The sequence below is a fragment of the Ornithinicoccus sp. genome (assembly GCF_057176825.1).
The window spans coordinates 1,798,737-1,856,407 of record NZ_CM169976.1; the positions used below are offsets into that span (position 1 = coordinate 1,798,737).

Here is a 57,671-nt window from a genome sequence, read left to right on the forward strand (position 1 = left end):
GGTCCAGCGGTCGCTGGACGCCGATGGCGTCGAGCACGAGGTGCGTGCCCTGGTCCGGGGCAACGAGCCGAGCGAGGACCTCATCGCGGTGGCGGAAGAGTCCGACGGTGACTTCATCGTCATCGGGCTGCGCCGGCGGACCCCGGTGGGCAAGCTGATCCTGGGTTCGAACGCCCAGCGGATCCTGCTCGACGCCTCCTGCCCCGTGCTGGCGGTCAAGGCGGGCGAGGACGACTGACCCGGTCGGTCGGGAGGGTTCGTGCGGGCCCCTGGCGCCCCCGTTGACCAGCCAGGGAACATGTTGGGCGGCGGCGTGGTTTTATAATGTACGTAAGCCGCTGATCGCAACCACCGCGATCGCTGACACAACGCGAACCCCCCGACCGTCATGGTGCTCCCGTGCGCCCACGTGGTCGACCCCGGGTGCTGCGCAGGACCGGCGCAGCAGAAAGTAGTTGATGCCACCCGTGACCTCCAAGACCGCCGCCAAGAACGCCGAGCCGACCGAGCTCCCCGCCGAGTTCGGCACGCCAGAGCTGACCACCCTGTTCCAGGAGGGCAAGAAGCGCGGACACCTGAGCATGACCGAGGTGAAGGTCGCCCTGGAGTCGGCGGACCTGAGCGCGCGGGGCAGCAAGAAGGTCCTCAAGACGCTGCACGACAACGCGATCGAGATCCGGGAGGACGACAGCTCCCAGCTGCCGGGCGGTCGCCGTCGCGCGGCGAAGAAGGCAGCACCGAAGAAGGCCGCCCCCGCGAAGGCCGCCCCCGCGAAGGCGGCCCCCGCGAAGGCCGCGGCAAAGTCGACTGCCGCCACGAAGGCGTCTGTGGACGAGGCTGCCGCGCTCGCCGCGGAGGAGGAGGCCAAGCCCGCTCGTCGGCGGAGCACGGCGAAGGCACCGGCCAAGTCGGCCGACACCACGACCAGCAAGACCGCCACCAAGACTGCCGGGACCACGGCGAAGAAGAGCGCGGGCCGGGCGAAGTCGGCTGAGGCCGAGCCGGCCGCCGGGAGCGACGCCACAGCCGCCGCGACCACCGACGAGGCGGAGGCCGCTCCCGCCAAGCGCGCCGCACGGAAGTCGTCGGCCAAGGCCGCGACGACCCGGTCCGCCGCCAAGGCTGCAGCGGGCAAGACCACTGCCGCCAAGACCAGCACCCGCAAGACCGCAGCCAAGGCGACCAAGGCCGACGCCGCCGCCGACGCCACCGAGGTGGACGAGGACCAGGAGGAGGACGCCGAGGAGAGCGAGGTGGCGGAGGAGTCCGCTGCCGTCCCTGGCAACGCCAACAAGAAGGCGGAGGCCGAGGAGGAGAGCTTCGTCCTCAGCTCGGCGGACGAGGACGACGCCCCCGCGCAGCAGGTCGTGACCGCCGGGGCCACGGCCGACCCGGTCAAGGACTACCTGAAGCAGATCGGCAAGGTGGCCCTGCTCAACGCCGAGCAGGAGGTCGAGCTGGCCAAGCGGATCGAGGCCGGCCTGTTCGCCGAGGAGCGGCTGAACTCCGGGGACAAGATCGAGGCCAAGCTCAAGCGCGAGCTGTGGTGGATCGCCCAGGACGGCAAGAACGCCAAGAACCACCTGCTCGAGGCCAACCTGCGGCTCGTGGTTTCCCTGGCCAAGCGCTACACCGGCCGCGGCATGCTGTTCCTGGACCTGATCCAGGAGGGCAACCTGGGCCTGATCCGCGCCGTCGAGAAGTTCGACTACACCAAGGGCTACAAGTTCTCCACGTACGCCACCTGGTGGATCCGGCAGGCGATCACCCGCGCCATGGCCGACCAGGCCCGCACCATCCGGATCCCGGTGCACATGGTGGAGGTCATCAACAAGCTCGCCCGGGTGCAGCGGCAGATGCTGCAGGACCTGGGCCGCGAGCCGACCCCGGAGGAGTTGGCGGCCGAGCTGGACATGACCCCGGAGAAGGTCGTCGAGGTCCAGAAGTACGGCCGGGAGCCGATCTCGCTGCACACCCCGCTGGGGGAGGACGGCGACTCCGAGTTCGGCGACCTCATCGAGGACTCCGAGGCGGTCGTCCCGGCGGATGCGGTCTCCTTCACGCTGCTCCAGGAGCAGCTCCACTCTGTGCTGGACACCCTGTCCGAGCGTGAGGCCGGGGTGGTCTCGATGCGCTTCGGCCTCTCCGACGGCCAGCCGAAGACCCTCGACGAGATCGGCAAGGTCTACGGGGTCACGCGGGAGCGGATCCGACAGATCGAGTCCAAGACCATGAGCAAGCTGCGGCACCCGTCCCGCTCCCAGGTTCTGCGCGACTACCTGGACTGAGCCCGTGCCAGACCCCTCCGAGGTCGCACTGCACCGGGCCACGGAGCAGGACTGGGCCTCGCACCGCGACCTGCGGCTCCAGATGCTCCAGGACGCCCCCGACGCCTTCTGGTCCACCTACCAGGAGGTGGCGGGTCGGACCGAGCAGCAGTGGCGCAACTCCCTGAGCGGGGCGGCCCGCGTCCTGCAGGCACGTGCCGGGGACGGCACACCGCTGGGAACCCTCGGCATCCTTCCCGAGGGGTATGCCGAGGACATGCCCCTGGCGGAGGGGACGGTGAACCTCATCGCGATGTATGTCGTGCCGGCGGCCCGTGGTCGGGGGGTCGGGGACCTGCTGATGTCAGGTGCCCGCGACGTGACCCTGGGGCTCGGCTGCCGTCGCATCCTGCTCGAGGTCACCAGCAACAACGCCGCCGCGATCCGGCTCTACGAACGGACCGGCTTCCGGTTCACGGGGGAGGCGACTCCGCACCCGCGGCGACCGGACCTGGTGGAGCGCGAGATGGCCTGGGACCTCAGCGGCGCCTGAACCAGCCGGTGACCTGCTCCCGCAACGCCCGGAGCCCGCTGCGCGGCAGCACCCGGGTGTGCACCCGGACGTTCCAGGGCAGCCGGTCCTGCACGGCATCGACGATGGCACGGACGTCACGGGCCATCACCGTCAACGACGTGTCGTCCCGCGCCGACTCCGGCGCGTAGCGGGTCCGCTCGAGGGTGGAGGTCACCCGTCCCAGGGCCTCGTTGCTGCGACGGTCCAGGCCGGTGGCGGCCAGGTAGTGCCGGTGCATCTCCCGCGGGCTGCGGGGCGCCGGCTGGTCGACCCCCAGGTCCTCCAGGGAACGGGTGAGCAGCAGCCACTGCCCCTCGACCCGCTCCGCATCGCTCGCCGCCGACCGCAGGCCAGCCGCGCGGTAGCGCCGACCCGCCCACGGGACCACCATCATCAACACGGCCAGACCGGCCAGGGCGAGCAGCGCCCGGCCCACGGTGGGTGCCAGGTCCCGGAGCGTGCCCCACCATCCGGTGTCCTGCCCTGCACCCGACGGGACGTCGGGCTGGGTGGGCTCCACCGTCGGAGTCGGATCGACACCTGCGGTGGGGTCGTCCTGGGGGGCCTCCTGCGGGACCTGGGTGTACCCGGGTGCGAGGGTGCCCCGGGCGCCCGGGGTCGGTTCGAATCGGGTCCACCCCATCCCGTCGATGTAGAGCTCCGGCCAGGTGTGGGCGTCCGAGGCGAGCACCTCCAGGGTCCCGTCGGTCTGGCGGGACCCGGGGAGGAATCCCACGGCCATCCGGGCGGGGATCCCCTCGTGGCGCGCCATCATGACCATCGCCGTCGCGAACTGGACGCAGTAGCCGCGTCGCGTCTCCAGGAAGTGACTGATCGGGTCATCGGAGTCGCCGCCCGGAGCCAGTTCGAGGGAGTACAGGTAGACGCCGCTGCGGAAGTGGCTCTGGATGCGCGAGGCCACCTCGAGCTCGTTGTCCGCGTCGCCGACCACCTCGTCGGCCAGGGCTGCGATCGCCCCCTCGGACTCCTCGTCGACCCGCAGGTAGTCCTCGAACTCTGACTCCTGCCCGGACGGGGGAGTGGCCGACTCCTCGCCGACGTCCTCGGGGACGTTGCCCCGCGGGGCCACCTCCTGGTACCTGACCTGGTAGTTGTCGGGCGGGGAGTCCACGCGCAGGGCCCCCGTCCGACCGTTCAACTCCCACGGAACCCCGAGGTCGGCGGACACCACGGGGGTGGGCACCGCGAGGAACGGCGCCCGCAGGGCGTTCTGGAGGACGGTGACCTCCGCGGTGCCGGACGGCACGTCCGGGTCCAGCCCACCGCCCTCCTCGGCCGACTCGTAGCGGCCACTGCCCTGGTCGACCGGGGTGTCGGAGTAGTCCGGGGGCAGCCACTCGCCGTCCTCGAAGACCGAGGCGGCGGTGACCCGCAGCGGTGTCAGGAACTGGGAGTTGGTGCGGTAGCGCAGCACGGGCGCCTGGGACCGGTCGGCGAGGTCCTGGCGCAGGTCCATCGTCTCGGTGAACGACACGGATCCGGTGTCACCGCCGACGCTGCGCCCGTCCGGGTTACGGCCCAGACCGTCGGCGAAGTAGGTGGGTGGGAGGTGGGGGAGCAGGGAGGCGGCCAGCAGGGCCCCGATCACGGTGCAGGCGCCGAGCGCCCTGGCGACGGTGCGGTAGCCCGTCGGGCCGAACGAGACGTCGTGGGACCCGACGGCCTCCCGTCGATCCGCCGAGGACCACCCGCCGACGATGCGTCCGCCCTGTTGGGCGATCATCACCAGCCAGGCGACGGCCACGGCGACGAAGAAGTGGGGCGCCATCGCCTGCCCGGTGTTGGACACCGACACGAGGAAGCCCGCGGCCAGCGGGATGCCGGCGGCGGCGGGCGAGCGGCCGGTCACGCCGATGGAATCGACCGACAGCGCCGTCAAGGCCAGGACGAGGACGACCAGGAACTCCACGCCCTCCGTCGCGGGTGCCGGCGCGGCATACGTGCGCAGCACCTGGCCGGCCTCCTGCAACAGCGTGGCCGCGCCGACGAAGGTCTCGGTGGTGGGGAGTCCGTAGAACAGGGTGTCCGGGAGGTAGCGGTAGAGCACCGCCCACAACGTGGCGCCGGCCTGGATCAGGACGGTGGTGGTCGGTCCGGCCCCGAGCGCCCGGAGCAGCGCTCCCGAGACGGCCACGAGCAGCACCATCAGCAGCGCGCCCTCCAGCCAGACGTTCTCGCGCAGGAGGGAGGTCAACGGCCACGCCACCGAGAGCGAGGCGACCGACGCGACGGCAGCCTCCTGCCACATGCTGCGGTCGAGGTAGGTGTTCACCGGACCCCCTCGACCCGGCGGGCCCCCTGGAGGGTCTCCCAGGCGCCGGCGACCGAGTCGCCCGGGCCCACCAGGGCGGTTTGCCACCCGGTCTCGGAGAGGACAGCCTCCAGGGCCACCGCTCCAGTGCCGTGACCCGCGGCGGGCGAGGTCCCCTTGTCGAAGGCCCCGCGGTCCAGCACGAAGCCCATCGCAGCGCTGCCCGGTTCGCGGATCGCCGCGAGGTTGCGCAGTTCCTGCTCGTCGTGCGCCACCACTGCGGCGACGACCATCACACCCCCGGAGGTGAAGGAGTGCGCTGCCGCGATCAGGGGGTCGAGGCGGGGGCCCGCGGCCGGCTGGGTCCGGGCCAGCACCGTGAGCATCCGGTCCAGGTCGAGCGGGTGGGCGGCGCTGCCGTCGTCCAGGGTCGCCTCGGTGATCAGGTGCACGACGAAGCCGTCGGTCACCAGGTGGCGGGCCACCGAGGCGAGCGCGCTGACCGCCCACTCGTAGGACGGACGGTGCGCCGAGCCCGCGTGGGCGTCGCCGCGGGAGTCCAGCAGCAGCACGGCGCGCCGGCGGGTCGGCCGGTCCTCCTGGCGGACCATGAGCTCACCCCGGTGCGCGGTCGCCGGCCAGTGCACCCGCCGCAGCTCGTCGCCGTCGCGGTAGGTGCGGATGCTGACGTCGTCCTCACCGTGCAGCGCCACCATCTGGGGCAACTCGCCCTCCGTGCCGCGGCCCTGCCCCCGAGGACCCCGGGTGCCCAGGTCGTACACCCGGGGCAGCACCAGGACCTCGTCGGTGCGGGGCAGCTGCATGGCCAGATAGGTCAGGCCGAACGGGTCGCGCAACCGGAGTGTGACCGGGCCCAGCTGGTAGCCACCGCGGTGCCGGCTGCGGACCGAGTAGCGCAGGGCACGCTCCTCACCCCGGTCCATCCGGGGCAGCAGGAACCGGGGCCGGTCGCCGAGGGCATAGTCGAACTGCTCCTCGGCCAGGTACATCGGGGTGCGCCCGGACCCGACGTTCTGGAACAGCACCCGCACCTCGCCGCGCTCGTCGGGCAGCAGCCGCGGCGGATTCAGGGTCCGGACGACCCGGATCGACGGGGGCCGGCGTCGCAGCCAGACCGCCGCCAGCAGCGGCAGGATGAGCAGCAGCACGCCGATGCGCGTGACATCCCGGTAGCCCAGCACGACACCCGCGAGGGCGGTCAGGACACCGAGCATCAGGAAGGTCTGCCCCCTGCTGGTCAGCACACCTGGGCCTCGCATCGTGATCTCCGGAACCGGTGGTGAGGCCGGTCAGGCGCGGCCCGAGGGCACCGGCGTGCGCCGGACGACGTCCGCGATCACGTCGTGGGTGCTCTGCCGTGCCAGTTGGGACTCCCCGGTCAGGATCACCCGGTGCGCGAGCAGGTCCCCGGCCAGCTCCTGGAGGTCGTCAGGCAGGACATGGTCGCGACCGGCGAGAGCGGCGTGCGCCCGAGCGGCCCGCAGGAGCTGCAGGCCGGCCCGCGGGGAGGCTCCCAGCCGCAGGCCGGGGTGGCGGCGGGTTGCGGTCACCAGGTCGACGACGTAGCGGCGCAGCGCGTCCGAGGTGTGCAGCCGGCGGATCGCCTCGATCTGCTGCTGCACCGTGGTGCCGTCGGTGACCGGCTGGAGGTCGGACAACGGGTCGTGCTCGCTGTGGGAGGCGAGCATGGCCATCTCGCTCGTCGCCTCGGGGTAGCCCATCGAGATGCGTGCCATGAACCGGTCCCGCTGCGCCTCCGGCAGCGGGTAGGTCCCCTCCATCTCGATTGGGTTCTGCGTGGCCATCACCATGAACGGCCCCGGCAGGCCGTAGGTGGTCCCGTCCACCGTGACCTGGCGCTCCTCCATGCTCTCCAGGAGGGCGGACTGGGTCTTGGGCGAGGCCCGGTTGATCTCGTCCCCGACGACGATGTTGGCGAAGACCGCCCCGCGCCGGAACTCGAACTGCCTGCTGTCCTGGTTGAACACGCTGACCCCGGTGATGTCGCTGGGCAGCAGGTCGGGGGTGAACTGCACTCGGCTGACCTTGCAGTCGATGGCGCGGGCGAGCGCCTTGGCGAGCATCGTCTTGCCCACGCCCGGCACGTCCTCCACGAGCAGGTGCCCCTCGGCGAGGAGCACGGTGACGGCCGTCCGGACCGCTTGGTCCTTGCCCTCGATGACAGTCGCGACCGCCCGGTGGATGGCCGCGGCGGTGCCCCGGACGCTGTCGAGGTCGGCCTTAGGGACAGTGTCGGCGTTGACGGACATGGTGCGATCTTGCCTCATCGACCCCTGACCGGCCGCACCGGACGGGACCATCGCGCCTGCGTCATGCCGTTCCACGGGATCCTCCACTCTGCTCCACCCTGCCCCCTCGCCGGGCTGCACCGATCCTGTCACGAAACGTGCCTCCGCAGCAGTCGACGTGGCGACGCCTGGGCTGGGTGTGCTGCCACGGCAATCTTCCCCCACCCTGCACCACCCCCTCCCACCTGCAGCGATAGGGCGGAAACGTGGCAAAATCGTGCTCGTGGGGGTGCATGGTGGTGCAAAGTGGAGTAATGTGGGGCGCATCGGAGAGTGATGGAGTCCACGGCGACGCGGACCGGCGGTCAGGAAGGGGCGAGCACTCGTGTTCCTCGGCACGCACACCCCGCGCCTGGACGACAAGGGGAGGATGTTCCTGCCGGCCAAGTTCCGCGAGAAGCTCGCCGGAGGGGTCGTCATTACCCGTGGCCAGGAACGCTGCTTGTACGTCTACCCGATGGCCGAGTTCGAGCGGATCGCCACCGCCATGCAGAGCACCCCGACGACCAGCCGCGCGGTGCGTGACTACCAGCGCGTGTTCCTCTCCGGCGCCTCCGACGAGGTGCCCGACAAGCAGGGCAGGGTGACGATTCCCGCCACCCTGCGTGGCTACGCCGGCCTGAGCCACGAGTGCACCGTGATCGGTGCCGGAGCCCGGGTCGAGATCTGGGACACCGCGAGCTGGACCGCTTACCTGGAGGAGACCGAGCCGGCCTACGCCGAGCAGTCCGAGGAGGTGGTGCCCGGAGTCATCTGACCCGCCCGGAGCGAACGCTCCTGGGGCCAGGTCTCCAGCCGCTCACCGTTCCGACGCCCCTTCCCCGGCGCCGGAGCACGACCGGGACCACGCCGACACCTCTTCCCCGGTGCCGGACGACCCGACCGAGCGGATGGGGACCTGACAGCAGGAGCCGGACATCCGGCATACCACCACCCGCAACGCACCCACCGAACCGCACCACCGAGCAGACGGAGCACCCTCAATGACCGATCGCGGAGCAGCGCAGGACCGGCACCTGCCGGTGCTCCGGGACCGCGTCGTCGAGTTGCTCGCGCCCGCGCTGGAGCAGGAGGACGCGGTGTATGTCGACGCGACCCTGGGCATGGGCGGGCACACCGAGGCGGTCCTGCGGGCCTGCCCGCAGGCGCGGGCCATCGGGGTCGACCGGGACCCCGAGGCGCTCGACCTGGCCGCGCAGCGGCTGGCCGGGTTCGGCGACCGGTTCCGTCCGGTGCACGCCGTGTACGACGAGATCCCGCGGGTCCTGGCCGAGCTCAGTATCGCCCGGGCCGACGCGATCCTCTACGACCTGGGGGTCTCCTCGCTGCAGCTGGACGAGAGCGACCGGGGCTTTGCCTACCGGATGGACGCGCCGCTGGACATGCGGATGGACCAGTCGCGGGGGATGACCGCCGCCGACGTGCTCAACGAGTACGACGAAGCCGAGTTGACGCGGATCCTGCGGGACTACGGCGAGGAGCGGTTCGCGCGCAAGATCGCCCGCGCGATCGTGCGCCGGCGGGAGCAGACCCCGTTCGACACCTCGGGGCCGCTGGTCCGGCTGCTGCACGAGGTCGTGCCGGCGGCATCCCAGCGCTCGGGTGGCCACCCGGCCAAGCGCACCTTCCAGGCCCTGCGGATCGAGGTCAATGCCGAGCTGTCCACCTGGCAGCGGGCGCTGCCCGCTGGGCTGGGAGTGCTCGCCGTCGGGGGCCGGGTGCTCGTCCTGGCCTACCACTCGCTGGAGGACCGCGTCGCCAAGCAGGTGTTGGCCGCTGGCTCCACCAGTTCAGCACCACCGGGGATGCCGGTCGAGCTGCCGGAGCAGCGTCCCTGGCTGCGGCTGCTGACCCGCGGCGCCGAGCAGGCCGACGAGGCCGAGGTCGCCGCCAACCCACGCGCCGCCTCGGTCCGGTTGCGGGCCGCCGAACGCACCCGGGCCACCGCCACGGCCGGCCTGGCCACCGACCCGAAGGAGCACCACCGATGAGTCAGATGACCGCGGCGCGGGTCGCACCCCGCGGAGCCGCCGCCCGCACGGCCAGGACCGGCGCGGGGCGCCCCACGCCGGGCACCCGCCAGGCGACGCCCCGCCCCCGGCTCAGGATCGTCGACGCCGCACCGCGCCGCCAGGGGAACACCGGGTTCGCGCTGCTGTGCATCGGGTTGATCCTGGGTGGGCTGATGGCCGCCCTGATGCTCAACATGGCCCGCGGCGAGGGGTCCTTCACACTCGGGGCGCTGACCGCCGAGCAGACCAGGCTGCACGACCAGCGGGTGACCCTTCAGGCCGAGCTGAACACCCTGAGCTCGCCAGAGACCATCGCCGAGAAGGCCGAGGAGCTCGGCATGGTGCGCTCGCCGTCCACCGCGGTCCTGCGGCTGTCCGACGGCGCCGTGCTCGGCGTGGCGGCCGGGGTGGACGGCAACCAGACCTTTACCGTGGAGACGTCCTCCACCACCACCGCGACGACCCCCGATACCGAGGCCGGGGAAGGGGTCGACGGGGCCACCACCGACGAGAGCACCGGGGACGCGACCGAGGAAGGCTGATCTGTGGCGACCAACCGTGCGACCCGTGCGAAGGGGTCCCGTAGACCCGCCTCCCGAGGTCGCCAGGGTGCCGCCCGCAATCGTCGTTCCCCGGTCGTCAGCGGGGTGGTCCACCCGCAGCGCCGGGCCCGGATCATGTTCTTCGGCGTCCTGATCGTCTTCAGCCTGTTCGCCGCCCAGCTGGTCCGCCTGCAGGGACTCGACGCGGCCTCGGTGTCCGCGGCAGCCCTCGACATGCGCCTGCAGCAGGCGACCATCCCGGCCGCGCGCGGCTCCATCGTGGACGCCAGGGGCCTGCCGCTGGCCGAGAGCGTGGAGCGCAAGCACATCACGGTCGACTCCACCGCGGTGGTGGAGTACACGAAGCGGATCGACGGGACGAGGGTCAAGGTCGGGGCCGAGGGCGCGGCGCAGGACATCGCCGAGATCACCGGGCGCGACGCCGACTCGCTGCTGGCGATCATGGAGCGTGACCCCTCCAGCCAGTGGGCCTACCTGGCCAAGGACGTGTCCCCCCAGACCTGGCAGGAGGTCAACCGGCTCGGGATTCCCGGCATCTATGCCGAGGACTACTACAAGCGCACCTACCCCCGGGGCAGTTCCCACGCCCCACTCCTCGGGTGGGTCGGCTCCGGTGAGCAGCCGGCGGGCGGGGTCGAGCTGGTTTTCAACGAACTGCTGACCGGCACACCCGGCACCAGGACGTTCGAGAAGGGTGGGGTCGGTCCCACCATCAGCACGGCCCAGCAGACCGAGACGCCGGCCGTGGACGGCCAGGACGTCCGGTTGACCGTCGACAGCGACCTGCAGTGGTACGCCTACGACGTGGTCGAGCAACGGGTCCAGGAGACCCAGGCCGAGAGCGGCTACGCCGTCGTGATGGACATCGACGGCAACGTCCTGGCCCTGGCCAGCTACCCCGCCTTCGACCCTGCCGACACCTCGCAGACCTCCGAGGGGATGCGCAACGCCGCGATCGAGGATGCCTACGAGCCGGGGTCCACGGGCAAGCTCATCACCGCCGCGGCGGCCCTGGAGGAGGGCCTGATCGAGCCGGAGACGCCGATGGTGCTGCCGAACCGGCTGCCGCGCGGCGGCACCCGTTTCAAGGACGCCCACGACCCGGACAACCCCTACGTCACCTTCGCCGGGGTCCTGGCGACGTCCAGCAACATGGGCACCATCCTCTACGGCGAGCACCTGGACGACGACGTCTTCTACGAGTACGAGCGCAAGTTCGGGATGGGGCAGGCCTCCGGCCTGGGCCTGCCCGGCGAGTCCCCGGGCCTGTTGTGGGCCCCGGAGAAATGGAGCGCCACCACCAAGTACACGATGCTCTTCGGGCAGGGCCTGACCAGCAACGCGCTGCAGCAGATCGGCGTCTTCCAGACGATCGCCAACGGCGGGGTCAGCAACCCGCCCCGGATCGTGGCCGGCACCCAGGACGAGGACGGGCGCTTCGTGGAGGAGCCGGTCGGCGAGGGTGAGCGGATCGTCTCGGAGGAGACGGCCGCGACGCTCACCGCGATCATGGAGAACGTGCCGACCCCGGACGGCACCGCCCCCTTGGCTGCGGTGGACGGCTACCGGGTCGCCGGCAAGACCAGCACCGCCGACCGGGTCGACCCCAAGACCGGGCGCTACACCAGCGTCACCTCGGCGTTCGTCGGCTATGCCCCGGCGGAGGACCCCGAGATCATCGTGTCCGTCACCATCCAGTCGCCCAAGGTCGGCAAGTGGGGTGGCGAGGTCGCCGGCCCCCCGTTCTCCGAGATCATGCGGTTTGCCCTGCAGCAGCAGGGAATCGAGCCGAGCACCACGGAGTCGCCGGAGGTTCCGTTGACGTATGACCCCGAGGATCGTGCTCCCGGTGAGCCGGAAGGTGTCACACTGGGCGACATCGCGATCAAGGACGAGAGGGACGACTGAGTGATCCCGCTGTCGCTGCAGGAGATCGCGGCGGTGACCGGAGGGCGGGTGTTCCCCACCGGAGCCCAGGATGTCCTGGTGCACACCGCCGTGGTGACAGACTCCCGGGAGGCCGAGCCCGGGAGTCTCTACGTGGCCCGTCGGGGCGAGCACGCCGACGGCCACGACTTCGTGTCGGGTGCTGCCGAGCGTGGCGCTGTGGCTGCCCTCACCGAGCGGGAGGTCCCCGACCTGCCCTGCGTGGTGACCGCCGACGTCCAACAGGCCTTCGCCGACCTGGGACGGGAGGTGGTGGACCGCTGCACCACCGCGGGTGGCCTGCGGATCGTCGGCATCACCGGGTCCTCGGGCAAGACCTCCACCAAGGACCTGATGGCCCAGGTGGTGGCCCGGCTGGGGGAGACCGTGGCGCCGATCGCCTCCTACAACTCCGAGGTCGGCGTCCCGCTGACGGTATGCCGATTGCTCCCCTCGACCGCCTACCTCGTCGCCGAGATGGGGGCCTCCGGCGTCGGGCACATCGAGTACCTCACCCGCATCGCCCCGCCCTCGATCGGGGTGGTGCTCAACGTCGGCACGGCCCACCTGGGTGAGTTCGGCAGCCGCCAGGCGATCGCCGACACCAAGGCCGAGCTGGTGGCGGCCCTGCCCGCCGACGGTCTGGCCGTGCTCAACGCCGACGACCCGGTGGTCGCGGCGATGGCCGGACGCACCTCCGCGCGGGTCGTGCTGGTCGGCACGGGCCCGGACGCCCAGGTGCGGGCCGAGGACATCGCCGTCGACGCGCGGGGCAGGGCGGGGTTCCGCCTGGTGCTGCCGGGGGAGGAGGACCAGCAGGTGCAGTTGGCCTTGCACGGGCCGCACCACGTCGGCAACGCCCTCTCGGTGGCTGCCGTCGCACAGGAGCTGGGGATGCCCGCACCGCAGATCGCCGAGGCGCTGGCCGTGGCCGGCCCGATGAGCCGCTGGCGGATGGAGGTGCACGAACTGCCCGGTGGGGTCACCCTGGTCAACGACGCCTACAACGCCAACCCCGACTCGATGCGGGCCGCGCTGCGCAGCCTGGCCGCCATGCGTGGCACCGGAAGGACGTTCGCGGTCGTGGGCGAGATGCGGGAGCTGGGCGCCGACTCGGCGCAGGAGCACCGGGCGGTGGGGGAGCTCGCCGCCACCGTGGGGATTGATGTGGTTGTGACCGTCGGCGACGGGGCGGGTCCGGTCGCGGACGGATTCGAGGACGCGGCAGGAGCGCGGCCCGACGGGGGGCCCGGAGTGGTCTTCCGCACCGCCGACGCCGCCGCGGCCCGCGAGCTGCTCGAGGCGGAGCTAGGAGAGGGTGACGTCGCGCTGCTGAAGTCGAGCCGGGACTCCGGACTGCGGCTGCTCGGGGACGAGATCGTGGCGGCCGCGGGGGTGCGCGACTGATGGTGACCGTTCTGCTCTCCGCCGGGATCGCCATGGTGGTCGCACTCTTCGGGACGCCGCTCTACATCAAGTTCCTGGTCGGGCGCGGCTACGGGCAGTTCATCCGCGACGACGGCCCCACCTCGCACCACACCAAGCGTGGCACGCCGACGATGGGCGGTGCGGTCATCATCGGCGCCAGCCTGCTCGGCTACTTCGGCTCACACCTGGTGCTGATGCTGCTCGACGCCACCGGGCTCGTCGAGCTCGGGGACAACACCTTCACGATCAGCGCCCTGCTCGTGCTCTTCCTGATGGCCGGGTTGGGGCTGGTCGGGTTCCTCGACGACTACATCAAGATCTCCAAGCAGCGCAGCCTCGGGCTGCGCTCGCACGAGAAGCTCATCGGGCAGACCGCGATCGCCGTGATCTTCGCGGTCCTGGCCCTCCAGTTCCCGGGCGACAGCTACCGGACCCCGGCCAGCACCGCCATCTCCTTCGTGCGGGACACCCAGCTCGACTTCGCCGTGTTCGGCACCGTCGGCGGCCTGATCGGCTTCGTGCTGTGGGCCAACGTGATGATCGCCGGTGCCTCCAACGGGGTGAACCTCACCGACGGTCTGGACGGCCTGGCAACCGGGGCCTCGGTCATGGTCTTCGGGTCCTACGTGCTGATCTGCATCTGGCAGTTCAACCAGAACTGTCAGATCAACCCCGGCTCGCGGTGCTACGACGTGCGGGACGCGCACGACCTGGCGGTGGTGGCCGCCTGCGTCGCGGGGGCCTGCTTCGGCTTCCTGTGGTGGAACGCCTCCCCGGCCAAGATCTTCATGGGCGACACGGGATCGCTCGCCCTCGGCGGCGCCCTCGCCGGGCTGGCGATCACCACACACACCCAGCTGCTCATGGCGATCCTGGGTGGGCTGTTCGTCCTCATCACGCTGTCGGTGATCATCCAGGTGGGCTACTTCAAGATGACCCGCAAACGGGTGTTCCGGATGGCACCCCTGCAACACCACTTCGAGCTCGTCGGGTGGAACGAGATCACCATCGTCATCCGGTTCTGGATCATCGCCGGTCTGTGCGCGGCCGTGGGCCTGGGCATCTTCTACGCCGAGTGGGTGGTCCAGCTGTGAGCACCCGCCGATCGTTGGACGGACTCACCCACGGCGCCGCGGACTGGGCGGGGCTGCGCGTCGTGGTGACCGGCCTGGGGGTGAGCGGGTTCGCCGCGGCCGACGCCCTCCTGGAGCGGGGTGCACGCGTCACCGTGCTGGACGCGGGGACCGGTGCCCAGCTGCAGCAGGAGCAGGCCCACATCCTGGGGATCCTGGATGCCGACGTGCGGCTCGGGTCCGAGCACGTGGCAGACCTGCCGGCCGACCTGCGTGACGTCGACCTCGTGGTGACCTCTCCCGGCTGGCGGCCCGACCAGCCGGTGCTATCCGCGGCCGCTGACCTGGGCATCCCGGTGTGGGGTGAGGTGGAGCTGGCCTGGCGGATGCGACCCGAGCACGGGGCCGCACCGTGGCTGACGGTGACCGGCACCAACGGCAAGACCACCACCGTGCAGATGCTGGCGGCGATCCTGACCGCGGCAGGCCTGCGGGCCACGGCAGCCGGCAACGTCGGCACGCCGATCCTGGAGGCGGTGCTGCACCCCGAGCCGTATGCCGTGATCGCGGTGGAGCTGTCCAGCTTCCAACTGCACTGGAGCGAGTCGATCGCCCCGGTGGCCTCCTGTTGCCTGAACGTCGCCCCGGACCACGTCGACTGGCACGGCACGCTGGCCGACTACACCGCCGCCAAGGGGCGGGTGTACGCACGGACGGAGCTGGCCTGCATCTACAACGTGCAGGACCCCGTGACCGAGCAGCTGGTCCGGGAGGCCGACGTGCAGGAGGGGTGCCGGGCGGTCGGTTTCACGCTGGGCACCCCCGGTCTGTCCATGGTGGGCCTGGTCGAGGACGTCCTGGCCGACCGGGCGTTCGTGGAGGAGCGCCGCACGTCGGCCGCGGAGCTGGCGACCCTGACGGACCTGACCCGCGACGGGGTGGGCCCCGCGCCGCACCTGGTGGCCGACGCGCTGGCCGCCGCGGCGCTGGCCCGTGCCGTGGGGGTCCCGCCGGTCGCCGTGCGCGAGGGACTGCGCGGCTTCCGCTCCGACGAGCACCGGATCACCGAGGTGGGGGAGATCGGCGGCGTCCGGTTCGTCAACGACTCCAAGGCGACGAACCCACACGCCGCCGCAGCCAGCCTCACGGCATACGAGCACATCGTCTGGGTGGCCGGGGGCCAACTCAAGGGCGCCGACGTCGACGACCTGGTCGCCGGGGCGAAGGACCGGCTGCGGGGCGTGGTGCTGCTGGGGCAGGACCGGGAGCAGATCGCCGCCGCGCTGGGCCGACACGCGCCCGAGGTCCCGGTCCAACGGGTGCCTGCCACGGACACTGAGGACGTGGGAACCGATCGCGCACGCCCGGCCGGCGGGGACGACTCTGCCCTGTCGGCGGTCATGGACGCGGTCGTGGACGCCGCCCTCGCGTTGGCGCGGCCCGGCGACGTGGTGCTGCTCGCGCCGGCTGCCGCCTCGCTCGACATGTGGCCCAGCTACGGCGCCCGCGGCACCGACTTCACCGAGGCGGTCGCCCGCCGCAGGGCACGGGGTGACGTGACGTGACCACGGTGCACACCACCCGCACCTCCTCGCGGAGCACCTCCCGGACTCCTGCGCCGGCGGAGAGTCCCTCCGTCACCGGAGCGCTGCTGGAGCGGCTGCAGTCCCCGCTGGCGCCCTACTACCTGCTCGCCACGAGCACGGGGCTGCTGGTCGCGATCGGCCTGGTCATGGTCCTGTCGGCGTCCAGCATCGGCTCCTACTACGACAGCGGGAGCTCCTACACCGTCTTCCTCAACCAGCTGCTGTTCGCCGGCGCCGGTGTGGTGGTGTGCTGGGTCGGCAGCCGGCTGCCGATCGGGGTGTGGAAGAAGCTGGGACTGCTCGGCATCCTGGGCGCCATCGGGTTGCAGGCCCTGGTGTTCACGCCCATCGGCATCGACTGGCAGGGCAACCGCAACTGGATCCGGCTCGGGCCGTTCACGTTGCAGCCCTCGGAGTTCGGCAAGATCGCGCTGGTCGTCTTCGGCGCGGTCGTGCTGGCGCGCAAACGCAAGGTCATCCACCGGATCGGGCACGTCCTCGTGCCCTTTGTCATCCCCTTTGCGATCACCCTCATCGGACTGGTCCTGCTCGGGCACGACCTCGGGACGGCCCTGATCCTGGTGGCGATCACCGGCGGCATGATGTTCACCGCGGGGCTCCGGGCCCGCTGGTTCATCGGGGCCGGGGCGCTCGCCGGGGCCGCCGTGGCCTACCTGGCCAGCTCCAGCGCCAACCGGATGGAGCGCATCGCCGCCTGGATCGGTGACTCCTGCACCAGCCCGCACGTCGACGGGTGCTTCCAGAAGGTGCACGCCGAGTACGCCCTCGCGGACGGTGGCTGGTGGGGACTGGGCCTGGGGGAGAGCCGGGAGAAGTGGGGGCTGCTGCCCGAGCCGCACAACGACTTCATCCTGGCGATCATCGGGGAGGAGCTCGGGCTGCCCGGCACCCTGTCCGTGCTGCTCCTCTTCCTGGTGATCGCCTACGCGTGCTACCGCATCGTGGCCGGCAGCACCGACATGTTCGTCCGCATCGCCGCCGCCGGAGTGATGGTCTGGTTGCTGACCCAGGCGATGCTCAACATCGGGTCGGTGATCGGGGCGCTGCCCATCATCGGCGTGCCCCTCCCGCTGGTCTCCAGCGGCGGTTCCGCCCTGGTCGCCGCCCTGATCGGGATGGGCCTACTGCTGGCGCTGGCCCGGTCCCTGCCCGGTGCCCGCGAGGCCCTGGCAGCCAAGCCGTCGGTGCTGCGGCGCACCCTGGCGGTGCTCCCCACACCGCGGGTCGGCCGACGATGACGCCGCCGGCAGTGCGCTCGGTCGTGCTCGCCGGCGGGGGGTCCGCCGGTCATGTCAACCCGTTGCTCGCCACGGCCGACTGTCTGCGGCGCCACGACCCGGACCTGCGGATCACGGTCCTCGGCACGGCCGAGGGGCTGGAGGCCGACCTGGTGCCGGCCCGCGGCTACGACCTGCGTGTGGTCCCCAAGGTGCCCTTCCCGCGGCGGCCCTCCGGCGCGGCGCTGCGCTTCCCGGGCAATCTGCGGGCGGCACTGGCGACCACCCGGTCGGTGTTGCAGGAGGTCGGGGCGCAGGTCGTGGTGGGGTTCGGCGGCTACGTCGCGTCCCCGGCCTACCTGGCGGCCCGGCGCGAGGGGGTGCCCATCGTGATCCACGAGCAGAACGCCCGCCCCGGCCTGGCCAACCGCCTCGGGGCACGGTTCACCAGGCACGTCGGGGTGACCTTCCCGCGGACCACGCTGCCGCACGCCCGGGTCGTCGGGCTGCCGCTGCGCCGGGAGATCGCCGAGCTGGACCGTGCCGCGTCCCGGGAACAGGCCCTCGCCCACTTCGGTCTGCGCCCCGACACTCCGACGCTGCTGGTCTTCGGCGGGTCGCTCGGCGCGCTGCGGCTCAACACCGCCTTCGCGGGTGCCGCGGCTGACCTCAGCGCCGCGGGGATCCAGGTGCTGCACCTCACTGGGGCGGGCAAGGACGTGCCGCTGCCGCCCGACCTGCCCGTGCCCTACCGGGCGTTGCCCTACACCGACCGGATCGACTTGGCGTATGCCGTGGCCGACCTGGCCGTCTGTCGCGCCGGGGCGGGCACGGTCTGTGAGCTGGCCGCGGTGGGTCTCCCGGCCGTCTATGTCCCGCTGCCCATCGGCAACGGTGAGCAGCGGCTCAACGCCGCCGACCTCGTCGCCGCGGGCGGGGGCCTGCTGGTGGCCGACGAGCAGGTGACCAGCGACTGGGTGCGCGGCGAGGTGCTGCCGCTGCTGCAGGACGCCGCCCGCCTGGGGACCATGGCCGATGCGGCGGCGGTGCTGGGTCACCGTGACGCCGACGAGGCCCTCGTCGAGATGGTGCTGGCGGCGGTCCGGGAGGGGACTGCGCGGTGAGTGCTGGGCACAACGAGCGGTTCGACTTCACCACCGAGGTGCCGCCGCAGGCGGAGCTGGGACCGGTCCACTTCATCGCCATCGGTGGGGCCGGCATGTCCGGGGTGGCCCGCATGTTCCTGGCCGCTGGCGCCCCGGTCTCCGGCTCGGACGCTACGGACAGCGCGACCCTGCAGACGCTGGGTCGGGAGGGCGCACGGGTGTCCGTCGGTCACGACGCCGGCCAGCTGGGTGGGGCGGCGACGGTGATCGTCTCCAGCGCCGTGCGCGAGAGCAACCCCGAGCTGGCCGCGGCCCGGGCGGCCGGGCTGCGCGTGCTGCACCGGGCCCAGGGCATCGCCGCCCTGTTGCACGGTCGGGACGCGGTCGCCGTGGCGGGTGCGAACGGCAAGACCACCACGAGCGCCATGCTCACCTGCGCGCTGCAGCACGCCGGTGCCGACCCCGCCTACGTGCTCGGCTCGCCGATCAGCGGCACCGGCACCAATGCGGCCCCGGGCGCCGGGCCCTTCGTCGTCGAGGCCGATGAGAGCGACGGGTCGTTCCTGGTCTACCGCCCGCAGGTGGCCGTGGTGACCAACATCAAGCCCGACCACCTGGACTTCTACGACACCTTCGAGAACATCGAGGTGGCGTTCCGGCGCTTCGCCGACACCATCCGCCCGGGAGGGCTGCTGGTCGCCGGCTCGGACGACCCGGGTGCCGCGCGCCTGGCTGCCTGGCACCGCGACCGGGGCGGTCGCGTGGTCACCTTCGGCTCCGGGCCGGAGGCCGACCTCCGGGTCGGCGAGGGCGACCCGGGCCCGGACGGGATGTCGACGCAGGCGGCACTGAGCGGCCCGGCGGTGGACCGGCCCCGGCAGCTCGTCGTCCCGATGCCGGGACGGCACAACCTGATGAACGCCGCAGCGGCCTATCTCGCAGCGACCGCCGGGTTGGGGGTCGACGCGGACCAGGTGCTGGCAGGGCTGGCCTCCTACCCGGGGGCGAGCCGGCGGTTCGAACCCGTGGGCACCGCCGCGGGGGTGCAGGTCGTCGACGACTACGCGCACAACCCCGACAAGGTGGCGGCGGTGGTGCAGGCGGGCCGTACTGTCGCCGGGCCGGACCGCCGTCTCGTCGTGGTCTTCCAGCCGCACCTGTACTCCCGCACCCGCGACTTCGCCGACGAGTTCGCCGAGGGCCTCGCCGCGGCCGACCTGGTCCTCGTGCTCGACGTGTACGGCGCCCGGGAGGACCCGATCCCCGGGGTCGGGGGACAACTCATCATCGACCGCCTGAGCCTGCTGGACTTCGCCGGGAAGGCCAAGTTCCTGCCCCACCGCAAGAAGGCGGCCCGCAAGGTGGCCCGCAGACTGCGCCCCGGCGACCTGCTGCTCACGGTCGGGGCCGGCGACGTCACCCAGATCGGGCCGCAGGTGCTCGACCTGCTGGCAGCGGGGGAGTCGTCCGCGGACCCGGAGAGCGACCCGCCACCCCCCGGGGAGCCACACCGCAGCGACAGTGGGCAGGTCACGACGTGAGGTGGTGGCCCCGTCGGCGTGGGAAGGGCCAGCAGGCCGCGCCCCACCGCCGGATTGCCGAGCGCGCTGCACAGGTCAGGCGCCGTCCGCTGAAGGCGCTGGTCGTGACCGCCCTGGTGCTGGCACTGATCGGCGGACTCGTCTTCCTGTTCGGCTACTCCCGGGCCTTCGTGGTCCAGCAGGTGGCCGTGGAGGGTGTCCAGGGTGAGCTCGCCGGTGCCGCCGTCGACGCCGCCGCGATTCCGACCGGCCGCCCCCTGGCCCGGGTCGACACCGGGTCGGCAGGTGCGCGGATCCTGGAGGACCCCCGGGTCGCCGACGTGGAGGTGAAGCGGTCCTGGCCGGACGCCATCACCCTCGTGGTCACCCCGCGGGAGCCGGCGATCGTGGTGCGCCAGAGTGCCCGGGGCGCTGCCCAGGCGGCCGACACCGGTGGGGTCGTCTTCAGCCCGGTCGAGGAGCCGCCGGAGGACCTGCCCCGGCTGCGGATCCCGGAGTCGGGGGCGGACGCCGAGGACATTGCCGGCGTCGTCACCCTGCTGGGGGTGCTGCCCGAGGACCTGGCCGACCGCGTCACCGACCTGCGGCTGCGCAGCTCCGGCACGGTGCAGTTCAAGATCGGCGCGATGAGCGTGACCTGGGGTGATGTGAGTGCCCCCGACCTGAAGGCGCGTGTGCTGTCGGCGCTGCTGGAGCAGGAGAGCATCGACCCGGACGACGAGGTCCAGCCGATCACGGTCGACCTGTCGGCGCCCGAGACGCCGGTGCTCACCGGTCTGCCCGTCGCCCCGGAGGACTGATCCGGCGGGAAGGTATCACCGGTGTGGGTGGGCGCTCTTCTGGGATGACCCAGAGCCCTCAACCCGAGGAGAGCCAGCATGGCTACCCACCTGAACGACCTCGGCTCGGCGCTGACCGACCAGATCTACCAGTCCGTGATCGGCGGCGACGAAAACCTCCCCCCGCCCAAGGACACCTTCCTCACGTGGGCAATGCCCGGTCTGCCGCTGACCGCGGACGATCTCGACTTCGCGGCGGACGGGATCTTCTCTGCGCCCACCGCCGAGGAGCAGAACAAGCGGGCGATGCACGCCTACAGCCTGTCCCGCCTGCTGGACTTCGTCCCCGACCCCGACGCGCCGTTCAGCAGCGAGCGGCAGGAGGGGATGTTCAAGCCGGACGCCGAGATCAGGCTGTCCGAGATCTATCGCCAGATCCTGCGCTTCTCCAAGGTCGCGGACTTCCCGCTGACCGAGGCGCAGCAGGCCAAGCTGGACCGGTTCCGGGGTCACCTGTGGACCACCAAGACCGTCACCGACCTCATCACCGACGAGGAGAAGCAGGTCACCGAGGCGTCACCGGTCATGCAGGCCTACCACGAGTCGATGAGTCGCTACCTGGACGCGGCGACCGAGTACAACGCCAAGCGGGCGGCCGCCGCCGGCGCCACCGGCCCGGAGGGCAAGACCGCCTCTGCCGACTTCATCCTGAACCGCAAGCTGTACGCGCTGAAGGTGAAGCAGGCGGCCGACGAGTGGACCTCGCGGGGCTACCGCAACGAGGTCGACGACATGAATGCCTTCATCAACCAGACGACCCAGCGCAGCCTGAAGCTGTGGAAGCAGCAATTGCTCGAGCGCTACGAGGAGTCGCTGATCAGCACGGCGGACGTGGGGGAGGACTTCCCCTACACCACCCTCGTGCCGGGCAATGTCGCACGCTCCCGCGGGTGGACCCGACTCGGTGTCTCCCACCACCACAAGGTCACCCACCGCTCCGACAGCACCACCACCAGCGGGGGCGGCGGTGGTCTCGGGTTCTTCCTGTTCCGTGTGGGCGCCGACGGCAAGCGGGAGGAGACCCGCGAGTTCACCGCGGTGGGTGAGTTCTCGATGGAGTTCGAGATGGCCCAGGCCATCATCGTCCGTGCCGGGTTCTCCCCGGAGTTCCTGGTCAACCGGGGTTGGACGTTGCGCCGGGGTGAGGGCTGGACGTTCGACCAGATGCCCTCCGACGGTGGCCGCCCGCCCCAGGGCTCCTTCATCGGCTATCCCACCCAGGTGATCTTCGTGCGCAACGTCACCATCCGCTCCCGAGAGTTCGTGGAGACCTACCGCAAGCTGCGCGAGACCGCCCAGTCCGGTATGCGCATCGGCTGGGGTCCGTTGACGCTGTACTCCAACCGCAAGACGAGCACCTCGGAGCAGGAGTGGAGCAGCCAACAGGATGACGCCTCGACCCTGCGGGTGAACGGCATGCAGATCGTGGCCTTCGTCAACCACCTGCTGGGCAAGACCCCGAACCCGCTGCCCGAGCTCAAGGAGGAGGACTTCGTGTGAGCATCGACGCGGCCGTCGTGCTGGGGCTTGCCGGCAAAGTCAGTGAGGTGTTCGGTGCCGCTGGCGAGTTCCAGTCGCTGCCCCTGAGCCCCATCGGGATCACGGCCGGCCGGCTCCGCGCGATGGTCGCTGACCCGCTGGGGCCGGAGGGGTCGCGGGCGCACGCCGAGTTCTCCGTGCTGGTGAACCTGCTGCCGGCCGGCGCGGTCTGGCAGCCGGCGGGTCCGCGGACCCTGTGGCAGGAGTATGCCGAGGTGCTGCAGACCGCGGTGCTGGGGACCGCGTCGCTGACGCCCGAGCAGCAGCGGGACCACGAAGCGGCGCAGGCGCTGCTCTACACCGCGGAGGGTGCCCCCAGCGCCGCCGTCATGACCTACGAGCAGCATCGGGAGCGCTACCTCGCCGCGGCCCTGGAGCTGGGCAACCGCCGCTCGGCTGCGGAGATGACCGAGGACGACGCGGTCCGCAGCGCATTCGAGTCGGACCGCCCGGCCCTCGAGGAGGCGGTGCGCCGAGCCGAGGAGGCCTGGTCCGGCCCGGGGAAGCGCGCCGAGGTGGAGCGGGCCCGCCAGGTGGTGCGGGAGGTGGCGGCAGTGTCGCCGACCGCGCTGTGGCGGGACGCACTGTCCCTCTACGACCCGAGCACGCCCGAGATCTACGAGCGCAGCTCCCCGGAGGGCACCGCCTACCTACCCACGGGGTTCATCCCCAGCGACATCGCGGACGTGGCGACCTGGCCGAGCATCACCCTGGACCGGGCCGAGCTCGCGGCCTTCGCGCAGCGCGCCCCGGCGGAACTGCGGGCCCGTCTCGGGGACGGAGGGACCGCCACGGTCCGGAAGGTGAGCTTCGAGTACGCCTACGTCACGGTGCACCGACCGTGGTTCAACCCCTCGGTGCTCACCTCCGGCTCCTGGTCGTTCCGGGACCGGGACCGGGTGCTGAGCGACGGTGGGGACCCACCCGCGGGGAGCTGGCCCGCCTATGTCACCGGGCTGGTGCTGGCCCGCCGGATCTCCGTGGAGCGGGACGCGTCCGACGGGGGTGGCGAGCCCTCGCTCGGGATGCTGCCGATCACCCGGCTGCGGGCCACCGACCTGATGGTGAGCAAGCCCGTGTGGGACCAGGTCCTCAAGCAGCGCCCCGCAGGTGCCGCGGCCGACGCGGTGGCGGGTGGCCGGGGGAATGCCGTCGCGCGCTACCGCGTCAAGGACCTCTTCCCGCAGCTGCGCCCGGACCTGTCAGCAGGCCCGGTGGTGCCGCCCGCACCTGCCCCCGCACCCGCACCTGCACCTGCCCCGGCTGCGGAGGTGAGCACCACCCCGGACGACGAGTACTTCGTGGTCGCCCTGCACTGCACCAGGCTGCCGCGTGTGCCGGCCGGTGCGGCAGCGACCGGCACCGGTGGCGAGGCAGCCGACGGGACGGTCGCCGCACCACGGACCGTCGTCCACGTCGTCACGTCGGGGGACACACTGGCCAAGCTCGCGGCGAAGTACCTCGGGGACCGGGAGCGGTGGCCGGAGATCTACCAGGCCAACAGGGCCGTCATCGGCGACAACCCGGCCCTCATCAAGCCGGGCCAGCGGCTCCGGATCGCCACGGCCTGAGCGCGCCCCTAGACCTCAACCTGAGGTCCAGGAATTGGCGGCCGGAAGGGTGCCCCGACTTATGATGCGGAGCACCACCCGACCACGCCGCAGGCGGGCCCTGTCGCACCCGACCCAGGGGCCCCGGCGAAGCCGTACACCCGAGGAAGGCGCACCGTGTCATCAGCGCAGAACTACCTGGCCGTCATCAAAGTCGTCGGGATCGGCGGTGGTGGTGTCAACGCCATCAACCGCATGATCGATGTCGGGCTCAAGGGCGTGGAGTTCATCGCCATCAACACCGATGCCCAGGCGCTGCTGATGAGCGACGCCGACGTCAAGCTGGACGTGGGGCGTGAGCTCACCCGGGGTCTCGGCGCCGGCGCCGACCCCGAGGTCGGGCGCAAGGCCGCGGAGGACCACACCGAGGAGATCGAGGAGGCGCTGCGCGGCGCCGACATGGTCTTTGTCACCGCGGGTGAGGGCGGCGGCACCGGCACGGGCGGCGCCCCCGTCGTGGCCAAGATCGCCAAGTCGCTCGGTGCCCTGACGATCGGTGTGGTGACCCGCCCGTTCACCTTCGAGGGGCGTCGCCGCGCGAACCAGGCCGAGTCCGGCATCGGCAACCTGCGTGAGGAGGTCGACACCCTGATCGTCATCCCGAACGACCGGCTGCTCTCGATCAGCGACCGCCAGGTGAGCATGCTCGATGCGTTCCGGTCGGCCGACCAGGTGCTGCTCTCCGGTGTGCAGGGCATCACCGACCTGATCACCACCCCCGGTCTGATCAACCTGGACTTCGCCGACGTGAAGTCGGTCATGCAGGGCGCCGGGTCGGCGCTGATGGGGATCGGCTCGGCCCGCGGTGAGGACCGCGCCGTCCAGGCCGCCGAGCTGGCGATCTCCTCGCCGTTGCTGGAGGCCAGCATCGAGGGTGCGCACGGCGTGCTGCTGTCCGTCCAGGGTGGCTCCGACCTGGGCCTGTTTGAGATCAACGAGGCCGCGCGCCTGGTCCAGGAGGCGGCACACCCGGAGGCCAACATCATCTTCGGCGCCGTGATCGACGACTCCCTCGGCGACGAGGTGCGGGTGACCGTCATCGCCGCCGGGTTCGACGGCGGCGTGCCCACGCAGCGCACCGACGAGCGGGCCCTGGGTCAGGTGCAGGCCGGCGGTGCCGGGCAGCAGCGTGCCCAGCAGCCGCCGCAGGGCCAGCGTCCGCAGCAGCCCCAGCCGGCCCAGGGGCAGAACGGCGCCCCGCAGGGTCAGCGCCCGCAGCAGCCCCAGCCCGCCCAGGGTGGTCAGCCGCAGCAGGCCCAGCCCGCCCAGGGGCAGGGCGGCGCCCCGCAGGGCCAGGCTCCGCAGCAGCCGCAGCCGGCCCAGGGTGGTCAGCCGCAGCAGCGCCCGGCGCAGCAGCAGCGTCCGACCCAGCCGCCGCCGCAGGTCACGTTCGAGGAGAACGACGAGCTGGACGTGCCCGACTTCCTCAAGTGAGTCACCCGGCGTCCGCCAGCGCGGATGCCGGAGAGGCGGCCCACCCCGGCGCGGGGTGGGCCGCCTCTCCTCGTCCCGGGGGGCTACCGTGGGCCCGTGTTCAGATGGCGCGAGCGGGAGGCCGGTGAGGGCCTGGAGTACGGGGTCGACTGGGCCTTCACGGACCGGTGGGGCGGCGCCAGCCAGGAGGCGTATGCCGAGTTCAACCTGGGAGCGCACGTCGGGGACCTGCCCGAGGCCGTCGAGGCGAACCGGCACCGGCTGGCGCACGCCCTGCGGCTCGCCGGTGCCCAGCTGAGGTTCATGGACCAGGTGCACGGCACCGACGTCCGGCTCGCCGACCTGACGGGTCGCCCCGCCGGGTCTGCGCCTCCCACGGAGACCTGCGACGGGATCGTCACGGACAGCATCGAGGTGGCCCTCGTGGTCCTCGTGGCCGACTGCACCCCGGTGCTGTTGCTGGACAGGGTCGCCGGCCTGGTCGGCGCCGTGCACGCGGGGCGCAAGGGGATGGTGGGCGGGGTCGTCCCCGCCGCCGTGGCCCGGCTGCGTGACCTCGGCGCGGAGCAACTGGAGGCAGTCGTCGGGCCGTCCGTGTGCCCGCGCTGCTACGAGGTGCCGGCCGCGCTGCGTGAGGAGGCTGCGGCGGTCGCGCCGGCCTCCTGGTCGGTGTCGGCCACCGGGACACCCGCGATCGACGTCGCGGCCGGGGTCGTCGAGCAACTGTCGGCGGACGACGTCCCGCTGCGGTGGCTGCCCGGCTGCAGCCGCGAGGACGAGGGACTCTTCTCCCACCGCAGGGACGGCACGACCGGGCGCTACGCCGGTGTCGTCCGCCTGCTGCCCCGCGAGGGTGCCGCATGACGGAGGTCGCTGCCCCGTGACCGGCACCCCGACCGCTCCCACGGAGGCTGTCGCCGACCGCCGTGCCGAACTCGCGGCGAGCCTGGCCGCGACCCGCACCCGGATCGAGACCGCCTGCACGGCCGCCGGCCGAGACCCCGCCGAGGTCACCCTGGTCGTGGTCACCAAGTTCTTCCCCGCCTCGGACGTCGAGCACCTGGTGGCCCTCGGTGTGCGGGACATCGGTGAGAACCGCGACCAGGAGGCAGCCAGCAAGGTGGCCGAGCTGCCGGAGGAGGTGGCCCGGGACCTGCGGGTCCACTTCGTCGGGCAGTTGCAGACCAACAAGGCACGGTCCGTCGCCCGCTACGCCGACGTCGTCCACTCGGTGGACCGGGCCCGCCTGGTCACCGCCCTCGACCGGGCCGTCGGTGCGGCGATCGACGCCGGCGAGCGGACGGCATACCTCGAGGTCCTCCTCCAGGTCGACCTGGAGGAGGGGGAGCGGGCCGGACGCGGCGGCGTGCTGCCGCACGACGCGGGGGCCCTCGCGGAGCGGGCGGCAGCTGCCGAAGGGTTGCGACTGCGCGGAGTCATGGCCGTCGCCCCGCCCGGGCTGCCCGAGGAGGGCACGCGTGCCGCGTTCGCCCGGCTGGCCGAGGTGTCCCGGCAGATCCAGGAGGTCGTCCCCGGCGCCGACCTCGTCTCCGCGGGGATGAGCGGCGACCTGGAGTCCGCCGTGGCGCACGGCGCGACACACCTGCGTGTCGGCAGCGCAATCCTGGGATCACGCCCCGCACCCCGGTAGCGTCGACTGCGACCACGTACACGCACGGCATCAAGGAGCTCACGACATGGCTGGGGCGCTGCGAAAGACCATGGAGTACCTCGGGCTGCAGGAAGCCGAGGAGCGCTACGACGACTACGAGGACTACGACGACCGTCCCGCGGCCGCCCCGGAGCCCGAGCGCGAGCGCGAGGACAAGCCGCGCCGCAACGCCGAGGTGACCCAGTTGCCGCAGCGCACGCCGGTGGCCCGTGTCGTCCGCCAGCCGGAGGTGACCGAGTTGACCAGGATCACCACGATCCACCCGCGCACCTACAACGAGGCGAAGGACATCGGCGAGTCCTTCCGCGACGGCGTGCCGGTCATCATGAACCTCACCGAGATGGCCGACAACGACGCCAAGCGGCTGGTCGACTTCGCCGCCGGCCTGGCCTTCGGCCTGCACGGCTCGATCGAGCGCGTGACCAGCAAGGTGTTCCTCCTGTCACCCGCCCACGTGGAGGTCGACGGCGGTCCGAGCGAGTCGGGACGCTCCCAGCAGCCCCTGTTCAACCAGAGTTGACAGCCCACCGTTCCCGGCGCTGAGCCGGGCGCACCCACCCGCACACCCCGCGGCATGGCGATGACCGTCGCCGTGCCGCGGCCTGCGATACTGGACCGTAATGGACACCAACATCGTCGGCTCGACCCTGAGCTTCCTGCTCTTCCTCTACTTCATCGTGCTCATCGGCCGGCTCGTCTTCGACTGGATCCAGGTGTTCTCCCGCGACTGGCGCCCCAAGGGGCCGTTGCTCGTGCTGGCCGAGGGGATCTACTCGCTCACCGATCCGCCGCTGCGCGCCCTGCGCAAGGTCATCCCGCCGCTGCGGCTGGGCAACGTCGCGCTCGACCTCGGCTTCCTCGTGCTCATCCTGGCCGTGAGCATCGGCCGCAGCTTCGCCGCGCAACTCCCCTTCTGAACCCTTTGGCCTGCGCAACCCGGGTCGCTAAGGTGACTGGTTGTCAGTGCAATGCCCGCAGTTCCGCAGGTCGATTCGTGAGCGACCGGCGGTGATCAACCCCGGATCGAGGTAGACATGGCGCTCACACCCGAAGATGTCATCAAGAAGAGTTTCAAGGCCGCGCACCTCCGGCGCGGCTACGACGAGCGGGAAGTCGACGACTTCCTCGACGACGTCGTCATCGAGCTGCGCCGGCTGATCGCCGAGAACGAGGAGCTCAGCACCCAGCTGGCCGACTGCCGTGCGAGCAAGGGCTACCCCGAGGCGGGCACGGACAAGGCCGCCGGTGGCGAGGCCGTGCCGGCCGCCGCTGCGGTGCCCGAGCTGAGCGAGGACGACCTCGCCGACCTGCGCCAGGAGCGCGACAGCCTCGAGGCCGAGCTGGAGTCGCTGCGCAGCCAGGTCGAGGAGGCCCGCGCCGAGACGCCCGCCGACGACGCGGCACCCGCCGAGGAGACCTTCGCCGCCGCCCAGGACGGCGACGCGATCGACGTGGACGCCGACGGTGGGCTCACCGGTGGCAGCGACGAGCGGGGTGTGCAGGGCACCGGCGACGACACCGACGAGGATGACGCCACCGAGGACGGCGAAAGCGAGTCGGGACAGGCCGTGGCGGCCTTCGCGGCCGGCGGCACCGCCGCTTCGGTGTCCTCCCCGGCTGCCGGCGAGGACCCGACGTCGATCATCGCGCTGGCACAGCGTCTGCACGACGACCACGTCCGGGAGGGCGTCAGCACCAAGGAGCGTTTGGTCACCGAGGGCAACGAGTACCGCGACCGGGTCGTCGGTGAGGCCGACACGCGTGCCAAGGAGCTCGTCGAGCAGGGCCAGGGCACCCACGACGAGCTGGTGCGGACCGGGCAGGAGCAGCACGACGAGCTGGTGCGGACCGGGCAGGAGCAGCACGACGAGCTGGTGCGGACCGGGCAGGAGCAGCACGACGAGCTGGTGCGGACCGGGCAGGAGCAGCACGACGAGCTGGTCTCGACCGGGCAGACCCAGCACGATGACCTGGTGACCCGGGCCAACGAGGAGCGCAGTTCGGTGCTCGCCGACCTGGAGTCCAAGCGCAGCGCGGCCGCAACCAAGATCGAGGAGCTCACCGCCTTCGAGCGTGACTACCGGGGTCGGATGCGCTCCTTCATCGGTGAGCAGCTCAACATTCTGGATCGCGACGGGGACGGCATCCCGGACGCCGCTCAGTAGAGTCCGCGGCGCCCACCTCCACCTGGGGTGGGCGCCGCCGCTCCGGGCCCCGCCACCCCGCTGTCGTTGCAGGTAGGATCCTCACCTATCCTGCGGCGACATGGTGCGCTGCGGGAGGCGCGCCACGACGATGAAGGGGTCACATGGCCAAGAAGGCGGGGTCACGGAAAGTGCTTGAGCACCTGCCCGTGCTTGAGGACGAGGACCCGTGGACCGAGGCCGAGCTGGCCGAGGTCAGAGGGGAGCTGGAGGCAGACCAGCAGCGGCTGCGGGCGGAGGTCGACGAGGCCGAGGCGGAGCTGTCGGAGTTGATGCGCGACTCCGGTGAGGGCGCGGGGGACGACCAGGCGGATGCCGGATCCGCCACCTGGGAACGGGAACACGAGATGTCGCTGACCGCCAACGCGCGGGACCTGCTCGAGCAGACCACCCACGCGCTGGACCGGATCGACAGTGAGGACTACGGGCTCTGCGAGTCCTGCGGCAACCCGGTGGGCAAGATGCGGCTGATGGCGTTCCCCCGTGCGACCCTGTGCATGACATGCAAACAGAAGCAGGAAAGACGCTGAGCACCGGACCCGACCCTGCCGTGGGGGCCGGTGCGCCACCGAGCCACCGGCCACGGCTCTTCTGGCTGGTGCTCGGGGTGGCCGCCGTCTGGGTCGCGCTCGACCAGCTCACCAAGTACCTCGCCGAGCAACACCTCACCCTGGGTGCGCCCGTGCCGCTGGTCGGCGAACTGTTGCAGTTGCGCCTGATCTACAACTCGGGGGCGGCGTTCTCGATGGCGACCGGGGCGACCGGGCTGCTCACCATCCTGGCCGTGTCCGTGGTTACCTACATCATCTGGTCGGCCCGGCGACTGGGCAGCGTGGGCTGGGCCTGGGGTCTGGCGCTGCTCCTGGGCGGGGCCACCGGCAACCTGATCGACCGGCTGTTCCGCCAGCCGAGCTTCGGCCAGGGGCACGTCGTGGACTTCCTCGCGCTGCCCAACTTCCCGATCTTCAACGTCGCGGACATCGGCATCACGTCCGCCGCGGTGCTCATCGGGTGGCAGGCGCTGCGCGGCGTGGGCCCGGACGGCAGCCGCGCCGGCAAGCACCGCGAGGAGCCGGACGAGGCCGGCGGTGACTCCGATGACTGAGGTCCGCGCTCTCCCGGTCCCGGAGGGATTGGAGGGGGAGCGGGTCGACTCTGCCATCGCCCGGATGCTGGGGCTGTCCCGCAGTCGTGCCGCGGACCTGGCCGCGGAGGGGCATGTCACGGTGGACGGTGCCGTCGTGGGCAAGTCCGAGCGGGTCCAGGCCGGGGCCTGGCTGGAGGTGAGCCTCCCACCCGTCCGGGTGGCTGAGGAGCTCCAGGTGCGTGCCGAGCCGGTCCCGGGCATGCGCATCGTGCACGACGACACCGAGATGGTGGTGGTCGACAAGCCTGCCTTCGTGGCCGCGCACCCCAGCGTCGGCTGGACCGGACCCACCGTCGTCGGGGGGCTGGCCGCGGCCGGCTACCGCATCTCCACCTCCGGTGCGCCGGAGCGGCAGGGCATCGTGCAACGTCTCGACGTCGGCACCAGCGGGCTGATGGTCGTCGCCAAGTCCGAGCGCGCCTACACGATCCTCAAGCAGGCCTTCCGGGACCGGGTGGTGGACAAGACCTACCACACGCTGGTCCAGGGGTTGCCCGACCCGCACGAGGGCACGATCGACGCCCCGATCGGGCGGCACCCGGGGCACGACTACCGGTTCGCCGTGATGACCTCCGGGCGGCACTCGATCACGCACTACACGCTGCTGGAGGCCTACCGGTCGGCTAGCCTCCTGGAGGTGCACCTGGAGACCGGCAGGACGCACCAGATCCGGGTGCACTTCTCGGCCCTGCGGCACCCGTGTGCCGGGGACCTCACCTACGGCGCCGACCCTGCCCTGGCGAAGCGGCTGGGGCTGGAGCGCCAGTGGCTGCACGCGGTGAAGCTGGGGTTCGAGCACCCCGGAAGCGGGGAGTACGTCGAGTTCGACTCCCCGTACCCCGACGATTTGCGGCACGCGCTCGCGACCATCGGGTCCTGACCCGACCCGGGGGGCTCGGGCGCCCGCACCTGCCGGCTCCACGGCATACCGGCTGTGTCACTCTGTGGCCATGGCCTCCCTGGACGACACCGCCCTGATCCCGCGCGACGCCCTGTTCGGCAACCCCGAGCGGGCCCTGGTGCAGCTGAGCCCGGACGGGCAGTACCTGAGCTGGGTGGCGCCCCTCGACGGCGTGCTCAACGTCTGGGTGGCCCCGGCCGACGACCTGTCGGCGGCCCGTGCGGTGACCCGGGACACGGGGCGAGGGGTCCGGGTCTACACGTGGACGTACCGGCCCGGTGTCCTCCTCTACCAGCAGGACACCGGTGGCGACGAGGACTACCACCTGTACCTGGTCGACGTGGACGGCGATCCCGAGCAGGCCCGGGACCTGACCCCGTACGAGGACACCCTGGCCCAGATCGTCGAGGTCAGCCACCGCCACCCCGGGGCCGTGGTCGTCGGGATCAATGACCGGGACCCCCAGTGGCACGACCTGTACCGGATCGACCTGGCCACCGGGGAGCGGACCCTGCTGGAGGAGAACACGCAGGAGATCGCCGGCTACCTCGTCGACGCCGACTACGCGATGCGGACGGCGCTGCGCTCGCGACCGGATGGCGGGATGGACGTGCTGAGCCGCGTCGGCGACGGCTGGGAGGTCACCGACCTGATCCCGTTCGAGGACGCGATGAGCACGGCACCGCTCGCCCTGACCGAGGACGGGTCGACGCTGTACCTGTTGGACTCCCGGGGGCGGAACACCACCGGCCTGTATGCCGTGTCCACCGCGGACGGGCAGCGCACCCTGGTGCACGAGGACGAGCGTGCCGACGTGGCCGACCTGCTGGCCCACCCCCGGACCGGCCGGGTGGAGGCCGTGGGCGTGACCTACCTGCGCCGGGAATGGGCGGTCGTGGACGAGGCGGTGCGGGCCGACCTCGAGCGTCTCGCGGACCTCGGACCGGGGGAGGCCGAGGTCACCAGCCGCACCCTCGACGACCGGCGCTGGGTGGTGGCCTACTCCGCGGCCGAGGCGCCGCTGGTCTACTTCCGCTACGACCGGGACAGCGGCGAGCTGACCGAACTGTTCCGGGGCCGGCCCGCCCTGGAGGGTGCGCCGCTGGTGCCGATGTCCCCGGTGGAGATCGCCGCCCGGGACGGGCGGACTCTGGTGAGCTACCTGAGTGTGCCGGCGCACGTGGCCGGAGGCGGCCCGGAAGGGCTGCCGGCGGAGCCGGTGCCCATGGTGTTGCTGGTCCACGGCGGGCCCTGGGCCCGAGACGGGTACGGCTACGACGGGTGGACGCAGTGGTTAACCAACCGCGGCTATGCAGTGCTGCAGGTCAACTTCCGCGGCTCGACCGGCTTCGGCAAGGAGTTCACGAACGCCGGCGACGGCCAATGGGGCGCCGCGATGCACGACGACCTGATCGATGCCGTCGAGTGGGCGGTGGCGCGCGGGGTGACCCGGGCCGAGACGGTCGGGATCATGGGCGGCAGCTATGGCGGATACGCCACCCTGGCCGGGCTCACCGTCGACCCCCGAGACGTTCGCCTGCGGCGTCGACATCGTGGGCCCGTCCAACCTGGAGACCCTGCTGGCCACGGTGCCGCCCTACTGGGCCGCCTTCTTCGAGCAACTCGCCCGCCGGGTCGGGCGACCCGCGCACCGAGGAGGGCCGCGCCCAGCTGGTGCGAGGGCTCGCCGCTGACCCACGCCGACCGGATCGTGCGGCCGCTGCTCATCGGCGCAGGGTGCCAACGACCCGCGGGTCAAGCAGGCCGAGAGCGACCAGATCGTCACGGCGATGACGGACAAGGACATCCCGGTCACCTACGTCCTCTTCCCCGACGAGGGCCACGGCTTCGCCCGGCCCGAGAACAACAAGGCCTTCACGGCCGTCGCCGAGGGCTTCCTCGCCGCCCACCTCGGCGGCCGCGCAGAGCCGATCGGGGACGACCTGGTCGGCTCCAGCCTGACCGTCCCCACCGGTGCCGACGGCGTCGCCGGCCTCCCCGAGGCCCTGGCCGGCCACGACCCGGTCCTCCGCGCCTGACACCGGCCGGCGCCGGTCCCGCCGATCGACCGCGTGCGGGCCGCTGCGAGCTTCGCTACCGTGGCCGGACCGAGGAGGGACTGCCATGGGACTGCTAGACAAGCTGAAGGGCAAGGACGAGGAACCGGTCGACCGGGCCACGGAGGACCTGGCTCGCTACCGCTACCTGGTGCGCACCGCTCCGCTGGAGGTGCTGCGCAGGTGCGTCGGGGAGGCCCGGGCGCCGGAGAGTGGAATCGCAGAGTTGTCGGCCGCGCTGGCCACGGTGCCGGAATCTCAGGACATCACGGCGCAGGCCGACGAGGAGGTTCGGGAGCGACTGCTCAGGGCCGTGGCGCCGGAGGGCGACGGGGCCGCGACCGCGGGAGCCGTCGTGCGCACGATGTCGGCGAGCGCGGCGCTGAGCGGATTCCTGCACAGCCCTGAGGCGCAGGAAGTCGGCCTCCAGGCCCCACCGGATGCCGCGACGAACGCTGACGCGGAGGGGGAGGACCCCCGGATCAAGGGAATCAGCGGGTTCGGTGGCGGGCGGTTCGGCTGACGGGCCCGGCGGGGGACCGGGCTGGTCCTGACGGCCGTTCCCGACACGCCGGGGTGGCGTCCCGGGCCCCTGGCCTGCGGTGCCGTGAGGAGCCTGTGACCGCTCGCCGGGACTGTCCCCGCGGCAACCTATGATCGACCCGATGTCAGTCACCGCCCCGCCCCCGGACCAGAACTTCGTGCACCTGCACAACCACACGGAGTACTCGATGCTCGACGGTGCCGCGCGCATCGAGGACATGTTCGCCAGGGCGGCGGAGCTCGGTATGCCGGCCATCGCCACGACCGACCACGGGTTCATCTTCGGTGCCCACGAGTTCTGGCGGACCGGCAAGAAGTATGACGTCAAGCCGATCATCGGCCTCGAGGCCTACATCACGCCGGGCACCCACCGGACCGACAAGACCCGGGTGAAGTACGCCGACGGCGGGCGGGACGACGTCTCCGGTGGCGGTGCCTACACGCACATGACGATGCTGGCCCGCAACAACAACGGGATGCACAACCTGTTCCGGCTCGCCTCCCTGGCCTCGCTCGAGGGCTACTACTTCAAGCCCCGGATGGACCGCGAGCTGCTGGAGACCTACGGCCAGGGACTGATCGCCACCACGGGGTGCCCGTCGGGCGAGGTGCAGACCCGCCTGCGGCTGGGGCAGTATGCCGAGGCGCGGCAGGCCGCGGCGGAGCTGCGGGACATCTTCGGACCCGAGAACTTCTACTGCGAGCTGATGGACCACGGCATCGACATCGAGCGTCGGACCCGTCAGGACCTGCTGAGACTGGCCAAGGACCTGGGCCTCCCGTTGTTGGCGACGAACGACCTGCACTACACCCACCGGGAGGACGCCAAGAGCCACGCCGCGCTGCTGTGCGTGCAGTCTGCCTCGACGCTGCAGGACCCGAACCGGTTCAAGTTCGACGGCGACGGCTACTACCTCAAGACCGCCGCCGAGATGCGTGAGGTGTGGCGCGAGCTGCCGGAGGCCTGTGACAACACGCTGCTGGTGGCCGAGCGGTGCGAGGTCTCGTTCACCGAGGGCGAGGGGCGCTACATGCCGCGCTTCCCCTGCCCGGAGGGCGAGGACGAGACCAGCTGGTTCATCAAGGAGGTCGAGTCCGGCCTGCGACGGCGCTTCCCCGAGGGAGTACCCGACTACGCCAGCAAGCAGGCGGCCTACGAGACCGAGGTGATCGTTGGGAAGGGCTACCCGGGATACTTCCTCGTCGTCGCCGACTTCATCAACTGGGCCAAGCAGCAGGGCATCCGGGTCGGCCCCGGGCGAGGCTCGGGTGCCGGCTCGATGTGCGCCTACGCGATGGGCATCACCGATCTCGACCCCATCCCGCACGGGCTGATCTTCGAGCGGTTCCTCAACCCCGAGCGTATGTCGATGCCCGACTTCGACGTCGACTTCGACGACCGGCGCCGCGGCGAGGTCATCAAGTACGTCACCGAGAAGTACGGCGACGAGCGCGTGGCGATGATCGTCACCTACGGCACGCTCAAGGCCAAGGCGGCGCTGAAGGACTCGGCCCGGGTGATGGGCTTCCCGTTCGCCATGGGGGAGAAGCTCACCAAGGCGATGCCGCCGGCGGTGATGGGCAAGGACATCCCGCTGTCGGCCATCCACGACGAGAGCCACCCGCGGTATGCCGAGGCCGGTGAGTTCCGCGAGCTGCTGCAGACGGACCAGGAGGCGGCCCAGGTCTTCGAGACGGCCAAGGGGCTGGAGGGGCTGAAGCGCCAGTGGGGCGTGCACGCGGCCGGCGTGATCATGTCCAGCGAGCCCCTCATGGACGTCATCCCGATCATGCGCCGCGACCAGGACGGCCAGATCATCACCCAGTTCGACTACCCCACGTGCGAGACGCTCGGGCTGGTCAAGATGGACTTCCTGGGTCTGCGCAACCTGACCATCCTGGACGACGCCATCGCCAACGTGCGGATGAACCGGGACCAGGACGTCGACCTGGACGCCCTGTCCAAGGAGCTGACCGACAAGGCCACCTACGAGTTGCTGTCACGGGGCGACACCCTGGGCGTCTTCCAGCTGGACGGCAACGGCATGCGCCAGTTGCTGCGCCAGATGCAGCCGGACAACTTCGAGGACATCTCGGCGGCGCTCGCGCTCTACCGCCCCGGCCCGATGGGCGTGAATGCCCACACCAACTTCGCGCTGCGCAAGAACGGCAAGCAGGAGACCACCCCGCTGGACCCGCAACTCAAGGGGAAGTTGCAGCCGGAGATGGAGGCGGCGCTGGGTCCGATCCTGGGCGACACCTACGGCCTCTGCGTCGCAGGGGAAACGTTGATCACCGACGCCGACACGGGAGAGCGCGTCAGGGTCGACGAGTTGGCTGATCGCGTGGAGCAGGGGTTCTTCACCTTCGGTGTGGACGCGCGCGGCGACGTCGTCCGCCGCAGGGTGACCCACTGGTGGCAGATGCCGCCCAAGCCCGTACTGACCGTGCGGACGGCGTCGGGTCAGGAGCTACGGCTGTCCGCCGACCACAAGGTGCTGACCTGTCGGGGGTGGATCCCCGCCGGCGACCTCATCCCGGAGACGGATCGGATCGCCCGACCACGGGGTGGCCAACCCCAGCAGCGGCAGTCTATCGACCGCGTACTGCGTGAGGCCGGGGCAGCCGCGAGGAGCCGCTCACCCCTACCGGTGGGATTGCCCGACCACATCGACGTGGATCCCGACGCGTTGGACTGGACGACTGTCCGGGAGATCACCGAAGGTGCCGCCGAGCCGGTCTACGACATCACGGTCGACGACGTCCACAACTTCGTGTCCAACGGGTTGGTCCTGTCGAACTGCGTGTACCAGGAGCAGGTCATGGCCATCGCGCAGCAGTTGGCGGGCTACACGCTCGGCAACGCGGACCTGCTCCGCCGGGCGATGGGCAAGAAGAAGAAGGAGGTCCTCGACGCCGAGTACATCCCGTTCAGCGAGGGGATGAAGAAGCAGGGCTTCAACGAGGCCTCCGTCGCCGCGTTGTGGAACGTCCTCGTGCCGTTCTCCGACTACGCGTTCAACAAGGCGCACACCGCGGCATACGGGCTGGTGTCCTACTGGACCGCCTACCTCAAGGCGAACTACCCGGCGGAGTACATGGCCGCCCTGCTCACTAGCGTCCGGGACGACAAGGACAAGACGGCCCTCTACCTCAACGAGTGCCGTCGGATGCGCATCGCGGTGCTGCCGCCGGACGTCAACGAGTCGGTCGCGAACTTCGCCGCGGTCGGCACCGACATCCGGTTCGGCCTGGCCGCCATCCGCAACGTGGGGCGCAACGTGGTCGAGGCGATCGTGCGCACCCGCGAGGAGAAGGGCAAGTTCACCTCCTTCGAGGACTTCCTGCGCAAGTGCCCGGCCGTGGTCTGCAACAAGCGGACCATCGAGTCGCTGATCAAGGGCGGCGCGTTCGGTGAGCTGGGGCAGACCCGGCAGGGCCTGGTGACGATCCACGAGCGGTATGTCGACGCGCTGGCCGAGGAGAAGAAGCAGGAGGCGGTCGGTCAGGACAGTCTCTTTGGTGGCTTCGGGATGGGCGACGAGGACGACAGTGTCCAGCTGATCGCGCTGCCGCCGGTGCCGGAGATCGAGTGGGACAAGCAGGTGCTGTTGGCCTTCGAGCGGGAGATGCTGGGTCTCTACGTCTCCGATCACCCGCTGAACGGCATCGAGCACATCCTGTCCCAGCACGCCGACACCTCCATCGGACGGTTGCTCCAGGAGGACGGTCCCCAGGACGGTGAGTTCGTCACCATCGCCGGTCTCATCACCGGCCTGCAGCTCAAGCGCACCAAGAACGGCGACCCGTACGCACGGGTCATGGTGGAGGACATGGACGGCTCGGTGGAGTGCGTCTTCTTCCCCAAGGCCTACCTGACGGTTTCCACGATGCTGGCCACGGACACCGTCTGCGTGCTGCGGGGCCGGTTGAAGAAGAGCGAGGACACCACGGAGATCCTGGCCCAGGACCTGACCCTCCCGGAGATCAAGGAGGGCCCTCGCGGGCCGGTGATCGTGAGCCTGCCGCTGACCCGGGTGACCGACGGGCTGGCGCAGCAACTCAGGGGGGTGCTGGCCACCCACCCGGGCGCCACAGAGGTGCACGTGAAGCTGATGCAGCCGGGGCGGGCCGTGCTGATGCGGCTGGACGACTCGCTGCGGGTCACCGCCTCCCCCGAGCTGTTCGGGGAGCTCAAGGCGCTGCTCGGGTCGGCAGCCGTCAGCAACTGAGCCTGCGACGGATCGACCCGACCCAGTCGTCATCCGTCTTCGGGTTGGCCGACAGCACCAGCCAGGTCGCGCCGGCCTCGGCATACTCCTGCGGCGGGACCCCGTCGACCCAGTGGGCCACGACGTCCCAGCCTGCGGGCGCGGGCTCCTCCACCCGCGCCAGGTATGCCGAGAGCTCGGCGGGCAGCGCCGTCTCACCGGAGCCGATGGGCACCACACCGTCCCAGCGCCGCGCGCGCCGCAACGGACGCAGGTTCGGCATCACTCCGGCGACCCAGATCGGCGGCCGGGGCCGTTGGACGGGGCGCGGCACGAAGTCGGCCCGCACCTCGTAGTGCTCGCCGCTGAAGTCGGTGGGACCGGCCCACAACCGGTCGATGACCTCCAGCCCCTCGTCGAGCATGGCCGCCCGCACCCGGGGATCGGCCTCGTCACCCAGGTCGGCGAAGTCCTTGTCTGCTGGCGCACCGAGGCCGACACCGAGGACGGCGCGGCCACCGCTGAGGTGATCCAGCGTCATCAGCTGCTTGGCCACGACCCACGGGCGGCGGCGCGACAGCGGCGTGACCAGGGTGCCCAGCAGCACCCGCTCGGTCCGCGCGGCCGCGGCGCCGAGCAGCACCCACGGGTCGTGGGCCTCGACCGGGTGGCTCCACTGCAGGTGGTCCCACAGGAACACTCCGTCCCACCCCGCCTGTTCGGCCTCCACGGCCAACCCCAGCACGGTGGCGGTGTCGGCGAACGGGGGGATGCTGACGGCATACCTCATGGCGGCCAGCCTAGGGTCGGGCGGCTCCGGCAACGGGGCGCAGGGAACGTATCGTGGAGCGGTGACCGACCAGAAGCAGCGCCTCACCCCGCCCGTCGCCGCCCGCGTGGAGCACCTGCGCACCCACCACGGCGAGACGGTGACCGACCCGTACGAGTGGCTCCGCGACAAGGAGGACCCGCAGGTCATCGCGCACCTGGAGGCCGAGAACGCCTACACCGAGGCGATGACGCCGCACCTGGCCGACCTCACCGAGGCCGTCTTCGGCGAGATCAAGGGCCGCACCCAGGAGACCGACCTGTCGGTGCCGGTGCGCGACAAGGAGTGGTGGTACTACGCGCGCACCGTTGAGGGCCAGCAGTACCCGATCCAGGCCAGGATCTCGGTCGCCAACAGCCCCGAACGTCCCGTGCTCGACCCCGCGACCGTCCCCGACGGTGAGCAGGTGCTGCTCGACGGCAACGTGGAGGCCCAGGGCCAGGAGTTCTTCGCCCTCGGCGCCTTCGAGGTCTCCTACGCCGGGGACCGCCTCGCGTATGCCGTGGACACCTCCGGCGACGAGCGGTTCGACCTGGTCGTCAGGGACCTGGCGACGGGGGAGACGTTGGAGGACTCGGTCACTGGCATCGGGTATGGCGTGGCGTGGGACGCGCAGGGACGGCACCTGTTCTACACGCGGGTCGACGAGGCGTGGCGGCCCTACCAGGTGTGGCGGCACGAGGTGGGCGCCGACCCGGTGGAGGACGTCCTCGTCTTCCAGGAGGACGACGAGCGGTTCTGGATGGGGCTGGACGTCTCCCGGGACGAGCGGTTCATCCTGATCGGCGTCGGCACCAAGAACACGACGGAGTACCGCATCCTGGCCACCGACGACCCGACCGGCGAGTTCCGGGTGATCGCCCCCCGCGAGGAGGGCGTGGAGTACGACGTCGAGCCGGCCGGCGACACCCTGTGGGTGCTGCACAACCGGGCCCACAAGGAGGCCGAGCTGGCCCGGGCGCCGCTGGACAGCACCTCACCCGAGGACTGGCAGACGGTGATCCCCGGCCAGGACGGTGTCCGGCTGCTCGGGGTGGACGCGTTCGCCTCCCACCTGGTCCTGTCGCTGCGGCGGGACGGGCTGGCGCAGGTCGAGGTCTTCCCGCTGGAGCAAGGCTCCGGGACCGGGCTGGGCAAACCCTTCTCGGTCGACGCGGGGGAGGAGCTCTACACCGTCGGTGTCGGCGCCAACCCCAGCTTCGAGACCGACACCCTCCAGGTGGTCATCGGCTCCCTGGTGACTCCCCGGTCGATCTTCGAGGTGGACCTGGCCACCGGCGAGCGGACCCTGCTCAAGCAGCAGCCGGTGCTCGGCGGCTACGAGCCGGCGGACTACGTGCAGCACCGGCTGTGGGCCACGGCGCAGGACGGCGCCCGGATCCCCATCTCCCTGGTCGCCCGCAAGGACGTCACCCCCGACGGCACCGCCCCGGGGCTGCTCTACGGCTACGGCTCCTACGAGATCTCGATCGACCCGGCGTTCTCGGTCTCGCGGCTGTCCTACCTGGACCGCGGCGTGGTGTTTGCCATCGCGCACATCCGCGGCGGCGGGGAGATGGGGCGTGACTGGTACGAGCAGGGGCGCATGGAGCACAAGCAGAACACCTTCACCGACTTCGTTGCGTGCGCCGACCATCTGGTGGAGACCGGGTGGGTGGCCCCGGACCGGCTGGCGGCGGAGGGCCGGTCGGCAGGCGGACTCCTCATGGGAGCGGTGCTCAACCTGGCGCCGGAGAAATTCCGGGCGGTGCACGCCGGCGTGCCGTTTGTGGACGCGCTGACCACGATCCTGGACCCGAGCCTGCCGCTGACCGTCGGGGAGTGGGAGGAGTGGGGCAACCCCGTGGAGTCCCCCGACATCTACGCGCTCATGCGGTCCTACACCCCGTACGAGAACATCCGGGAGGTGCCCTACCCGGCCATCCTGGCCACGACCGGCCTGAACGACACCCGCGTCTACTACGTGGAGCCCGCCAAGTGGGTGGCCCGGCTCCGGGAGACCGTGGCCAACGACCCCGTGGAACGGCCGATCCTGCTCAAGACCGAGATGGTGGCCGGGCACGGCGGCAAGACCGGCCGTTACGACGCGTGGCGCGAGACCGCCTTCGAGATCGCCTTCGTGCTGGACCAGCTCGGGGCGCGCTGACCCGTGAGCTGCACGTTCTGCGACATCGTCGCCGGCGCCGAGCCGGCGGAGGTCGTGCTGGACACCGACGACGTCCTCGCGTTCCTCGACCGGCGGCCGGTGTTCAAGGGACATGTCCTGGTGGTGCCGCGGGAGCACCACGGCACCATCACGGACCTGCCGCCGGCCGCGCTGGGCTCGCTCTTCGCAGCCGTGCAGCGCGTGGCCGCGGCCCTTCCCGAGGGGCTCGGGGCGGGCGGGACGTTCGTGGCGGTCAACAACGTCGTCAGTCAGTCGGTCCCCCACGTGCATGTGCACGTGGTGCCGCGCACGAAGGGCGACGGGCTCCGGGGCTTCTTCTGGCCGCGCACCCGGTATGCGGACCAGGCCGAGGCCGCGGGCTACGCGGCGCGGATCGCGGCTGCCCTGACGGCCCCGTAGGACCTGCCCCCGGGCACGCACGCGGGGTCTGGTGTTGGCGCGGGGTCCTTGCTACGGTGACGGATCGGACCACAGGGGCTCGCACGGGGTGGGACAGGGTCCGGGAGGGGAAGATCATGACGAAAGCACCTGCTGACACCTGCACCGACCGCGGGACCGACACCGAGATGGACCCCGCGGCCTCGTGGCCGACCCTGCGCCAGGGCGCCCGGGGACGCAACGTGACCACGTTGCAGGCCCTGCTGCGCTCACACGGGTACGTGCTGGACGTGGACGGCGTCTTCGGCTCGGGGACCAAGTCCCGGGTGATGGCGTTCCAGTCCAACCGCGGCCTGAGCGTCGACGGGGTCGTCGGCGCCCAGACCTGGACGTCGGCCACACCCGGCACGGTGGCCAAGCGCGGCAACACCGGGTGGCGCTCTCGGGCGGCCAATGCCCAGGTCGGGATGACCTCCCAGACCTTCGGCGCGAGCTCGGAGTCCGCGTGGAAGTCGCTGCAGCGCAGCCTCGGCCTGTCCGCCGACGGCGTGTGTGGCCGGGAGTCCCTGCGCCGCGCGCTGCTGCGCTGAGGCCCCCGGCCACCCCGCCTACGGCAGTTCGTCCGCCGGGACGAAGGTGTAGCCCAGCTCCTCGACGCCGGTGACCACCTCGTCGAGGTACTCCGTCTCCAGGAACGGGTGGAAGAAGAAGCTGGCGGTCGACTCCCGGACGGCCAGGTTGCGCCGTGCGTTGTCGACGAGGAACTCCGGGGGCCGCGCCGGGTGGTTGTTCTGCATGTGCTCGGTCACGTTGCCCAGGTTCTCCGGCAGCACCGTGGTGCCATAGACGTCGTGCACCCGGTAGGGGAAGAACTGGGTGAACGAGGGGTGCTGCTCGAAGGTCTCCCCGGTGGTCATCCCCGCGAAGTACATGCCGCGCTCATACCGCGCGCCGTAGGAGGCACCGATGGCGTCGTAGGCGTTGGGGGAGGCGGCGTAGTGGGGCACCTCGAAGATCTCGGGCTCGCCCAGGCCCGCCTCCACCATGACGCGTCGGCCCTCCTCCAGACGTGCCGCGTGGTCCTCGACGGCATCGCGGCTCACGGGGCCGGTCAACCGCACCCACGAGGTCTGGACGCACGGCTCGAGGTCGTAGGGCGGCTCCTCGGTGGCGCTGCAGTAGGCCCGGTAGAACTCGTAGTCGGCGCCGGTGGCCCCGTTGTAGGGATTGTCGATGTCGCCGTACTGGTGGCTCGTGCCGTGCTGGATCAATGTCCCGCCGCGCTCCTGCATGTACGTCAGCGCCTCGACGACCTTGGGGCGGTCGAGCAGGCTGATGCCGTAGAAGCGGGTGGGGTCGGCATCGGGCACGGTCGCGATGTGCACCGGCATGACGGCGACCTGGAACGGGATGCCCCGCTCGTGCAGGAAGTCCGCGATCCGGCGCAGGTCCCTCGGGTCGGCCTCGGGCCCGACGTCCTCCAGGCGCACCGCCGCGGCCCGCACCGGCTCGGTCTCGGGGGCGAGCAGATCGTAGTAGAGGTCGGCGAAGGCCAGGTACCGGCTGTTCTCGTCCATGAAGTCGAACGGGACCTCACCGACATACGTCAGGTTGGCCGACCGGATCGCCCAGGGAAACTCCGTCCCCTCGGCCCCGGAGCACTCCCGCGCCTCGGTCGGCGTGCCACACAGCGCCGTGCCGAGCACCTCCACCGCGTCGGGGTCGTGGACGGCGGGGAGCACGAGGTGGCCCGCGATCCGCTTGTCCCGCACCAGTGCCGTGTCGCGGTACTCGATCGTGGTGACCGTGTCCGCGGCGTTGAGCAGCGAGGCCGACGGGTCCCAGCCGTAGGCGGCGACGAACTCCTGCGCCTCGTCACTGCCGTGGACCCCGGCGAGCTCGCGGACGTTGGCCCCAGCCCACAGGACCGGGGTGTCCCCCTCGCGGACGTCCTCGGCGAGAGCATGCGGGATTTCCTCCGCGTAGTTCGTGCCCACGTAGACGAGGGCGTCGAACTGCTCGATCTGGCCCGCGGTGTAGTCACCCACCGGACTGAGTTCGACCGTGCCGAAGTGGGTGGCGAGGTTGGCCGCTGCCAAGCCGTCCATCTCGGCGTTCGCCCGGGTGGCGCCGGACCCGTCGTAGAGCACCAGCGTCCGGGCCGGGCCGTCGCCGCCGAAGGTGGACGGGTAGGTCCTCATCTCAAGGGTGTCCGGGTCCGGGTCGCCGGCCACCGGGTCGACGAAGTCCTGCGTCCAGTCGGAGTTCTCGCCCTGATGGATGGTGTCGTCGGTCAGGCCGAAGACGACCGTGGCCGACAGGACGAGGGCAGCCACGGCGCTGCCGCCAATGGCCAGGCCGGAGAATCGGGACGTGTGCGCCACGGTCAGACTCCTGCTGCCCAGACGGCCGCGGCGCCGCGCAGGCTGACGCGGTCGGTGGGCACGTACTGGGCGTCGAACTCCTCGAGCGGGCTGTCCATCCCGAAGTAGAGCGCCAGGGCCTGCACGGTCCGCACCCCGGCGCGACCGTCGCCGTAGGGGTTGATCGCCATGGCCATCCGGTCGTATGCCGTGCGGTCCTCGATCAGCGTGGTGACCGCCTCGACGACGGCCACCTCTCCGGTGCCGATGAGCTGGGCGGTGCCGGCCCGGACCGCCTCGGGACGCTCGGTCGTGTCGCGCATCACGAGCACGGGCTTGCCCAGGGCCGGTCCCTCCTCCTGCACCCCACCGCTGTCGGTCAGGATGATCGAGGCCCGCGACATCAGCGCGCAGAACTCCGGGTAGGGCAGCGGCTCGGTGACCAGGACGTTCTCCAGGTCCGCCACGTAGGGCAGGATCGCCTCCCGGACCAGGGGGTTGCGGTGGGCGGGGAAGACAAAGTCGTGACCGGGGTAGCGGCGGGCCAGGGTGGCCAGTGCCCGGCCGACCTGGTGCAGCGGTTCTCCCCAGGACTCCCGGCGGTGCGCGGTGACCAGCACGACGTCCCGGTCGCTGTCCAGGCGGCGGGCGAGATCGGCGTCGGAGAACTGCGGGTTGCCGGCCAGGGTCAGGAACAGCGCGTCGATGACCGAGTTCCCGGTGACCACGACCCGGTCCGGGTCCACGCCCTCGGCCAGCAGGTTGTCCCGGCTGGAGGAGGTGGGCGCGAGGTGCACCTCGGACAGGTGCGTGGTGAGCCGCCGGTTCATCTCCTCGGGGAACGGGGACCGGGGGTTGCCGGTCCGCAGGAGGCGGCCAGCGCCGCGACGAAGGTCGTCGACGTGTCGCCCTGCACCAGGACCGCGTCGGGACGGTCGGCCTCCAGGACCTGTCCCATCCCGACCAGCGTCCGGACGGTCACGTCGTGCAGAGTCTGACCGGGGGAGTGGATGTCGAGGTCGTGGTCCGGCACGATGCCGAACGAGCCGTTGACCTGGTCGAGCATCTCGCGGTGCTGCCCGGTGACCACGACCCGCACCTCGAAGCGTGGGTCCTGCTGGAGGGCCACGACCAGCGGGGCCATCTTGATGGCCTCGGGGCGGGTGCCGTAGACGACCATGACGGTGGGCCGGTGAGTGTCGGTCGAGCTGTTCTGGGCAGGCGTGTGCTGCAGGGATGTGCTCATGGGGTTCCTCCTGGAACTCAGCGAGCGGTCTCGCTCACGGAAAGGTTGGTGAATCGGACGCGGGCGTCCTCGGTGTACAGACCGATGGCGCCGTCCGTGTAGGGACGTTCGGTGTCGGTGACGGTGCCCAGCTCGACCCCGTCGACGGAGACAGTCATGCTCCCGGCAGACTGGGTGACCTCGACGCGGTAGTCCTGGCCGATCGGGAAGCGGGGTTCGGTCCCGGTGAGCAGGAACCGCTGGTTGCCCCGGTATGCCGGGTCCTGTTTGGAGATCTCCCACCCGCCGGGCTTGAGGGCCACCGCGTAGAAGTGCTCGGGGTCCTGGTAGTTCCACAGCACCCATGCCACCTCCCACGGGTTCGGCTCCCCGGCCCTGAGCTGCTCCTCGGTGCGTGCTGTGATCGCGAAGGTCGTGTCGGCGGGGTGCTCCTGGGTCGTGACGACCAGGCCTCCGTGGGTCGTCGCGGACGAGGTGGCTTGCTTCGGCTCGAGGACGACCGCGCCGTTCTCCTGCGTGACGGTGCCGTGTCCGTTGAAGACCACGGTCCATCCGTCGCGTCCCTCCCCCTCGGCCCAGGTCCCGGAGCCGGCGCACCCGGCGAGCAGCGCCACCGTGGCCAGCGCGACCGTCCGCAGGCCGAGCCGAGTCATGACGGCCCCCGGGATGCCGTCGCGGGGAGCGTGCTGGAGAGCTCGGGGGTGGCGTCGGATTCCTCGGTCTCCTCCAGCCGGTCGGTCTTGACCCACCCGGTCCGCCCGCGCAGGGTCCGGTACAGCGCCCGCCAGCCCGCGGCATACCAAAGGGCGGCGTAGCCGACGTAGAGGTGGACCAGCCCGAGGGACTTCAGCAGCCCTATCCCGCGGGAGGCCTCGGCCCGGCGATAGATCACCCCCAGGACGAGCATCGGGCCGAAGGCGAATAGGTAGGTGGTGACCCAGACCCAGCTGAACTCCAGGGTCCCGGTGGTGGCGTCGATCCCGAGTTGCACGATCCAGGTGAGGAAGGCCAGCGTGAACAGCGACCCGACCAGGAGCAGGAACGGGCTGGTCAAGTGGTAGTACAGGTCGGCGCGGGCGCGCCCGGACAGCCTGTCCAGCACCCGCGGCACCAGACCCCAGGCCTGCAGGTGGCCCTGGAACCAACGGGTCCGTTGGCGGACCCAGCGGCCTAGCTCGACCAGGCCCTGCTGGTGCACGGCCGCGTGCTGGCAGAAGTCCAGCCGCCACCCGGCGATGAGGAGGCGCACTCCCAGGTCGAGGTCCTCCGACAGGGAGTGGGTCCAGGGTTTCGGGCCCAGGCTGGTCAGGGCGGAGAGCCGGACGAACTGTCCGTTGCCCCCGAGCCCGACGCTCCCGAGCCGGCGTCGGCCCCGCTGGAAGACCTCGGTGTAGAGCACGAACTCGATGTCCTGCATCCGCGCCAGCAGGTTGGTGTGGCGGTTGTTGATCCGCACCCCCACCTGGACGCCGCCCAGCTGCGGGTCGGCGAACTGCGGGAGCACCTCGTGCAGGCTCTGCTCCTCCAGCCGCCCGTCGGCGTCGACGACCACGACGACGGTCGAGTGCGGGTCCGGCACCGGGCCCACCCCACCGTCCAGGATGTGGCGGACCCCGGCGTTCAACGCCTCGCCCTTGCCCTGCCGCGCGACCGGCAGGACCCGCTGCAGCAGGTGCACGCGCGGGTCGTCGAACGACCGCACCACCTCGGCCGTGCCGTCGTCCGACCCGTCGTCGACGACGAGGACCCGCAGCCGGGGGTGCGGCAGGAGCAGGAGCCTGTCCAGGCTGGCCCGCAGCACCGTCTCCTCGTTGAGGCACGGGACCAGGAAGATCACCTCGCACCCCGGGTCCGCCCCCAGGTCGGGCTGCTGGTGCTGGCGCCGGTGCGGATCCCGGTGGGCCAGGACGAGCAGGAGGGAGAGGTAGCCGATGCTGATCACGACGAGCGTGATCGCAAGCATCATCACCAGGTCGATGGCCTGGTCCCCCCAGAGCACCATGTCAGGCTGCCCGGGAGATCTCGGACGGAGCCACTGCCGGCTGGCCGTGTCGGGTCGCGACCCGCAGGCGGTGCGGGGACCACTGGCTCGACAGGCGGTGTCGGCGCTGCGTCGCGGGGACCGACCACAAGGTGAGGGTAAGGGCCATTGACAGCAGGTAGGCCAGGAACAGCATGGCGGCCAGGCGCAGCAGGAGGCGGCCGGAGCCGGCGATCCAGGCCTCCGCGGTCGCGAGCAGTGTCGAATCAGCCATTTCGGGCATGGCAATCACAAGCTTTCAGACGTCGTCACGGTTTGTGTTGGATATGTAACTCGTCTGGGCCACCCCATTGTTAACCCAAGACCAGGTAAAACAACTGCAACGAGGCCCGAGTGACGACGCAGTGTGGGGGGAGGGGGGAGAAGGTGGATCCGCGGTGACGATTCGGTAAGCGGGGGGTCAAGCTGTCAGTCCGCCGCACCCGCACAATGGCCCCTGGCCTGCGCTGATGCGCAGGTCAGGGGCCATTTCAGGGGCTGACTGTCAGCTCGCCACCAGCGTGCTCACCTTGGCAAGTTCGGCGCCGTGGAGGTCGCGCTCGACCTCGAGGTCGTAGTCGGTCTGGATGTTGATCCAGAACCTGTCGTCGACGCCGAACGCCCTCGAGAGTCGCAGGGCGGTGTCGATGGTGATGACACGCTTGCCCCGGACGATCTCGCTGATCCGGGTCTGGGGGAGTCCGGTGGCCTGGGCGAGGCGGTACTGCGTGATGCCCAGCGTCTGTGGGCCAGGGCGTGACGAACGGCGCCTGGCCTGCGAAGTTCGCAGGCCAGGCGCCGTTGCAGTGGTGGGTGCCGATCAGATATCGAAGTACATCTCGAACTCGTGCGGGTGGGGGCGCAGCCGGATCGGGTCGACCTCGTTGTGCCGCTTGTAGTCGATCCACGCGGCGATCAGGTCCTCGGTGAAGACCTCGCCCTCGGTCAGGAAGGCGTGGTCGGCCTCAAGGGCGTCGAGGACGGCGGGCAGGGAGTCGGGCACCTGGGCGATGTCGGCCAGTTCGTCCGGCGGCAGTTCGTACAGGTCCTTGTCGACCGGCTCCGGCGGCTCGATCCGGTTCTTGATGCCGTCCAGGCCAGCCATCAGCTGCGCGGCGAAGGCGAGGTAGGGGTTGGCCGACGGGTCGGGCACCCGGAACTCGACGCGCTTGGCCTTGGGGGAGTTGCCGGTGATCGGGATCCGGACGCAGGCCGAGCGGTTGCGGGCCGAGTAGACCAGGTTCACCGGCGCCTCGAAGCCCGGCACCAGGCGGTGGTAGGAGTTCATCGAGGGGTTGGTGAAGGCCAGCAGCGAGGGGGCGTGCCGGAGCAGGCCGCCGATGTACCAGCGCGCGATGTCGGACAGGCCGCCGTAGCCGGACTCGTCGTAGAAGAGCGGCTCGCCGTCCTTCCACAGGGACTGGTGGGTGTGCATGCCGGACCCGTTGTCACCGAACAGCGGCTTGGGCATGAAGGTCGCGGTCTTGCCGGCGGCCCATGCGCTGTTCTTGATGACGTACTTGAACTTCATCAGGTCATCGCCGGACTGCAGCAGGGTGTTGAAACGGTAGTTGATCTCCTGCTGGCCCGCGGTGCCCACCTCGTGGTGCGAGCGCTCGACCGCCAGGCCAACCTCGGCCAGGCGCAGGCACATGTCGTCGCGGATGTCGGCGAAGTGGTCAACCGGCGGCACCGGGAAGTAGCCACCCTTATAGCGGGTCTTGTATCCCCGGTTGCCGCCCTCCTCGGAGCGGCCCGTGTTCCAGGCGGCCTCGACGGAGTCGATGAAGTAGTAGCCGCCGCTCTGCTTGGTCTCGAAACGGACGTCGTCGAAGACGTAGAACTCGGCCTCGGCGCCGAAGAACGCCGTGTCGGCGATGCCGGTGGACTTCAGGTACTCCTCGGCGCGGGCGGCGATCTGGCGCGGGTCGCGCTCGTAGGGCTCGTCGGTGAACGGGTCCACGATGGAGAAGTTCATCACCAGCGTCTTGTGCTCGCGGAACGGGTCGAGGTAGGCGGTCCGGGGGTCCGGGACCAGCTTCATGTCCGACTCGTGGATTGCCTGGAAGCCGCGGATCGAGGAGCCGTCGAACATCTGCCCCGTCTGGAAGGCGTCCTCGTCGAAGGTGGCGGCCGGCACGTTGAAGTGCTGCATCACCCCCGGGAGGTCACAGAACCGGATATCGATGAACTCGACGCCCTCCTCCTCGATGAAGGAGAGCACCTCCGCTGCGCTGTTGAACATCTGAACTCCTGATTATCGTGGCTGACCGGCCAGGGGGACCGGGTGTCCATGACCCTAGGGTCGGGGCGTTTCCCGGTCGTGACCCATGTGTTTCACCAATGTTTCGCCGGTTACCCTGCGTGGGTGACCGATGCCCAACCCTATCCAGGTGCCGACCTGGGCCTCCCGGAGACGGGCCGCGGGTCGATCGGCACCTTCCAGCGGCGGTTGGGCGGCGTAGTCATCGACTGGGTGCTCTGCCTCCTGATCGCCAACGCCGCGCTGGGGCTGGGCTTCGGCGAGGCCTCCGGCGCCGCCTCGTTCGCACCGCTGGCGGTGTTTGCGCTGGAGAACCTGCTGCTGGTCTCGACTCTGGGGACCACGGTCGGTCACCGGCTCGTCGGGCTGCAGGTGCTGCGCGTGTATGCCGAGCCGGTCCAGACGCCCGCTGGGCCCACCACGGTGGCGGGGGCACCGGGGTTCCTGCGCGGCGGCATACGGACCGTCCTGCTGTGCCTGGCGGTGCCCGCGCTGATCTGGGACGCGAACGGACGCGGGATGCACGATCGGCTGGCGCGCACCGTCATCGTCCGGACCCGCTGACTCCCGATGAGTCCCGAGCGGCCGGCCCTCCACGCCCACCCCGACGACGTCGCCGACGCGCTGCATGGCGCGCTGGCACGCCATGTGGCGACGGGCGAGCCGCCCGGGTTGGCCTGGGCCGTCGGTCTCGGCGGTGAGCTGCGCACCGGCGCGCTCGGCCACCTCGACGACGGTCGGGACCGACCCGTCCGTCCCGACACGATCTTCCGGATCAGCTCGTTGACCAAGCCGGTCACGGCGGCCGGAGCGCTGGCACTGGTCGAGGACGGGGTCCTGGCCCTCGACCAGCCGGTCGACGACGTGCTGCCCGAGCTCGCTGACCGGCAGGTGCTGCGGCGCCGCGACAGTCCGGTGGGCGACACCGAGCCCGCGCGCAGGGCGGTGACCGTGGAGGACCTCCTCACCTTCCGTCTCGGGCTGGGGATGGACTTCACGGCGGGTCCGACGCCCCTGGACGAGGCCCTCACCGCAGCCGGGCTCGCGGTGGCCCCGCCCGCGCCGCAGGCCGGCCCGCCGCCCGCGGAGTGGATGCGGCGCCTCGGGGAGCTCCCGCTGCAGTACCACCCCGGCGAGCGGTGGCTTTACCACACGGCGGCGCAGGTCCTGGGGGTGCTCGTCGCCCGCGCTGCCGGGATGCCCCTGGGGGAGTGGCTGCGGGAGCGGGTGTTCGCACCGCTGGGCATGACCGACACCGGCTTCCACGTGCCGCCCGATCGTCTCGACCGGTTCGGAGCCTGCTTCGCCGGGGTCGACCCGGTCACGGGCGGGCACGAGATCTACGACCCGCCCGGGGGGCAGTGGAGTGATCCGCCGGTCTTCCCCGGTGGCGGGGACGGGCTGGTCTCGACAGTGCACGACTATTACCGGTTCGCGGCGATGCTGCGGGGGCGCGGAGCCACGGGCGGAGTCCGAGTGCTGTCGGAGGAGTCGGTGCGGGCGATGACGGCCAACCACCTGACTCCGGAGCAGGCAGCTGCCGCGGACATGGGGGACAGCGGCTGGGGCCTCGGCCTGGGCGTCGGTCCCTTCACAGAAGGGGTCGGCAGCTACGGCTGGGACGGTGGTCTGGGCTCCACCTGGCGCAACGACACCGACCGGGACCTGGTGGCCGTCCTGCTCACCAACCAGATGTGGACGTCACCGGAGGGCTCGCCGTCCTGCGACACGTTCTGGCGGGTCCTGGGCGAGTGCCTCTCCGGCACGCCCCTATGAACCGGCCCGGCGCACCGGGACCCGGCGTTCCACGGTGGGGTCAAGCGGGGAACGCGTGAGCAGGTGCGAGCCGGGGTGCAACCGGGCGTCGGCGCGGTAGAGCACGGCCAGTTCCCTGGCAGCGAGCCCCGCGAGGTCACCGGAGCGTTCCTCCGCGTCGGCCGCCACCAGGAGCCGGGCGACCCGGTCGAGGAGGTCGTCGGCGGCGGAGTCCATCTCATCCAGCCCCCAGGCATCCCACAGCAGGTACTCCTCGCCGTGCCGGTGCGCGACCTCGTGCACGACATACCGGCGCACGAACCACTCGCCGCGCAGGGGGAGCGAGGGGTCGACCCCGTAGCGGGAGACGTCCACCTCGCCCGCCCGGTGGCCGAGCCAGACCTCCGCCGAGGTGGCGAACGGGGACGAGAGCCCGGTCGGCATGTCCGTGACGTCGAACTCCCCGGTGAAGTCCGGCGTGAGTTCGGGGTCGAAGCGGCGCCACCGACCGTCCTCGAGGACCTCCACCACCACATGGTCGTGGTGGAACCCGGGGGCGAAGTATCCGGCGAATCCAACCCGGGTGCGCGCGGGCACTCCGTGCTCGCGGAAGATCCCGGTGCACAGCAGCGAGTGGTCCCGACAGCAACCCTGCAGCCGGTCGGCCATGGGGCGCGGGTCGGCCAACGGCTTGCCGCCGTGTCGTCCCTGGTCGGTGGCGAGCAGGTCGGAGAGCCAGCGCAGGTCGATGTCGCCGCGGGAGGACTCCGGCAACTCGCCCGCGTGCCCGCGGTAGTGCCCGATGAGGTTGCGGGCGACCGCGGAGACTTCAGTGATGTTGGGCTCGACCGCGCGGAGCAGCGCCGCATGGGGCCCGGGGTCGGAGCAGACGGTGTGCCGGGTGGGGGAGGTCACCGGCAGGACCCAGCCCGTCTCACGCGGATCAGCGACCGCGCAGGGCGCGCCGGTCCATCCGGGCGCGCCGCGGGTCGACCCCCGCCGGCACGGCGGCCTTGGCCACGCCCAGCGCCTTGAGCCGCTGGTGCACGGCGATCGCCTCGTCCTTGGAGATCTTCTTGTCCAGCTTCTTCATGGACTTGGCCAGCTTGGACAGGGGAGTCTCCTCCTCGTTCCTGCCGACCCGGATCAGGTGGACCGGGACCTCCGAGCCGACGACCCGGGTGATCTTGCGCTTCTCGGACTGGCTCAGCTTCAGCGCCGCACCGCGCGGCCCCTCGCTGATCAGCACGACACCGGGTCGCCCGACCGCGCGGTAGATCATCGCGGCATTGTGCAGGTCGCGCATGCCCCGCATCTTGCCGCCCGCCTCCGCGGCGACCGGCTCCTGGTCGTAGTACCAGCCGCGGCGCAGCGACCCCAGCGCGGCGCCGACCGCACCGGGTTGCCCCTCGATCTGGGCAAACGCGGCACGCTCGGCCTTGCGGGCCAGCACCGCCATCGCGGCCAGGAGTGCCAGGGGCAGGCCCAGGATCATGACGTAGACCACCAGGTCGAGCCAGATCCCGATGAGCAGGGCCAGCAACAGGACGCCGAGGAATGCCAGCGCCATCCACCAGACCGCGCTCGGGTCCTGCTTGCGGGTCATCCGGAAGACCTGGCGGAACTGCTCGATCCGGCCCGGGTTGTTCGGGTCCTTCACCTTCTTCTTGCGGCGAAAGAGGCCGCGCCTGGTTTTGGGCGCGCTGGAGTCGGTGCTGCTGGACATAGTGGTCAGGATACGTCGACAGCGGGCCGCTCAACGAGCGCGGCTGCTTCCTGGCGTGCGGGCAGGTCGGCCTTCTGGGCCAGATGCGCCAGGTGCTCGGGGATCTCCCGGCCCCACTGCTGCATCGCCTGGGCGTAGAGCCGCCCCGCGCGGTAGGAGGACCGCACCAGCGGGCCGGCCATCACGCCCTTGAACCCGATCTCCCGGGCAACGTCGCTCCAGTGCACGAACTCGGTCGGCTTGACCCAGCGCTCGACGGGGTGGTGCCGGGGCGAGGGACGCAGGTACTGGGTGATCGTGATCAGGTCGGTCCCGGCCCCGTGCAGGTCGCGCAGAGCCTGCTCGATCTCGTGGTCCTCCTCGCCCATCCCCAGGATCAGGTTGGACTTGGTCACCAGGCCCGCGTCGCGGCCCATCGTGATCACGTCCAGCGAGCGCTGATAGCGGAACGCGGGGCGGATCCGCTTGAAGATGCGGGGGACGGTCTCCACGTTGTGGGCGAAAACCTCCGGTGCGGCGTCGATGACCTGGCCGACCAGCTCCGGTATGCCGTTGAAGTCCGGGATCAGGATCTCCACACCGGTGGTCTGGCTGAGCTCGTGCACCTTGCGGATCGTCTCGGCATACAGCCAGGCACCGCCGTCGACCAGGTCGTCGCGGGCGACCCCGGTGATGGTGGCGTAGCGCAGGCCCATCTGCTCGACGGACTCGGCGACCCGGCGGGGCTCGTCCCGGTCCAGGTCGGCCGGGCGTCCCGTGTCGATCTGGCAGAAGTCACAGCGGCGGGTGCACTGCTCCCCACCGATGAGGAAGGTCGCCTCACGGTCCTCCCAGCACTCGAAGATGTTGGGGCACCCGGCCTCCTGGCAGACGGTGTGCAGCCCCTCGCTCTTCACCATGGAATGCAGCGCGGTGTACTCCGGCCCCATCTTGGCGGTGGTGCGGATCCAGGACGGCTTGCGCTCGATCGGTGTCGCGGCGTTGCGGGCCTCGACTCGCAACATGCGGCGACCCTCGGGTGCGACGGCCACTGGCTACTCCCTCGTGTCGACGGCGGCGGTTGCGTAGCACAACGCAACGCCAGCCCAGCGTATGCCACCGCCGCCGCGGCGCCCCGCCCTACCCGCCATCAGTCCACGTCGGCCCGCCGGAACAGCAGCCAGGACAGCAGGAACACGATGGCGAGCACGCTGCCCAGCACCAGTGCGGAGTCGCCGGTGCTGATCTCGTGCAGCGTGCTGCTGCACTCGCCGCTGACCATCGAGCAGTCCCACGTCTCCCACGAGTGCCCGCCCTTGACCCAGCCGAGGATGTTGTTGCTCAGCAGGTAGCGGCTGATGCCCGAGAAGAACTGGGCGGCCAGGAGCTCGACCGCGACCAGGTAGCCGACCAGGGTGCCCAGGACAGCGGCCGTGTGTCGCATCGCCATCCCGGACGCGGCGCCCACCATGGCGGTGAGCACCAGCAGCGCAGCGCTGCGCAGGCAGATCCACCCGATGTCTCCCCACTCGGCGCCCGTGATGTGGTCGTCGACGCCGTGCAGCCGGAAGATCGCCGACACCCCGAGGACGACCGCCGCCAGGTAGCCCAGGGCGACCGGCACCCCCCAGAGCCCGGGGGCCAGGACCTTGCTGGCAAACACCCGGTCCCGGCGTGGCTCGAAGGTCAGCCAGGTGCCCATGGTGCGTGCGGCGAACTCGGCCGCGGTCGCCGTCGCGCCCACCAGCAGCATCACGCACAACATGGGGAACACCAGTTGGCTGAGCAGCTCGGCCACCTGCTCAAACAGGGACTGCGGGCCCCACTGGAAGTCCTCGAGCCGCGGGGCCGTCATCTGGTCGCAGCCGTAGTCGATGCTGTCGTCGCCGGCCATCTCCCGTTCCCGCTCCTGCTCGGCGAAGCACGACTCGACATACTCCTCGCCGTTCTCCTCCCAGTCCCGCAGCGCCTCGGCGTAGTAGGTCTCCGCGTTGCCCAACTCGGCGGACGCGAACCGCACGAAGTCGTGGACCCCATAGAGGGCGAGGCCGAGGATCCCCGCGGTCAGGACGACGGCGAACCACGCCAACCGGCGCCGGAGCAGGCGGCGGAGCTCCACCAGTGTCAGCCGGCTCATCGCTGCTCCCCCCGGTCTGCCCCGAGAGTGTCCTCCCGGGTGAGGTCGAGGAACACCGACTCCAGGTCCCGACGCACGGGCGACAGCCGCGACAGGTAGATCCGTTGCTCGGCGAGCACCCGGGTGACCTGCGCTGGCTCCTGGGACCCGCCGACCGTCAACGGTCCGGCCGCGGTGCCTGCGGGGCTGGCATCGGCCCCGCCCGGCGGGTCCAAGACCTCCAACCCCGCACCCCGCAGGGCACGCACCGCCCGGTCCCGTTCGTCCGGGGCGACCGTCACCTCCAACGCACCGGCAGCGTGCGCGCCGATGATGCCGGCGACGCTGCCCTGGGCCACGACCCGCCCGCGACCGATGATCGACACCGTGTCCGCGACCTGCTCGACCTCGGCCAGGATGTGACTGCTGACCAGCACGGTGCGGCCCTCGTCGCCGAGCCGGCGCATCGTCTGCCGGATCTCGTGGATGCCCGCCGGGTCCAGACCGTTGGTCGGCTCGTCGAAGATCAGCAGGTCCGGCTCCTTCAGGAGCGTGGCGGCGATCGCGAGGCGCTGCTTCATCCCGAGCGAGAACCCGGCGAAGTTGTCCTTGCGCCGGTCGTGCAGCCCGGTCGCCTCAAGCACCTCGCCGACCCGGGCGCGCGGGGTGCCGATGGCGTCGGCGAGCAGGCGCAGGTTCTGCTCGGCGCTGAAGGTGGGGAAGAACTTGGGGGACTCCACGATCGCCCCCACGCGGTCGATCACCTGGGGCAACCGCTGGGGGGTCGGCACGCCGAAGATGTGCATGGTCCCCGCGTCGGCGCGCAGCAGCCCCAACAACATGCGGATCGTGGTGGTCTTGCCCGAGCCGTTTGGCCCGAGGAAGCCGTGCACCCCACCGGCCGGGACATCCAGGTCCAGGCCGTGCACCGCCGTGCGGCGGCCGCGCAGGCCGCTGAAGGACTTGCGCAGCCCGCGGGTGGCGACCGCCAGCTCACCGCCCGGATCGATGTGCATGCCCCTGCCCTCCCTGCTCGTCCGACCCTGCGCCGGCGCGTCAGGACAGGTCTACCGCACCGACGGCGCGGCGGGGCCCGGTTGGCGCCGGACACGCAGACGCGGGGCAGCAGATCCGCTACGAAGTGGCGGACCGGCCCGGCAAATCCGCTACGAAAATTGGGGGGAGGGTGAGGTGAGGATGGTGTCGAGGCGGGGGCGCACGAGCGGGAGCACGTCGGCGACGGAGACGTCCCGGCCCAGCTCGGCGGACACCGAGGTGACACCGGCGTCCGGAATGCCGCAGGGGATGATCGGCGCGGCCCAGGACAGGTCGCAGTTCAGGTTCAGCGCGAATCCGTGCATGGTGACCTCCTGGCTCACCCGCACCCCGATGGCGCCGACCTTGCGGTCCGGCCCACGGGAGTCGGCGCGCACCCACACCCCGCTGCGCCCCTCGACCCGTTCGGTCGCCAACCCCACGTCCTGGCAGACCGCCATCATCAGGTCCTCCAGGCGGCGCACGTGGGCGACGACGTCGACGGGGGAGGGCAGCCGCACGATCGGATAGCCGACCAACTGGCCGGGGCCGTGCCAGGTGATCTTGCCGCCGCGGTCGACGTCGATAACCGGGGTGCCGTCCATGGGGCGCTCGTGCGGCTCGGTCCGTTTGCCGGCGGTGTAGACCGCGGCGTGCTCCAGCAGCAGGACGGTGTCCGGCAGGTCCCCGGCGGCGACGCGGCCATGGACCTCGCGTTGGTGGTCCCACGCGGCCTGGTAGTCCACGAACGACGGGGCGAAGCCCAGCTCTTCCACGCGCATGTGGCCACTCTAGCCAGCCGGACCTGTGGACAACCCGCGAGCCGGGCGCCGGACCCGGGCACAGTGGCGTGATGGAGCAGGCGTGATGGAGCAGGCGTACCCGACGATTCCCGGCTATGACGTCCTCGCCCTCGTGGGGGCCGGCGCCACTGCGCGCGTCTGGCGCGCCCGGAGGCTGGCCGACGACCGGCTGCTGGCGGTCAAGGTGTTGCCGGTCGCCGGGGGCCAGGTCTCGGCCGCCCTGCGAGAGGCCAGCGTGCTCTCGCGGGTGCGCCACGAGCACCTGATCCACCTGTATGACGTGGTGCCGCTGCCCGGACCCGACGGCCGCCCCGCGGCGGTGGCCCTGGCGATGCAGCTGGCCGAGGGGGGATCGCTGGCCGAGCTGCTCGCCGGGCGGGGCCACCTCAGTGCGGGAGAGGTGGTCACGGTCGCGGCCCCGTTGGCGGCGGCACTGGCTGACCTACACCGTTCGGGTGTGGTGCACGGGGACGTGTCGCCGGGCAACGTCCTCTTCCTCGGCGACGGTATGCCGATGCTGGGCGACCTGGGTGTCTGCCGGATCGCGGGCGAGCGGGTGGAGTCGGTCCACGGGACCGACGGGATGGTGGCACCCGAACTGCTGGAGGGTTTCGCGCCGGCCGCGGAGTCCGACGTCTACGCCCTGGGTGCCGTCGCCTGGACCTGCCTGACCGGCCAGGTCCCCGGGTGGGTCGGCACCCGTGAGTCCCTGGCGGAGCTGGCCCCCGAGATCCCGGAGGCGTTGCGCGACCTGGTCCTGACCTGCCTGGAGCCCGAGCCGGCCGACCGGCCCGACGCCGACGAGGTCGCCGCGCGGATATTCGAGGCGGTCACTCCCGAGCCGGTCGAGCTCGGTCCCGGCGCCGACCCCGCGGCGGGGCTGACGCAGCGGATCCGCCGGGCGGCTGCCGTCGACGC

50 protein-coding genes and 1 pseudogene (2 of these 51 cut by a window edge) are annotated in these 57,671 nt (G+C 71.2%); 34 read left to right on the forward strand and 17 right to left on the reverse strand.

Going from position 1 to position 57,671, the window contains the following annotated elements:
* The 3 genes from AC1QRC_RS09035 to AC1QRC_RS09045 form a co-directional block, all read left to right on the forward strand.
* Positions 1–238 carry the 3' portion of a universal stress protein gene (locus AC1QRC_RS09035; RefSeq protein ID WP_484206434.1) on the forward strand. Its footprint begins 170 nt before the window's first position, so only the last 238 of its 408 coding nucleotides appear in the window; its start codon lies beyond the left edge, outside the window; it ends in the stop codon at positions 236–238.
* A 220-nt stretch (positions 239–458) separates the two neighbouring features.
* Positions 459–2,288 carry an RNA polymerase sigma factor gene (locus AC1QRC_RS09040; protein WP_484206435.1) on the forward strand — a complete coding sequence of 610 codons (1,830 nt, stop codon included), beginning with the start codon at positions 459–461 and terminating at the stop codon, positions 2,286–2,288.
* 4 nt (positions 2,289–2,292) lie between these two features.
* Positions 2,293–2,820: a GNAT family N-acetyltransferase gene (locus AC1QRC_RS09045; RefSeq protein ID WP_484206436.1), complete on the forward strand. Its 528-nt coding sequence runs from the start codon at positions 2,293–2,295 to the stop codon at positions 2,818–2,820.
* On the opposite strand, the gene AC1QRC_RS09050 is transcribed toward AC1QRC_RS09045, so the two are convergent.
* Genes AC1QRC_RS09050 through AC1QRC_RS09060 form a run of 3 tightly spaced genes read right to left on the reverse strand, consistent with a single transcriptional unit; the run spans position 2,807 to position 7,404 of the window.
* Positions 2,807–5,134: a transglutaminase TgpA family protein gene (locus tag AC1QRC_RS09050; protein WP_484206437.1), complete on the reverse strand. Its 2,328-nt coding sequence runs from the start codon at positions 5,132–5,134 to the stop codon at positions 2,807–2,809. The two genes, AC1QRC_RS09045 and AC1QRC_RS09050, sit on opposite strands and share 14 nt — an antisense overlap.
* A complete protein-coding gene (locus tag AC1QRC_RS09055) occupies positions 5,131–6,378 on the reverse strand; it encodes a DUF58 domain-containing protein (RefSeq protein ID WP_484206438.1) in 1,248 nt (415 codons plus the stop codon). The genes AC1QRC_RS09050 and AC1QRC_RS09055 overlap by 4 nt, the downstream gene beginning before the upstream one ends.
* A gap of 45 nt (positions 6,379–6,423) precedes the next feature.
* Positions 6,424–7,404, reverse strand: a complete 981-nt coding sequence (locus tag AC1QRC_RS09060; RefSeq protein WP_484206439.1) for an AAA family ATPase — start codon at positions 7,402–7,404, stop codon at positions 6,424–6,426.
* 364 nt (positions 7,405–7,768) lie between these two features.
* Here AC1QRC_RS09060 and mraZ point away from each other — a divergent pair, with 364 nt between their 5' ends.
* The 25 genes from mraZ (at position 7,769) to dnaE (ending at position 38,094) form a co-directional block, all read left to right on the forward strand.
* Positions 7,769–8,200, forward strand: a complete 432-nt coding sequence (gene mraZ, locus AC1QRC_RS09065) for a division/cell wall cluster transcriptional repressor MraZ (protein WP_484206440.1) — start codon at positions 7,769–7,771, stop codon at positions 8,198–8,200.
* Positions 8,201–8,426: 226 nt separating this feature from the next.
* Positions 8,427–9,434 carry a 16S rRNA (cytosine(1402)-N(4))-methyltransferase RsmH gene (rsmH, locus tag AC1QRC_RS09070; RefSeq protein ID WP_484206441.1) on the forward strand — a complete coding sequence of 336 codons (1,008 nt, stop codon included), beginning with the start codon at positions 8,427–8,429 and terminating at the stop codon, positions 9,432–9,434.
* Positions 9,431–9,997 carry a cell division protein FtsL gene (ftsL, locus tag AC1QRC_RS09075; RefSeq protein ID WP_484206442.1) on the forward strand — a complete coding sequence of 189 codons (567 nt, stop codon included), beginning with the start codon at positions 9,431–9,433 and terminating at the stop codon, positions 9,995–9,997. The genes rsmH and ftsL overlap by 4 nt, the downstream gene beginning before the upstream one ends.
* Positions 9,998–10,000: 3 nt before the next feature.
* Positions 10,001–11,926 carry a peptidoglycan D,D-transpeptidase FtsI family protein gene (locus tag AC1QRC_RS09080; RefSeq protein WP_484206443.1) on the forward strand — a complete coding sequence of 642 codons (1,926 nt, stop codon included), beginning with the start codon at positions 10,001–10,003 and terminating at the stop codon, positions 11,924–11,926.
* On the forward strand, positions 11,927–13,351 hold the full coding sequence (locus tag AC1QRC_RS09085; RefSeq protein WP_484206444.1) for a UDP-N-acetylmuramoyl-tripeptide--D-alanyl-D-alanine ligase: 1,425 nt from the start codon (positions 11,927–11,929) through the stop codon (positions 13,349–13,351).
* Positions 13,351–14,466: a phospho-N-acetylmuramoyl-pentapeptide-transferase gene (mraY, locus tag AC1QRC_RS09090; protein ID WP_484206445.1), complete on the forward strand. Its 1,116-nt coding sequence runs from the start codon at positions 13,351–13,353 to the stop codon at positions 14,464–14,466. The genes AC1QRC_RS09085 and mraY overlap by 1 nt, the downstream gene beginning before the upstream one ends.
* Positions 14,463–16,010: a UDP-N-acetylmuramoyl-L-alanine--D-glutamate ligase gene (murD, locus tag AC1QRC_RS09095; protein WP_484206446.1), complete on the forward strand. Its 1,548-nt coding sequence runs from the start codon at positions 14,463–14,465 to the stop codon at positions 16,008–16,010. Before mraY ends, murD begins: the two co-directional genes overlap by 4 nt.
* Positions 16,007–17,290: a putative lipid II flippase FtsW gene (ftsW, locus tag AC1QRC_RS09100; protein ID WP_484206447.1), complete on the forward strand. Its 1,284-nt coding sequence runs from the start codon at positions 16,007–16,009 to the stop codon at positions 17,288–17,290. The genes murD and ftsW overlap by 4 nt, the downstream gene beginning before the upstream one ends.
* A complete protein-coding gene (gene murG, locus AC1QRC_RS09105) occupies positions 17,287–18,393 on the forward strand; it encodes an undecaprenyldiphospho-muramoylpentapeptide beta-N-acetylglucosaminyltransferase (RefSeq protein WP_484206448.1) in 1,107 nt (368 codons plus the stop codon). Before ftsW ends, murG begins: the two co-directional genes overlap by 4 nt.
* On the forward strand, positions 18,390–19,916 hold the full coding sequence (murC, locus tag AC1QRC_RS09110; RefSeq protein ID WP_484206449.1) for a UDP-N-acetylmuramate--L-alanine ligase: 1,527 nt from the start codon (positions 18,390–18,392) through the stop codon (positions 19,914–19,916). The genes murG and murC overlap by 4 nt, the downstream gene beginning before the upstream one ends.
* On the forward strand, positions 19,913–20,716 hold the full coding sequence (locus tag AC1QRC_RS09115) for a cell division protein FtsQ/DivIB (RefSeq protein ID WP_484206450.1): 804 nt from the start codon (positions 19,913–19,915) through the stop codon (positions 20,714–20,716). Before murC ends, AC1QRC_RS09115 begins: the two co-directional genes overlap by 4 nt.
* A gap of 78 nt (positions 20,717–20,794) precedes the next feature.
* Complete coding sequence (locus AC1QRC_RS09120; RefSeq protein ID WP_484206451.1) at positions 20,795–22,255, forward strand: hypothetical protein; 1,461 nt, start codon at positions 20,795–20,797, stop codon at positions 22,253–22,255.
* Positions 22,252–23,865 (forward strand): LysM peptidoglycan-binding domain-containing protein, encoded by a 1,614-nt coding sequence (locus AC1QRC_RS09125; RefSeq protein WP_484206452.1) that lies wholly within the window; start codon positions 22,252–22,254, stop codon positions 23,863–23,865. The genes AC1QRC_RS09120 and AC1QRC_RS09125 overlap by 4 nt, the downstream gene beginning before the upstream one ends.
* 156 nt (positions 23,866–24,021) lie before the next feature.
* Positions 24,022–25,338 (forward strand): cell division protein FtsZ, encoded by a 1,317-nt coding sequence (gene ftsZ, locus AC1QRC_RS09130; RefSeq protein WP_484206453.1) that lies wholly within the window; start codon positions 24,022–24,024, stop codon positions 25,336–25,338.
* 96 nt (positions 25,339–25,434) lie between these two features.
* Positions 25,435–26,202 carry a purine nucleoside phosphorylase YfiH/LACC1 family protein gene (locus AC1QRC_RS09135; protein WP_484206454.1) on the forward strand — a complete coding sequence of 256 codons (768 nt, stop codon included), beginning with the start codon at positions 25,435–25,437 and terminating at the stop codon, positions 26,200–26,202.
* A 16-nt stretch (positions 26,203–26,218) separates the two neighbouring features.
* Positions 26,219–26,989 carry a YggS family pyridoxal phosphate-dependent enzyme gene (locus AC1QRC_RS09140; protein WP_484206455.1) on the forward strand — a complete coding sequence of 257 codons (771 nt, stop codon included), beginning with the start codon at positions 26,219–26,221 and terminating at the stop codon, positions 26,987–26,989.
* A gap of 46 nt (positions 26,990–27,035) precedes the next feature.
* Positions 27,036–27,530 (forward strand): cell division protein SepF, encoded by a 495-nt coding sequence (locus tag AC1QRC_RS09145; protein WP_484206456.1) that lies wholly within the window; start codon positions 27,036–27,038, stop codon positions 27,528–27,530.
* 100 nt (positions 27,531–27,630) lie between these two features.
* The gene (locus tag AC1QRC_RS09150; RefSeq protein ID WP_484206457.1) at positions 27,631–27,927 is read left to right on the forward strand and encodes a YggT family protein; all 297 of its coding nucleotides are present in this window, start codon (positions 27,631–27,633) and stop codon (positions 27,925–27,927) included.
* 117 nt (positions 27,928–28,044) lie between these two features.
* Positions 28,045–29,175 carry a DivIVA domain-containing protein gene (locus AC1QRC_RS09155; RefSeq protein ID WP_484206458.1) on the forward strand — a complete coding sequence of 377 codons (1,131 nt, stop codon included), beginning with the start codon at positions 28,045–28,047 and terminating at the stop codon, positions 29,173–29,175.
* Between the two features lie 143 nt (positions 29,176–29,318).
* Entirely contained in the window at positions 29,319–29,744 is a 426-nt protein-coding gene (locus tag AC1QRC_RS09160; RefSeq protein ID WP_484206459.1) for a TraR/DksA family transcriptional regulator, read from the forward strand.
* A complete protein-coding gene (gene lspA, locus AC1QRC_RS09165; RefSeq protein WP_484206460.1) occupies positions 29,717–30,319 on the forward strand; it encodes a signal peptidase II in 603 nt (200 codons plus the stop codon). The genes AC1QRC_RS09160 and lspA overlap by 28 nt, the downstream gene beginning before the upstream one ends.
* Entirely contained in the window at positions 30,312–31,241 is a 930-nt protein-coding gene (locus tag AC1QRC_RS09170; protein WP_484206461.1) for an RluA family pseudouridine synthase, read from the forward strand. Before lspA ends, AC1QRC_RS09170 begins: the two co-directional genes overlap by 8 nt.
* A 70-nt stretch (positions 31,242–31,311) precedes the next feature.
* Entirely contained in the window at positions 31,312–33,399 is a 2,088-nt protein-coding gene (locus tag AC1QRC_RS09175; protein ID WP_484206462.1) for a S9 family peptidase, read from the forward strand.
* Positions 33,387–33,842 carry a hypothetical protein gene (locus AC1QRC_RS09180; RefSeq protein ID WP_484206463.1) on the forward strand — a complete coding sequence of 152 codons (456 nt, stop codon included), beginning with the start codon at positions 33,387–33,389 and terminating at the stop codon, positions 33,840–33,842. Before AC1QRC_RS09175 ends, AC1QRC_RS09180 begins: the two co-directional genes overlap by 13 nt.
* 142 nt (positions 33,843–33,984) lie before the next feature.
* Positions 33,985–38,094 (forward strand): DNA polymerase III subunit alpha, encoded by a 4,110-nt coding sequence (gene dnaE, locus AC1QRC_RS09185; protein ID WP_484206464.1) that lies wholly within the window; start codon positions 33,985–33,987, stop codon positions 38,092–38,094.
* On the opposite strand, the gene AC1QRC_RS09190 is transcribed toward dnaE, so the two are convergent.
* Positions 38,084–38,863, reverse strand: coding sequence for an LLM class flavin-dependent oxidoreductase (locus AC1QRC_RS09190; protein WP_484206465.1), 780 nt, complete (start codon positions 38,861–38,863; stop codon positions 38,084–38,086). The two genes, dnaE and AC1QRC_RS09190, sit on opposite strands and share 11 nt — an antisense overlap.
* 61 nt (positions 38,864–38,924) lie before the next feature.
* On the opposite strand from AC1QRC_RS09190, the gene AC1QRC_RS09195 reads away from it, so the two are divergent.
* From AC1QRC_RS09195 to AC1QRC_RS09205, 3 genes are all read left to right on the forward strand, one after another.
* Positions 38,925–41,048: a S9 family peptidase gene (locus AC1QRC_RS09195; RefSeq protein WP_484206466.1), complete on the forward strand. Its 2,124-nt coding sequence runs from the start codon at positions 38,925–38,927 to the stop codon at positions 41,046–41,048.
* A 3-nt stretch (positions 41,049–41,051) separates the two neighbouring features.
* Positions 41,052–41,468 carry an HIT family protein gene (locus tag AC1QRC_RS09200; protein WP_484206467.1) on the forward strand — a complete coding sequence of 139 codons (417 nt, stop codon included), beginning with the start codon at positions 41,052–41,054 and terminating at the stop codon, positions 41,466–41,468.
* Between the two features lie 116 nt (positions 41,469–41,584).
* Positions 41,585–42,037 (forward strand): peptidoglycan-binding domain-containing protein, encoded by a 453-nt coding sequence (locus AC1QRC_RS09205; RefSeq protein WP_484206468.1) that lies wholly within the window; start codon positions 41,585–41,587, stop codon positions 42,035–42,037.
* An 18-nt stretch (positions 42,038–42,055) separates the two neighbouring features.
* Here AC1QRC_RS09205 and AC1QRC_RS09210 read toward each other — a convergent pair whose 3' ends face one another.
* The 7 genes and pseudogenes from AC1QRC_RS09210 to glnA all read right to left on the reverse strand — a co-directional run bounded on the left by AC1QRC_RS09210 (position 42,056) and on the right by glnA (position 49,321).
* The gene (locus AC1QRC_RS09210; protein WP_484206469.1) at positions 42,056–43,831 is read right to left on the reverse strand and encodes a DUF2334 domain-containing protein; all 1,776 of its coding nucleotides are present in this window, start codon (positions 43,829–43,831) and stop codon (positions 42,056–42,058) included.
* 2 nt (positions 43,832–43,833) lie between these two features.
* Positions 43,834–45,056: pseudogene (gene wecB / locus AC1QRC_RS09215) on the reverse strand (non-hydrolyzing UDP-N-acetylglucosamine 2-epimerase).
* A gap of 17 nt (positions 45,057–45,073) precedes the next feature.
* Positions 45,074–45,709, reverse strand: coding sequence for a 3-keto-alpha-glucoside-1,2-lyase-like domain-containing protein (locus tag AC1QRC_RS09220; RefSeq protein WP_484206470.1), 636 nt, complete (start codon positions 45,707–45,709; stop codon positions 45,074–45,076).
* On the reverse strand, positions 45,706–47,058 hold the full coding sequence (locus tag AC1QRC_RS09225) for a glycosyltransferase family 2 protein (RefSeq protein ID WP_484206471.1): 1,353 nt from the start codon (positions 47,056–47,058) through the stop codon (positions 45,706–45,708). The genes AC1QRC_RS09220 and AC1QRC_RS09225 overlap by 4 nt, the downstream gene beginning before the upstream one ends.
* Position 47,059: 1 nt before the next feature.
* The gene (locus AC1QRC_RS09230) at positions 47,060–47,311 is read right to left on the reverse strand and encodes a hypothetical protein (RefSeq protein ID WP_484206472.1); all 252 of its coding nucleotides are present in this window, start codon (positions 47,309–47,311) and stop codon (positions 47,060–47,062) included.
* Between the two features lie 270 nt (positions 47,312–47,581).
* On the reverse strand, positions 47,582–47,866 hold the full coding sequence (locus AC1QRC_RS09235) for a HigA family addiction module antitoxin (RefSeq protein WP_484206601.1): 285 nt from the start codon (positions 47,864–47,866) through the stop codon (positions 47,582–47,584).
* 30 nt (positions 47,867–47,896) lie between these two features.
* Positions 47,897–49,321, reverse strand: a complete 1,425-nt coding sequence (gene glnA / locus AC1QRC_RS09240; protein WP_484206473.1) for a type I glutamate--ammonia ligase — start codon at positions 49,319–49,321, stop codon at positions 47,897–47,899.
* A 123-nt stretch (positions 49,322–49,444) separates the two neighbouring features.
* Between glnA and AC1QRC_RS09245 the strand changes: the two genes are divergently transcribed.
* Both AC1QRC_RS09245 and AC1QRC_RS09250 read left to right on the forward strand, forming a co-directional pair.
* Positions 49,445–49,903: an RDD family protein gene (locus AC1QRC_RS09245; RefSeq protein WP_484206474.1), complete on the forward strand. Its 459-nt coding sequence runs from the start codon at positions 49,445–49,447 to the stop codon at positions 49,901–49,903.
* 6 nt (positions 49,904–49,909) lie between these two features.
* Positions 49,910–51,115 carry a serine hydrolase domain-containing protein gene (locus tag AC1QRC_RS09250; protein WP_484206475.1) on the forward strand — a complete coding sequence of 402 codons (1,206 nt, stop codon included), beginning with the start codon at positions 49,910–49,912 and terminating at the stop codon, positions 51,113–51,115.
* On the opposite strand, the gene AC1QRC_RS09255 is transcribed toward AC1QRC_RS09250, so the two are convergent.
* From AC1QRC_RS09255 to lipB, 6 genes are all read right to left on the reverse strand, one after another.
* Positions 51,110–52,009: a transglutaminase-like domain-containing protein gene (locus AC1QRC_RS09255; protein ID WP_484206476.1), complete on the reverse strand. Its 900-nt coding sequence runs from the start codon at positions 52,007–52,009 to the stop codon at positions 51,110–51,112. The two genes, AC1QRC_RS09250 and AC1QRC_RS09255, sit on opposite strands and share 6 nt — an antisense overlap.
* Positions 52,010–52,037: 28 nt before the next feature.
* Complete coding sequence (locus AC1QRC_RS09260; protein ID WP_484206477.1) at positions 52,038–52,820, reverse strand: DUF4191 domain-containing protein; 783 nt, start codon at positions 52,818–52,820, stop codon at positions 52,038–52,040.
* A gap of 5 nt (positions 52,821–52,825) precedes the next feature.
* A complete protein-coding gene (gene lipA / locus AC1QRC_RS09265) occupies positions 52,826–53,851 on the reverse strand; it encodes a lipoyl synthase (RefSeq protein WP_484206478.1) in 1,026 nt (341 codons plus the stop codon).
* Between the two features lie 98 nt (positions 53,852–53,949).
* On the reverse strand, positions 53,950–54,936 hold the full coding sequence (locus AC1QRC_RS09270; RefSeq protein ID WP_484206479.1) for an ABC transporter permease subunit: 987 nt from the start codon (positions 54,934–54,936) through the stop codon (positions 53,950–53,952).
* Complete coding sequence (locus tag AC1QRC_RS09275) at positions 54,933–55,931, reverse strand: ABC transporter ATP-binding protein (protein WP_484206480.1); 999 nt, start codon at positions 55,929–55,931, stop codon at positions 54,933–54,935. Before AC1QRC_RS09275 ends, AC1QRC_RS09270 begins: the two co-directional genes overlap by 4 nt.
* Positions 55,932–56,081: 150 nt before the next feature.
* On the reverse strand, positions 56,082–56,732 hold the full coding sequence (gene lipB, locus AC1QRC_RS09280; protein WP_484206481.1) for a lipoyl(octanoyl) transferase LipB: 651 nt from the start codon (positions 56,730–56,732) through the stop codon (positions 56,082–56,084).
* An 85-nt stretch (positions 56,733–56,817) separates the two neighbouring features.
* On the opposite strand from lipB, the gene AC1QRC_RS09285 reads away from it, so the two are divergent.
* Positions 56,818–57,671: the 5' portion of a serine/threonine-protein kinase gene (locus AC1QRC_RS09285; RefSeq protein ID WP_484206602.1), read on the forward strand. The gene runs 721 nt beyond the window's last position; the window shows 854 of its 1,575 coding nt (coding positions 1–854); the start codon lies at positions 56,818–56,820; the stop codon falls past the right edge of the window.

Bases quoted from the DNA above. Each gene is read 5' to 3' on its own strand.
- AC1QRC_RS09040 (WP_484206435.1), top strand. From the start codon at position 459: ATGCCACCCGTGACCTCCAAGACCGCCGCCAAGAACGCCGAGCCGACC.
- AC1QRC_RS09060 (WP_484206439.1), bottom strand. From the start codon at position 7,404: ATGTCCGTCAACGCCGACACTGTCCCTAAGGCCGACCTCGACAGCGTC.
- rsmH (WP_484206441.1), top strand. From the start codon at position 8,427: ATGACCGATCGCGGAGCAGCGCAGGACCGGCACCTGCCGGTGCTCCGG.
- ftsL (WP_484206442.1), top strand. From the start codon at position 9,431: ATGAGTCAGATGACCGCGGCGCGGGTCGCACCCCGCGGAGCCGCCGCC.
- mraY (WP_484206445.1), top strand. From the start codon at position 13,351: ATGGTGACCGTTCTGCTCTCCGCCGGGATCGCCATGGTGGTCGCACTC.
- murG (WP_484206448.1), top strand. From the start codon at position 17,287: ATGACGCCGCCGGCAGTGCGCTCGGTCGTGCTCGCCGGCGGGGGGTCC.
- AC1QRC_RS09120 (WP_484206451.1), top strand. From the start codon at position 20,795: ATGGCTACCCACCTGAACGACCTCGGCTCGGCGCTGACCGACCAGATC.
- AC1QRC_RS09145 (WP_484206456.1), top strand. From the start codon at position 27,036: ATGGCTGGGGCGCTGCGAAAGACCATGGAGTACCTCGGGCTGCAGGAA.
- AC1QRC_RS09150 (WP_484206457.1), top strand. From the start codon at position 27,631: ATGGACACCAACATCGTCGGCTCGACCCTGAGCTTCCTGCTCTTCCTC.
- AC1QRC_RS09155 (WP_484206458.1), top strand. From the start codon at position 28,045: ATGGCGCTCACACCCGAAGATGTCATCAAGAAGAGTTTCAAGGCCGCG.
- AC1QRC_RS09160 (WP_484206459.1), top strand. From the start codon at position 29,319: ATGGCCAAGAAGGCGGGGTCACGGAAAGTGCTTGAGCACCTGCCCGTG.
- lspA (WP_484206460.1), top strand. From the start codon at position 29,717: ATGCAAACAGAAGCAGGAAAGACGCTGAGCACCGGACCCGACCCTGCC.
- AC1QRC_RS09170 (WP_484206461.1), top strand. From the start codon at position 30,312: ATGACTGAGGTCCGCGCTCTCCCGGTCCCGGAGGGATTGGAGGGGGAG.
- AC1QRC_RS09175 (WP_484206462.1), top strand. From the start codon at position 31,312: ATGGCCTCCCTGGACGACACCGCCCTGATCCCGCGCGACGCCCTGTTC.
- AC1QRC_RS09180 (WP_484206463.1), top strand. From the start codon at position 33,387: ATGGGACTGCTAGACAAGCTGAAGGGCAAGGACGAGGAACCGGTCGAC.
- dnaE (WP_484206464.1), top strand. From the start codon at position 33,985: ATGTCAGTCACCGCCCCGCCCCCGGACCAGAACTTCGTGCACCTGCAC.
- AC1QRC_RS09190 (WP_484206465.1), bottom strand. From the start codon at position 38,863: ATGAGGTATGCCGTCAGCATCCCCCCGTTCGCCGACACCGCCACCGTG.
- AC1QRC_RS09205 (WP_484206468.1), top strand. From the start codon at position 41,585: ATGACGAAAGCACCTGCTGACACCTGCACCGACCGCGGGACCGACACC.
- AC1QRC_RS09220 (WP_484206470.1), bottom strand. From the start codon at position 45,709: ATGACTCGGCTCGGCCTGCGGACGGTCGCGCTGGCCACGGTGGCGCTG.
- AC1QRC_RS09225 (WP_484206471.1), bottom strand. From the start codon at position 47,058: ATGGTGCTCTGGGGGGACCAGGCCATCGACCTGGTGATGATGCTTGCG.
- AC1QRC_RS09230 (WP_484206472.1), bottom strand. From the start codon at position 47,311: ATGGCTGATTCGACACTGCTCGCGACCGCGGAGGCCTGGATCGCCGGC.
- glnA (WP_484206473.1), bottom strand. From the start codon at position 49,321: ATGTTCAACAGCGCAGCGGAGGTGCTCTCCTTCATCGAGGAGGAGGGC.
- AC1QRC_RS09250 (WP_484206475.1), top strand. From the start codon at position 49,910: ATGAGTCCCGAGCGGCCGGCCCTCCACGCCCACCCCGACGACGTCGCC.
- AC1QRC_RS09260 (WP_484206477.1), bottom strand. From the start codon at position 52,820: ATGTCCAGCAGCACCGACTCCAGCGCGCCCAAAACCAGGCGCGGCCTC.
- AC1QRC_RS09270 (WP_484206479.1), bottom strand. From the start codon at position 54,936: ATGAGCCGGCTGACACTGGTGGAGCTCCGCCGCCTGCTCCGGCGCCGG.
- AC1QRC_RS09275 (WP_484206480.1), bottom strand. From the start codon at position 55,931: ATGCACATCGATCCGGGCGGTGAGCTGGCGGTCGCCACCCGCGGGCTG.
- lipB (WP_484206481.1), bottom strand. From the start codon at position 56,732: ATGCGCGTGGAAGAGCTGGGCTTCGCCCCGTCGTTCGTGGACTACCAG.